At 63.4% G+C, this 48,768-nt stretch carries 49 protein-coding genes; 21 read left to right on the top strand and 28 right to left on the bottom strand.

All coding sequences use genetic code 11. The annotated features are described in order from the left end of the window. Positions 1-306: 306 nt before the first annotated feature. The 9 genes from P1T08_10320 to P1T08_10280 all read left to right on the top strand — a co-directional run bounded on the left by P1T08_10320 (position 307) and on the right by P1T08_10280 (position 8,666). Positions 307-612, top strand: coding sequence for a YerC/YecD family TrpR-related protein (locus tag P1T08_10320; GenBank protein MDF1596473.1), 306 nt, complete (start codon positions 307-309; stop codon positions 610-612). Then, positions 609-1,469, top strand: a complete 861-nt coding sequence (gene hisG, locus P1T08_10315) for an ATP phosphoribosyltransferase (GenBank protein MDF1596472.1) — start codon at positions 609-611, stop codon at positions 1,467-1,469. The genes P1T08_10320 and hisG overlap by 4 nt, the downstream gene beginning before the upstream one ends. Next, entirely contained in the window at positions 1,466-2,776 is a 1,311-nt protein-coding gene (gene hisD / locus P1T08_10310) for a histidinol dehydrogenase (GenBank protein ID MDF1596471.1), read from the top strand. Before hisG ends, hisD begins: the two co-directional genes overlap by 4 nt. Beyond that, positions 2,773-3,828 carry a histidinol-phosphate transaminase gene (locus P1T08_10305; GenBank protein MDF1596470.1) on the top strand — a complete coding sequence of 352 codons (1,056 nt, stop codon included), beginning with the start codon at positions 2,773-2,775 and terminating at the stop codon, positions 3,826-3,828. The genes hisD and P1T08_10305 overlap by 4 nt, the downstream gene beginning before the upstream one ends. Next, positions 3,825-4,409, top strand: coding sequence for an imidazoleglycerol-phosphate dehydratase HisB (gene hisB / locus P1T08_10300; protein ID MDF1596469.1), 585 nt, complete (start codon positions 3,825-3,827; stop codon positions 4,407-4,409). The genes P1T08_10305 and hisB overlap by 4 nt, the downstream gene beginning before the upstream one ends. Continuing rightward, the gene (gene hisH / locus P1T08_10295; protein ID MDF1596468.1) at positions 4,406-5,023 is read left to right on the top strand and encodes an imidazole glycerol phosphate synthase subunit HisH; all 618 of its coding nucleotides are present in this window, start codon (positions 4,406-4,408) and stop codon (positions 5,021-5,023) included. The genes hisB and hisH overlap by 4 nt, the downstream gene beginning before the upstream one ends. Then, positions 5,013-5,774, top strand: coding sequence for an imidazole glycerol phosphate synthase subunit HisF (gene hisF, locus P1T08_10290; protein ID MDF1596467.1), 762 nt, complete (start codon positions 5,013-5,015; stop codon positions 5,772-5,774). The genes hisH and hisF overlap by 11 nt, the downstream gene beginning before the upstream one ends. Beyond that, positions 5,771-6,559, top strand: a complete 789-nt coding sequence (gene hisIE / locus P1T08_10285) for a bifunctional phosphoribosyl-AMP cyclohydrolase/phosphoribosyl-ATP diphosphatase HisIE (GenBank protein ID MDF1596466.1) — start codon at positions 5,771-5,773, stop codon at positions 6,557-6,559. The genes hisF and hisIE overlap by 4 nt, the downstream gene beginning before the upstream one ends. Positions 6,560-6,626: 67 nt before the next feature. After that, positions 6,627-8,666: a molybdopterin-dependent oxidoreductase gene (locus P1T08_10280; GenBank protein MDF1596465.1), complete on the top strand. Its 2,040-nt coding sequence runs from the start codon at positions 6,627-6,629 to the stop codon at positions 8,664-8,666. Between the two features lie 184 nt (positions 8,667-8,850). On the opposite strand, the gene P1T08_10275 is transcribed toward P1T08_10280, so the two are convergent. The 3 genes from P1T08_10275 to glgC are packed head-to-tail and all read right to left on the bottom strand — an operon-like array spanning position 8,851 to position 13,784. Further along, a complete protein-coding gene (locus P1T08_10275) occupies positions 8,851-10,656 on the bottom strand; it encodes an ABC transporter ATP-binding protein (protein MDF1596464.1) in 1,806 nt (601 codons plus the stop codon). After that, on the bottom strand, positions 10,653-12,491 hold the full coding sequence (locus P1T08_10270; GenBank protein ID MDF1596463.1) for an ABC transporter ATP-binding protein: 1,839 nt from the start codon (positions 12,489-12,491) through the stop codon (positions 10,653-10,655). Before P1T08_10270 ends, P1T08_10275 begins: the two co-directional genes overlap by 4 nt. A gap of 60 nt (positions 12,492-12,551) precedes the next feature. Continuing rightward, on the bottom strand, positions 12,552-13,784 hold the full coding sequence (glgC, locus tag P1T08_10265; protein ID MDF1596462.1) for a glucose-1-phosphate adenylyltransferase: 1,233 nt from the start codon (positions 13,782-13,784) through the stop codon (positions 12,552-12,554). 110 nt (positions 13,785-13,894) lie between these two features. Between glgC and P1T08_10260 the strand changes: the two genes are divergently transcribed. The 5 genes from P1T08_10260 (at position 13,895) to P1T08_10240 (ending at position 18,118) form a co-directional block, all read left to right on the top strand. Continuing rightward, on the top strand, positions 13,895-14,569 hold the full coding sequence (locus P1T08_10260) for a hypothetical protein (GenBank protein MDF1596461.1): 675 nt from the start codon (positions 13,895-13,897) through the stop codon (positions 14,567-14,569). A 91-nt stretch (positions 14,570-14,660) separates the two neighbouring features. Beyond that, positions 14,661-15,353, top strand: a complete 693-nt coding sequence (locus P1T08_10255; GenBank protein ID MDF1596460.1) for a response regulator transcription factor — start codon at positions 14,661-14,663, stop codon at positions 15,351-15,353. Then, a complete protein-coding gene (locus tag P1T08_10250; GenBank protein ID MDF1596459.1) occupies positions 15,350-16,810 on the top strand; it encodes a HAMP domain-containing sensor histidine kinase in 1,461 nt (486 codons plus the stop codon). Before P1T08_10255 ends, P1T08_10250 begins: the two co-directional genes overlap by 4 nt. 5 nt (positions 16,811-16,815) lie before the next feature. Next, positions 16,816-17,280: a TlpA disulfide reductase family protein gene (locus P1T08_10245; GenBank protein ID MDF1596458.1), complete on the top strand. Its 465-nt coding sequence runs from the start codon at positions 16,816-16,818 to the stop codon at positions 17,278-17,280. A gap of 136 nt (positions 17,281-17,416) precedes the next feature. Beyond that, positions 17,417-18,118 carry a prolipoprotein diacylglyceryl transferase gene (locus P1T08_10240; protein ID MDF1596457.1) on the top strand — a complete coding sequence of 234 codons (702 nt, stop codon included), beginning with the start codon at positions 17,417-17,419 and terminating at the stop codon, positions 18,116-18,118. Here the strand turns inward: P1T08_10240 and P1T08_10235 are convergent. Continuing rightward, complete coding sequence (locus P1T08_10235) at positions 18,008-19,513, bottom strand: MFS transporter (protein MDF1596456.1); 1,506 nt, start codon at positions 19,511-19,513, stop codon at positions 18,008-18,010. The genes P1T08_10240 and P1T08_10235 overlap by 111 nt on opposite strands. A 79-nt stretch (positions 19,514-19,592) precedes the next feature. Here P1T08_10235 and P1T08_10230 point away from each other — a divergent pair, with 79 nt between their 5' ends. After that, a complete protein-coding gene (locus P1T08_10230) occupies positions 19,593-20,123 on the top strand; it encodes a DUF5698 domain-containing protein (protein ID MDF1596455.1) in 531 nt (176 codons plus the stop codon). A gap of 67 nt (positions 20,124-20,190) precedes the next feature. On the opposite strand, the gene P1T08_10225 is transcribed toward P1T08_10230, so the two are convergent. The 7 genes from P1T08_10225 to P1T08_10195 all read right to left on the bottom strand — a co-directional run bounded on the left by P1T08_10225 (position 20,191) and on the right by P1T08_10195 (position 28,478). Then, positions 20,191-21,270 (bottom strand): ABC transporter ATP-binding protein, encoded by a 1,080-nt coding sequence (locus P1T08_10225; protein MDF1596454.1) that lies wholly within the window; start codon positions 21,268-21,270, stop codon positions 20,191-20,193. Continuing rightward, positions 21,263-22,315, bottom strand: a complete 1,053-nt coding sequence (locus P1T08_10220; GenBank protein ID MDF1596453.1) for an ABC transporter ATP-binding protein — start codon at positions 22,313-22,315, stop codon at positions 21,263-21,265. Before P1T08_10220 ends, P1T08_10225 begins: the two co-directional genes overlap by 8 nt. Then, a complete protein-coding gene (locus tag P1T08_10215) occupies positions 22,316-23,587 on the bottom strand; it encodes an ABC transporter permease (protein MDF1596452.1) in 1,272 nt (423 codons plus the stop codon). Then, entirely contained in the window at positions 23,587-24,684 is a 1,098-nt protein-coding gene (locus P1T08_10210) for an ABC transporter permease (GenBank protein MDF1596451.1), read from the bottom strand. Before P1T08_10210 ends, P1T08_10215 begins: the two co-directional genes overlap by 1 nt. 83 nt (positions 24,685-24,767) lie before the next feature. Further along, positions 24,768-26,498, bottom strand: a complete 1,731-nt coding sequence (locus P1T08_10205; protein MDF1596450.1) for an ABC transporter substrate-binding protein — start codon at positions 26,496-26,498, stop codon at positions 24,768-24,770. A gap of 67 nt (positions 26,499-26,565) precedes the next feature. Beyond that, complete coding sequence (locus tag P1T08_10200) at positions 26,566-27,786, bottom strand: HAMP domain-containing sensor histidine kinase (protein ID MDF1596449.1); 1,221 nt, start codon at positions 27,784-27,786, stop codon at positions 26,566-26,568. After that, the gene (locus tag P1T08_10195; protein MDF1596448.1) at positions 27,783-28,478 is read right to left on the bottom strand and encodes a response regulator transcription factor; all 696 of its coding nucleotides are present in this window, start codon (positions 28,476-28,478) and stop codon (positions 27,783-27,785) included. The genes P1T08_10200 and P1T08_10195 overlap by 4 nt, the downstream gene beginning before the upstream one ends. Positions 28,479-28,620: 142 nt before the next feature. Here P1T08_10195 and P1T08_10190 point away from each other — a divergent pair, with 142 nt between their 5' ends. Next, on the top strand, positions 28,621-29,037 hold the full coding sequence (locus tag P1T08_10190) for a hypothetical protein (protein ID MDF1596447.1): 417 nt from the start codon (positions 28,621-28,623) through the stop codon (positions 29,035-29,037). A gap of 21 nt (positions 29,038-29,058) precedes the next feature. Here P1T08_10190 and P1T08_10185 read toward each other — a convergent pair whose 3' ends face one another. From P1T08_10185 to P1T08_10175, 3 genes are all read right to left on the bottom strand, one after another. Then, positions 29,059-30,441: a dienelactone hydrolase family protein gene (locus P1T08_10185; protein MDF1596446.1), complete on the bottom strand. Its 1,383-nt coding sequence runs from the start codon at positions 30,439-30,441 to the stop codon at positions 29,059-29,061. A gap of 111 nt (positions 30,442-30,552) precedes the next feature. Further along, positions 30,553-31,389 carry a MaoC family dehydratase N-terminal domain-containing protein gene (locus P1T08_10180; protein ID MDF1596445.1) on the bottom strand — a complete coding sequence of 279 codons (837 nt, stop codon included), beginning with the start codon at positions 31,387-31,389 and terminating at the stop codon, positions 30,553-30,555. Beyond that, positions 31,382-32,596, bottom strand: a complete 1,215-nt coding sequence (locus tag P1T08_10175) for a CoA transferase (GenBank protein MDF1596444.1) — start codon at positions 32,594-32,596, stop codon at positions 31,382-31,384. The genes P1T08_10180 and P1T08_10175 overlap by 8 nt, the downstream gene beginning before the upstream one ends. Positions 32,597-32,711: 115 nt before the next feature. Here P1T08_10175 and P1T08_10170 point away from each other — a divergent pair, with 115 nt between their 5' ends. From P1T08_10170 to P1T08_10155, 4 genes are read left to right on the top strand one after another with little or no spacing between them, the layout of a single operon-like run. Then, a complete protein-coding gene (locus P1T08_10170; protein MDF1596443.1) occupies positions 32,712-33,578 on the top strand; it encodes a CoA ester lyase in 867 nt (288 codons plus the stop codon). Continuing rightward, entirely contained in the window at positions 33,575-35,200 is a 1,626-nt protein-coding gene (locus P1T08_10165; protein ID MDF1596442.1) for an acyl-CoA dehydrogenase family protein, read from the top strand. Before P1T08_10170 ends, P1T08_10165 begins: the two co-directional genes overlap by 4 nt. After that, positions 35,197-36,339 carry an MmgE/PrpD family protein gene (locus P1T08_10160; protein MDF1596441.1) on the top strand — a complete coding sequence of 381 codons (1,143 nt, stop codon included), beginning with the start codon at positions 35,197-35,199 and terminating at the stop codon, positions 36,337-36,339. Before P1T08_10165 ends, P1T08_10160 begins: the two co-directional genes overlap by 4 nt. Continuing rightward, positions 36,336-37,466 (top strand): CoA transferase, encoded by a 1,131-nt coding sequence (locus tag P1T08_10155; protein MDF1596440.1) that lies wholly within the window; start codon positions 36,336-36,338, stop codon positions 37,464-37,466. Before P1T08_10160 ends, P1T08_10155 begins: the two co-directional genes overlap by 4 nt. A gap of 47 nt (positions 37,467-37,513) precedes the next feature. Here the strand turns inward: P1T08_10155 and P1T08_10150 are convergent, their stop codons facing one another. From P1T08_10150 to P1T08_10085, 14 genes are all read right to left on the bottom strand, one after another. Next, a complete protein-coding gene (locus P1T08_10150) occupies positions 37,514-38,245 on the bottom strand; it encodes an ABC transporter permease (GenBank protein MDF1596439.1) in 732 nt (243 codons plus the stop codon). A gap of 19 nt (positions 38,246-38,264) precedes the next feature. Continuing rightward, positions 38,265-39,167 carry an ABC transporter ATP-binding protein gene (locus tag P1T08_10145; GenBank protein ID MDF1596438.1) on the bottom strand — a complete coding sequence of 301 codons (903 nt, stop codon included), beginning with the start codon at positions 39,165-39,167 and terminating at the stop codon, positions 38,265-38,267. Continuing rightward, positions 39,168-39,518: a spore germination protein GerW family protein gene (locus P1T08_10140; protein MDF1596437.1), complete on the bottom strand. Its 351-nt coding sequence runs from the start codon at positions 39,516-39,518 to the stop codon at positions 39,168-39,170. It lies immediately after the preceding gene. A 159-nt stretch (positions 39,519-39,677) separates the two neighbouring features. Continuing rightward, the gene (locus P1T08_10135; protein ID MDF1596436.1) at positions 39,678-39,815 is read right to left on the bottom strand and encodes a hypothetical protein; all 138 of its coding nucleotides are present in this window, start codon (positions 39,813-39,815) and stop codon (positions 39,678-39,680) included. A gap of 74 nt (positions 39,816-39,889) precedes the next feature. Beyond that, on the bottom strand, positions 39,890-40,633 hold the full coding sequence (locus tag P1T08_10130) for an ABC transporter ATP-binding protein (protein ID MDF1596435.1): 744 nt from the start codon (positions 40,631-40,633) through the stop codon (positions 39,890-39,892). Beyond that, positions 40,630-41,391, bottom strand: coding sequence for a cobalt ECF transporter T component CbiQ (cbiQ, locus tag P1T08_10125; GenBank protein MDF1596434.1), 762 nt, complete (start codon positions 41,389-41,391; stop codon positions 40,630-40,632). Before cbiQ ends, P1T08_10130 begins: the two co-directional genes overlap by 4 nt. After that, positions 41,388-42,377: an energy-coupling factor ABC transporter permease gene (locus P1T08_10120; protein ID MDF1596433.1), complete on the bottom strand. Its 990-nt coding sequence runs from the start codon at positions 42,375-42,377 to the stop codon at positions 41,388-41,390. Before P1T08_10120 ends, cbiQ begins: the two co-directional genes overlap by 4 nt. A gap of 59 nt (positions 42,378-42,436) precedes the next feature. Then, the gene (locus P1T08_10115; GenBank protein MDF1596432.1) at positions 42,437-42,964 is read right to left on the bottom strand and encodes a carboxymuconolactone decarboxylase family protein; all 528 of its coding nucleotides are present in this window, start codon (positions 42,962-42,964) and stop codon (positions 42,437-42,439) included. Positions 42,965-43,033: 69 nt separating this feature from the next. Further along, positions 43,034-43,324: a hypothetical protein gene (locus tag P1T08_10110; GenBank protein MDF1596431.1), complete on the bottom strand. Its 291-nt coding sequence runs from the start codon at positions 43,322-43,324 to the stop codon at positions 43,034-43,036. Between the two features lie 18 nt (positions 43,325-43,342). After that, on the bottom strand, positions 43,343-43,666 hold the full coding sequence (locus P1T08_10105) for a hypothetical protein (GenBank protein MDF1596430.1): 324 nt from the start codon (positions 43,664-43,666) through the stop codon (positions 43,343-43,345). Positions 43,667-43,692: 26 nt separating this feature from the next. Then, positions 43,693-44,175, bottom strand: coding sequence for a Fur family transcriptional regulator (locus tag P1T08_10100; GenBank protein ID MDF1596429.1), 483 nt, complete (start codon positions 44,173-44,175; stop codon positions 43,693-43,695). Between the two features lie 27 nt (positions 44,176-44,202). Then, positions 44,203-45,237, bottom strand: coding sequence for an anthranilate phosphoribosyltransferase (gene trpD, locus P1T08_10095; protein ID MDF1596428.1), 1,035 nt, complete (start codon positions 45,235-45,237; stop codon positions 44,203-44,205). A 127-nt stretch (positions 45,238-45,364) separates the two neighbouring features. Beyond that, on the bottom strand, positions 45,365-46,552 hold the full coding sequence (locus P1T08_10090; protein ID MDF1596427.1) for an acyl-CoA dehydrogenase family protein: 1,188 nt from the start codon (positions 46,550-46,552) through the stop codon (positions 45,365-45,367). A gap of 330 nt (positions 46,553-46,882) precedes the next feature. Further along, on the bottom strand, positions 46,883-47,986 hold the full coding sequence (locus P1T08_10085) for a DUF3179 domain-containing protein (protein MDF1596426.1): 1,104 nt from the start codon (positions 47,984-47,986) through the stop codon (positions 46,883-46,885). Between the two features lie 25 nt (positions 47,987-48,011). Between P1T08_10085 and P1T08_10080 the strand changes: the two genes are divergently transcribed. After that, positions 48,012-48,695 (top strand): gamma-glutamylcyclotransferase, encoded by a 684-nt coding sequence (locus tag P1T08_10080; GenBank protein ID MDF1596425.1) that lies wholly within the window; start codon positions 48,012-48,014, stop codon positions 48,693-48,695. The last annotated feature ends 73 nt before the right edge of the window (positions 48,696-48,768 follow it).

The raw sequence follows: 48,768 nt of genomic DNA, 5'->3' as shown, positions 1-48,768 counted from the left end.
ATCACTGGCGAGCAGGTGGTCCCATCCCCCTGGCGAAACTCATCTCAAGGTGGTCCCATCCCGCTGGCGGGCGACACCTTGCCTTCGTTGGTTCTTTGTCTGGTAGCCCCCTCCGCTTTCGCCTTTCGGCGAAACCACCTCCCCCGCTTCGCGGGAGAGGACACGTTGAATGGAAGTGTCTCGCACGAACCCGCGACGTGACACCCTGCGGGGGACCGATCGCTCCTTCTGTGTCTTTCCATAAATGTTGTGTATTAGTGTGCTAAAACGCTAGTCTGCTATCACAGCTTACTGAAGAGGATCCAGATGGACCCCCGTGACGAGTGGAGGAACCCCGACACCGAGGCGCTGTTCGAAGCAGTGCTCACCCTCGAGGACACCGATGAGGTAGCCCGGTTCTTCCGCGACCTCCTCACTTTCAACGAACTCACCGAACTGGGACAGCGATGGGCGATCGTGCGCAAGCTCGAAGATGGTGTCCCCTACCGGCAGATCGCCGAAGACATGGGCGTCTCGACCGCCACCATCACTCGGGTCAACCAGTGGCGCCAGCACGGAATGAGCGGCTATCGCCTGGTACTAGACCGCCTGGCCGGATCGGAACCCTCATGACCCGCACCCTCAGACTCGCCGTCCCCAACAAGGGACGCCTCGAGCAGCCAACCGCCACCTTGCTGCGCGACGCCGGGCTCGTCTTCGAGAAGACGGAACGAGCCCTGTCGGTCGTCGTCCACAACGTCGACCTCGAACTGCTCTTCGTCCGGGCAGACGACATACCGGAGATGGTCGCCGACGGCGTTGCCGAGTTGGGGATCACCGGTCAGGACCTTCTGGCCGAACACGGCAATGGACTGCCCGTGCTGGCCGAACTGGGCTACGGCCGCTGCCGCCTGGTTGCCGCCGTCCCCCGTGCCGTCGAAGCCGACAAGGCAGAGGACTTCGCCGGATTCCGGGTGGCGACATCGCACCCCCGGGTGACGGCCGACTTCTTCGCCGGCCGCGGCATCGACGTGACGATCGTTCCGCTCAAAGGTTCCGTTGAGGTAGCTCCCAAACTCGACGTTGCGGACGCGGTGGTGGATCTCGTCTCCACCGGCAGCACGCTGATGGTGAACGGTCTCCAACCGGTCGGAACGATCCTCGAATCCCAGGCCGTTCTGGCAGCGAATCCCACTGCGATTCGCGAGCGTTCCACGGAGGTCGAGCAAGTGGTCACCGCCCTCTCCGCGGTCGTGGCCGGCCGCGGCAAACGCTACCTACTCCTCAACGCTCCGGCAGGCGCCGTCGACAAGATGGCAGAGATCATCCCCGGCATGGAGTCCCCCACCGTCGTTCCCCTCGCCGAAGAAGGATGGGTAGCCGTCCACTCAGTGGTCGACGCCGACGACGTGTGGAACGTCCTCCCCGACCTCAAAGCACTGGGCGGGCGCGACATCCTCGTCCTCCGCATCCAGCAGTTGATCGCATGAGCACCCCGATCATGCAGCGGATCGTCCTCGGCGACCTGTCCCCGGCCGCCAGACGGCGGATCGTTCGCCGCTCGGCAGTAGTCGACCCGAACGTGCGGGCGGGGGCGGCGGTCATCTGCGAAGAGATACGAAGCGGCGGCGACGCGGCCCTGGCGGCCACCTCCGAACGTTTCGGCGGCGGACGGCCGGGCCGGATGCAGGTCACCCGCGCCGAGATGGATACGGCGCTCGCCTCAATTTCGTCCGAGGAGCGTCTGGCGCTCGAGACCGCCATCTCCAATGTTTCCACCTATCACCGATCACAGATACCAGAGGATCGGATCATCGAAACCGTCCCCGGAGTGGAAATCGCCCGCCGCTGGTCTCCATTGCAGCGGGTCGGCGCCTACGTACCCGGCGGCAAGGCGGCCTACCCATCGACGCTGATCATGACCGTCACGCCTGCCCGCCTCGCCGGGGTCGAGGAAGTCGTCGTGGTCAGCCCAGCCGGGCCGGACGGCGAAGTATCGGACACCCTGCTGGCCGCAGCCGCGTTGCTGGAAGTCGACGAGATGTACATCGTGGGCGGAGCACAGGGCATCGCGGCTCTCGCCTACGGCACGGAGACGATCCGTCCGGTAGACAAGATCGTCGGACCCGGCAACGCCTGGGTGACCGCCGCCAAACTGTATGTGTTCGGGGAGTGCGGCATCGACCTCCCGGCCGGGCCCAGCGAAGTGTGCGTACTGGCCGATGAGACTGCGGACCCTCGTCTGGTCGCCGTCGATCTGCTGTCACAGGCCGAACATGGTCCCGACTCGCCGGCGGTGCTGGTCACTGCCGACGGCACGCTGTTCGACAGGGTCGAGGTGGAATTGGAAGCACTGCTCACCCAACTGTCCCGCTCCGACATCCTCGAAGTAGCCCTGGCCGACCACGGCCTGATGGTGCTCGCACCTTCCCACGAAGACGCAATCTCGTTCGTCGACGACTACGCCCCCGAACACGCCACGATCCTTACCGCCGACCCTCAGGCGGACGCCAAGCGGATCCGGGGGGCAGGTTCGGTGTATGTGGGCCGTTGGTCGCCCGAGTCAGCCGGCGACTACGCCACCGGGGCCAATCACGTTCTCCCCACCGGCGGACTCGCCAGAGCCTACGGGCCACTGGGGATCGAGGACTTCGGTTCGTGGCGGCAGGTGCAGACCCTGACCCGCGCCGGACTCGGCCGGTTGCGACCAACCATCACCTGCCTGGCCGATGCCGAAGGGCTCACCGCCCACAAGCTCGCCGCCGACCTCCGCTTCGAAGCCGGGGAGGAGTCGTGACCACTCCCGTCTATCAGTGGCAACCGACCACTCTCGAGATCGCGGCCCGCGCCGGGATCGACCCGGGTGATGTCATCCGCTTCGACCACAACACGTCGTCGGCCACCTTCAATTGGGCAGGAGAGGCGGCGGCAACAGTTGCGAGCGGCCTCAACGAATACCCGGGTGCCGACTACCGGCCGCTGCGAGAAGCGATCGCCGCCTACACGGAAACAGACCCGGATCAGGTGGTGCCCGGCGCAGGAGCAGACGAGTTGATCCTGCTTACCGCCGGTGCCTTCCTCGCCGCCGGCGGAACCGCAGTGAGCGCCCCACCCACCTACACGCTCTACGCAGTCGCCACCGGCCAGCGCGACGCCACACTGATTGAGGTGCCAAGACGGACTTCCGACTTCGGCCTCGACGTCGATACGATGAAGTCGGCATCCCGGACCGCGAATCTCGTCTGGCTGTGCGTGCCCAACAACCCGACCGGTCATCGCGATCCGGATGACGAGATCCGCGCAATCATCGAGTCGACCAGCGCCATCGTGGTCCTCGACGGGGCCTACGCTGAGTTCACCGGAGACCGCTGGTCGAAGTGGCTCAACGAATACCCCAACCTGGTTGTACTCGGAACGATGTCGAAAGCCTTCGCTCTGGCCGGTGCGCGCGTCGGTTACTCGCTCTCATCACCCACCCTGGCGGCTGAACTCCACCGGCAGCGCCCACCGGGCAGCATCTCAACGCTCTCCGCCGCGTTAGCCGAACGCGCCCTCGCAGAGCCACACTGGGCCGCCGCCAACGTTGAGCGGGTCGCCGCCCAAAGAGACTCGCTCGCAGATCGGCTCTCAGAGTTCGGCTTCGAGATGTCTCCGACGGTCACCAACTTCGTCCTTGCCCGGGTCGGACCCGAAGCCCGTGACCTGGCAGAAACTCTCATGTGGGAAGATGGAATCGTCGTTCGTTCCTTTCCACAGACCCACACCCTCACCTTCTACTTGAGGTTTACTGTTCGCTCCCCCGCCGAGAACGACCGTCTGATCACCACACTGTCCAGGAGGCTGCCATGACCCGCACCGCTGCCGTCGAGCGCTCGACCAGAGAAACAACAGTGTCCGTGAAGCTCGATCTAGACGGCTCCGGTGATGGGAACATCTCGACGGGAGTCGGGTTCTTCGATCACCTGCTCACGTCTCTCTCCCACCACTCACTGATCGACCTGACCGTCGAGACAGAGGGCGACCTCCACGTGGACGACCACCACACGGTCGAAGACACTGCCCTGGTTCTCGGCGAGGCGCTGGCGGCGGCACTCGGCGACCGATCGGGCATATCTCGATTTGCAGAGGCCCGGGTGCCGATGGATGAAGCTGTGGCCGAGGCAGTGATAGACGTGAGCGGCCGGCCCTATGCGGTGATCGAACTTCCATTCACAACCGACCGAATCGGAAACCTGACAACGCAGAACATTCCCCATGCCCTCGAAGCATTCACTCGCACCGCCGGACTGACTCTCCACCTCCGGGCACGAGGCGCCAACGACCACCACATCGCCGAGGCGGCTTTCAAGGCCCTCGCCAGAGCCCTCCGGGGTGCGGTGGCCTTTGATCCGCGCCGGTCGGGCGTGCCGTCGACCAAAGGGACGTTGTGACCAGAATCGCCGTCATCGACCATGGGGCGGGCAATCTCGTCTCGATAGCTCAGGGACTCGAGCGCTCGGGAGCCGACGTCACCGTTGCGGATGTTCCAGCCGGGCTGGCAGGAGTCGATGGTGTGGTTCTTCCCGGCGTCGGATCCACCGGAGTTGCCATGCGCCGCCTGAGACAGAGCGGATTCGTTGATCCGCTTCTCGAACTTGACCGGCCGTTGTTGGGGATCTGTGTTGGCCTGCAGTTGTTTTTCGAATCCAGCGACGAAGACGCAACCGCCTGCCTCGGTCTGATGCGGGGCCGGGTGGAACAGCTTCAGGAAACTCCCAAGTTGCCGCACATCGGATGGAACGATCTCACCTTCCAGAGGGAAGACCCCCTTTTCGCCGGAGTTGCTGATGATGCACCTTTCTACTTCGTCCACTCCTACGCGGCGGTGCCGATTGATGAGACCGTCGTCGTTGCGCGCGCTACCTACGGCAATCCCTTCGTAGCGGCCGCCCGGGACGGAATACGGGTTGGAGTGCAATTCCACCCGGAGCGCAGTGGCCCGGACGGTGTCAGGGTGCTCGGGAACTTCGTGCGGGAGTGTGCGGAGGCTGCCGATGCTGCGTAGCCGGATCATCCCGTGCCTCGACGTCGATCACGGGCGAGTCGTCAAGGGAGTCAATTTCGTCGATCTGGTAGATGAGGGCGATCCTGTCGAACTGGCCGCCAGGTATGCGGCCGAGGGAGCAGACGAAATCGTCTATCTGGACATCACCGCCTCATCGGACGAGCGAGACATCTTCCTGGACGTTGTGCACCGGACGGCTTCCGAGGTTTTCGTGCCCCTGACGGTTGGAGGCGGGGTTCGATCGGTAGACGACATGCGCTCGGTGTTGCGGGCCGGCGCCGACAAGGTGTCCGTGAATACCGCCGCTGTAGAGCGGCCGTCGCTCATCGCCGAGTGTGCTGCCGAGTTCGGCCGTCAGTGTGTGGTGCTAGCTGTGGATGCCAAGCGAACCGGAGAGTCGTGGGAGGTCTACACGCACGGTGGGCGCACTCCGACCGGCATCGACGCCATCGAGTGGGTGACCGAAGGTGTCCGCCTGGGTGCCGGCGAGATCCTGCTCACCTCGATGGATCGGGATGGCACCAAGAATGGGTTCGATGTGGAGTTGCTCCGGGCGGTCGGCGACGCCGTTCCGGTTCCCGTCATTGCCTCCGGTGGCGCCGGAACAGTCGAACATTGCGTGGCGGCCGTCACCGAGGGCGGCGCCGCTGCCGTGCTGGCCGCTTCGATCTTTCACCGCAAAGAGATCGAGATCGACACTGTGAAGGCAGGGCTGGAAGAGGCCGGTGTGCCGGTGAGGAGGGTGTCATGAACGATGGCCTGAGCCCCCCTACCCCCGACCCTTCGGGTCGGCGGTACCTTCCCCCCTCCGGGGGGACCGACAAGACCCCCAACCCCAGCGGCTCCGCTGTTGCGTCTTCCCCCCAAGGGGAGACCGATCTGGTTCCGGGGATCGTGCAAGATGCCGATACCGGACGCGTCCTCATGCTGGGTTATCTCAACCAGGAAGCCAAGGACCTAACTCTCGAGACCGGGTTCGTTCACTTCTGGAGTCGCTCCCGCCGCGCAATCTGGAAGAAGGGTGAGACCAGTGGGAACACCCTTCGTCTCGTGAGCATGGCCGAGGATTGCGATTCGGATGCCTTGCTCATCCTGGCCAGTCCAGATGGGCCCACCTGCCATACCGGTGAGGTGAGTTGTTTCGATGGTCGCGAGTTGCTCGTCGCGAGTCACGAGTCGGCCCCCCTACCTCCGCCTTCGCGTCGCTCGGCGCAGGAACCTTTCCCCCAAAGGGGGACCGATGCACATTCGCTGAGTCCGTTGTGGCAGACCATTCAGCAACGCAAGGTGAAGCGGCCCGACGGGTCCTACACCGTGCAGTTGATTGACGGCGGAGTCGACTTCACCGGCCGCAAGGTGCTCGAAGAGGCAGGCGAAGTCCTGATGGCCGCCAAGGATCACTCCATCGGAACCGCCGACGATCGACGGGTCGCCGAAGAGGCTGGGGATTTGATCTACCACCTCCTCGTATTACTCGCCGAGCGCGACATCTCGATCGCCGAGGTATTCGATGTGCTCAAGGAACGTGAGGGCTGACGCGCCTCCGCTCCGCTCCGGCGCAGGAACCTTCCCCCGAGGGGGGACCGACACTTACAATCCCTGCATGACCACCAAGACAGTTCTCGGAACCTGCCACCACGACTGTCCGGACTCGTGCGGATGGATCGCCACCGTCGAGGACGGCGTCGCAGTGAGGCTGCGCGGCAACCCGGATCACCCCTTCTCGCAGGGCGAACTATGTCCGAAGGTCAACCACTTCATCGACCGCGTCTACAGCCCCGATCGTCTGCTGCATCCGTTAGTCCGGACCGGGCCGAAGGGCGAAGGTCGCTTCGAACGTGCCACTTGGGAACAGGCCCTGGCAGTGGTGGCCGAGCGCCTCCACGAGACGAAGGACCGATGGGGAGGTGAGTCGATCCTTCCCTGGTGGGATGCGGGAACCCAAGGGCTCATCCAGATGAGTTCCCTGGACCGCCGGTTGTTCGCCCGGATCGGCGCTTCACAACTGACGGGGTCCCTGTGCGGCGGCACTGCCAGTGATGGGACAGCGTCCACCTACGGATCCTCGCACGCGGCCGACCCGATGGATGTGCGACATGCCCGGTTCATTCTGTTGTGGGGAACCAACACCAAGCTGACCAACCGGCACTTGTGGCCATTCATCGAAGAGGCCAGGAGGAATGGTGCAGAAGTGGTGGCGATCGATCCGATTCAGACAGCAACCGCCGCGGCTGCCGACCGGCACATCCAGCCCCTGCCCGGCACCGACGTTGCCCTGATGCTCGGGATGATGCACGTGTTGATTCGGGACGATCTGCTCGATCACGACTACCTCGACAGCTACTCGACGGGCTTCGAGGCGTTGCGCGAGCACGTAGCCGGGTGGACGCCACAGAGAGCTGCCTCCGAGTGTGGTCTTTCCGCCGAGGTCATCGAGGAGCTAGCCCGCAGTTATGGGGCTGCCCGACCGGCCCACATCCGCACGCTGATCGGCGCCGAACACCGCGAGAACGGGGCGATGTTCTTCCGGGCGCTCACTTGCCTGCCGGTTCTGACCGGGTCATGGCGCGACCTGGGCGGCGGTTTGTCGAAGAGCACCCACTCGTGGGCAAATTCCAATGTGGACGACGGCGTGTTCGATCCTGCACCGTCGGGCCGGGAACGCCGCGGAATCAACATGAACCACCTGGGCCGTGCCCTCACCGATCCTTCGATGGATCCGCCGGTGAAAGCGTTGTTCGTGTGGAACGGGAACCCGGTGGTGACTGTTCCGAATGCTTCGCTCATTCGAAAGGGTCTCGAGCGAGACGATCTCTTCACGGTGGTGAGCGAGCAGTTCATGACCGATACGGCCCGCTATGCCGATGTGGTCTTCCCGGCGACCACCCAACTCGAGCAGGTCGACGTTGTGACTGCCTGGGGCCATCTGTACCTGGGATGGAATGAGCCGGCCATCGCCCCCCTCGGAGAAGCCGTTCCCAACACGGAGCTGTGGCGCCGCCTCGCCCTTTCTTTGGGATTCGAGGATGAGGATCTCTTCGAGTCAGACCGAAGTCTGATCGAGTCGGCCGTGTCCGGTGTTGACCTCGATCTACTGCAAAGCAAGGGAATGGTGCGCGTCGACGTCCCGACCGAACTCCTCCCCTACGCCGAAGGCGGTTTCCGCACCGCCAGCGGACGCGCCGAGCTCTATTCGGAAACACTGGCTGCCGGGGGTCTGGATCCGCTTCCGACCTACCACCCGCCCAATGAGGGGCCGACCGGGCCGCTCGCCGAGCGTTATCCGCTGTCTTTGATGACGCCGAAACACCACACGAGGTTCTTGAACTCCTCGTACTCGCATCTCCCGAAGCATGGGCCCAGAGAGACCGGGCCGTTCGTCGAGATGGATCGGGCCGACGCCGAATCCCGAGGAATCTCCGACGGGGACAAGGTCGCAGTGTGGAACGACCGAGCACGACTCACTCTTCCGGCCGTGATCTCCGATCGCCTGCGACCGGGCGTGGTCTCCGTGCCGTTCGGCTGGTGGAGCGATGACCACGGAGAACCGATGACCGCCAACTCTCTGACCAGCGACACACTCACCGATTGGGGCGGCGGAGTGGCATATCTGGACACGCTGGTGGAGGTAGCGAGGATCTAGCCGTCCCTCAGACTTTCTGCGCAATGCAATGGCGCGCTACGCGCCAGAGTATTGCGCAGAAAGTTCGGGGGGACCTTCTAGTGGTCTGTCTGCTATTTGATGACCGGGGTAGGCAGTGCCACGAACCCTGCCACAGCGGGGATCGTCCGGCAGGAGACCAAGTCACCAAATCCGCGACGGACCACTAGACGCTCGTTCCGCGCTGCCAGCTGTCGTAAAGGCGACCGTAGATCCCGCCTTCCATCACCAGCGCGTCGTGGGTGCCGTCTTGAACGATCCGACCGCCTTCGAACACGATCACCCGTTCGGCGGCCTCGGCCGTCGAGAGCCGGTGCGCGATGGTGACCACAGTTCTACCAGTCGTCAATCCCGACAAAGCCCGGTTGATCCGAACCTCGGTTACCGGATCAACGGCTGAAGTCGCTTCGTCGAGTACCAATAGATCAGGATCGGCAATGGCAGCCCGGACGAGGGTCACCAGTTGTCGCTCGCCCACCGACAATGCGCCGCCCCGCTCCCCCACCTGTGTCAGCAATCCTCCGCTGAGTTCGCCGAGCCAGTCGCTGAGTTTCAATCTCCGGAACGCCGATTCGAGTTCGGCGTCCGTTGCTTCCGGCCGGCCCATCCTGACGTTGTCGGCGATAGTGCCGCTGAACAGCATCCCTTCCTGCGGCACCATCACGACCCGGTCCCGGAGCGACCGGAACCGGACGGTTCGCAGGTCGAGCCCTCCCATCACGATCCGTCCCGCCGTGGGGTCCATCAGCCGGGTGAGCAATTTGGCGAACGTGGTCTTCCCCGAACCGGTCTCTCCAACGATGGCGACCCGGCTGCGCGGCTCGATTGAGGCATCGACATCGACGAGCACCGGGGGACCGCTCGCCTCCCCGGCCGTTTCTCCCGGCCGTGGATATCGGAACGAAACCCCCTCGAACGAGACGCCGAGCGAAGCGGCCGGCAGGTCCACTCCTTCCGCACCGGGATCGGCGACGTCGGGCGCGATGTCGAGTACGTCCAGCACTCGCCGCCATCCGGCCACGGCCGTCTGGGCCTCGTTCACAGCCTCTCCGAGCATCTGGACCGGTTGCACGAACAACTGCACCAGGAACAGGAACGCCACGACGGTACCGACCGATGTAGAGCCGTTCACCGCCAGAACAGTGCCGACCACCAGCACCGCAGCCACGACCATGGCCGAAAGCAGTTCGCCGGCCCCCGAAAACGACGAAGACAGCGCCCCTGCTCTCACGCCGGAGCGACGGTGCTGGTCGATAGATTCTCCCAGTCGTTGCCGGATCCGGTCTTCGATCCCGTACGCACGGATAACCGGGGCGCCGACCACTACTTCCGCCAGTATCGCCAGCATCCGACCGACCCGCTCCCGCACGGTGAGGTAGGCCACCTCGAGCCGCGACTGGAACCACTTGATCGTCAGGACGATCACAGGACCCAGGACCACGACGACCATCGCCATCGGCACCGAGTACACAAACATGACGAGCAGCGACAGCAAGGCTTGCCCCCCGTTGATGATCAACATGAGGCCGCCCCATTGCATGAACCGGCTGATCTGATCGACGTCCGAAGTCACCCGGGCGACCAGAACGCCGCGTTGTTCCGATGCCTGGTGGAGCATCGAGAGGTCATGTATGTGGCGGAAGGCGCGCACGCGTAGCAGCGAAAGGGCGGTTTCGGACACCCGGGCAAGTCGTAGATGCATGGCTCCGGTGGAACCGGCGGTGACTGCCACCGCCAGCAGCGCCCATGCCGTCATCGACAACACGAAGCCCATGTCGACTCCGCCGTCGGCGAAACCACTGTCGATGATCTGCTGCACCGCCACGGGTACGATGACACGTCCGGCGGTGGCGATGAGCGCCAGCGTCAACGTTGCCGGGAGGCCTCGTCTCAGTTCGGGGGAAAGGCTCAGACCCCGACGTATGGTGGCGGTGGCGCCCCGACGCTCCGCCTGCTGGGCGGCGATGGTCATCGGGTTTCCTCTTGCTCGTACGCGTCTATCAGACTCCGATACGGCGCCAGCGTCTGATACAGCTCGTCGTGATGTCCCCGGCCCATGACCCTGCCGTCCTCGATGTAGATGACCTCGTCGGACAACACGATCGAGGAACGCCGGTACGCGACGATAACGACCGTGGTGTCGAGTTCGGCCAGGCCGGCCAGGATCTCCTGCTCAACGGATGGGTCAACGGCCGAGGTGGCATCGTCCAGCACCAGCAGTCGCGGACGGCGAATGAGCGCCCTGGCCAGCGCGATCCTCTGACGCTGACCGCCGGACAGCGACGCACCCCGCTCCCCCACCAGAGTGTCGAATCCCTCCGGCAGTTGAGAGATGAACTCGTCGGCCCGGGCCAATTCGGCCGCCTCCTGCACTTCCGCCAGGTCGTACTGCCCGCCGAGCGTGATGTTGTTATAGACGGTGTCGTCGAATAGGAACACCTCCTGGAATACCAGGCTGACCGAATCAGCCAACTCAGACCGTTCGAGTTCGGCGAGACCATGGCCGTCCAGGCAGATCTCGCCGCGGTCGGGGTCAAAGAGCCTGACCATCAGGTGAGCGAGCGTCGACTTCCCAGAACCGGTCGGGCCAACGAGCGCCACGGTCCGACCGGGCGCAACACTCAATGTCACCGACTCGACACCGCGCCGGCCGCCGTTGTCCGACCTGTGCGATTGCGCCTGCGCGGAGAGGTCGTCGGTCTGGGTCTCCGGATAGAGGTAACCGACCGCCTCCACACTGGTTGCCGCCCCTCCACCGTTCCCGGTCGCCTGCCCTCCGTATTCAACTTTGCTCTGCTCGCCCAAAACGCCTTCGATCCGATCCATGCCGACCACCGAACGGGGCATCTCGCCGAGCAGCCAGCCAAACACACGCATCGGCAGCGCTACCAGCCGGAACAGGTACGCAAAAGTGATCATGGTCCCGGGAGTAACCGCACCCTGCTGGACACGCCATGCTCCGACGGCCAGCACGGCCAGGACTCCGATGTTGGGGAGGGCTTCCATGAGCGGGTCGAACATCGCACGAAGCGAACCGACCTCGACCATGCGATCGCGCAATGCATCGGATCGATCCCCGAACCGGCCCACCTCCTGGTCTTCGCGTCCCAGGGTCTTGACGACCAAGGCGGCATCGAACGACTCGTGGGCAATCTCGGCTACTTCTGCGCGCAAACGCTGGGCCGAGGCGGCGACCGCCCGCATCCGGCGCTGGTAAAAGAAGTTCACGATGAGTATTGCCGGCCCTACTGCGAATCCAACGAGGGCGAGAAACGGGTCGGTGAGCACCAGCAGCGTGGCGGTAACGACGAGCATGACGATGACACCGAACGCCATCGGCAGCGGGGCGGCAATGAACGAGGCGGCCTCGACGTCTTCGTTGACGTTCGACAACAGCTGACCGGTCGGGTGCCGCCTGTGCCACTCGATCGGCAGTTGCAGGTATCGATCGGTGATTTCGATCCGGTCACGCGCCTGGAGTCTGTATTGGGCGGCATACGCTCCGTACCGACGAAAGGTGATGCCGATCCCTCGCGCCAGGGCGACCCCGATGACCGCCAGCGCCGCGCCGACGAGTGAGGCCACCCGGACCTCTCCGGCGGCCACAGAAGGCAGAAGGATGTCGTCGGTGATCCACCCGATCACATAGGAGGACAGGATGGTCATCGCCGCGAACAACATCGTTCCCGCCCCACCGATGGCGAACTGCCGGGGAGCACGTCGAAGCTGGCGGACGATCAGCGCCCGGCCGCGTCCGAGCAGGGCGGCATCGAAGGGGGGCGGATCAACGGTCTGGCGAGAGGTCATCGGCCGCAGGCTACGACACGGCACACGCCAATCGGGAATCGGCCCCGCGGGCGACCTGCCCTACTCGATCAGATGGCCCTTGCCAACTACGACGATCCCGCCTTCGGAGATCGTGAACCGTTGCCGATCCGCCTCGAGGTCGACACCGATCTGGAACCCGTCCGGGACCATCACGTCCTTGTCGATGATCGCCCTCCGGATCACAGCACCACGCCCGACGGTCACGCCGTCCAACAGCACGGAGTCCTCAACGACCGTGTAGGAACGCACCCGCACATCGGGTGACAGAATCGACCGGCGCACCGTCGCACCGGAAACGATCGCTCCGTTGGAGACAATCGAGTTGATTGCATGGCCGCGCCGGCCGTCTTCATCGTGAACGAACTTCGCGGGCGGATACGGGAAGTGCCAGGTGAAGATCGGCCACTCCTCGTTGTACAGGTTGAAGACCGGCGATGTGGCGATCAGGTCCATTGAGGCTTCGAAGTAGGCATCGAGCGTCCCAACGTCGCGCCAGTACCCGCGTTCTTGTTCCTCCTGTCCCGGTACGTCGTTCCCGGCGAAGTCGTACACACGGGCGAGGCCGCGTTCCGTCATATACGGCATGACGTTCCCGCCAAGATCGTGACGGGACTCCTCGTCCTCTGCGTCGTACAAAACCGCTTCTCTCAGGATGTCGGCGGTGAACACGTAGTTGCCCATTGATGCATGCGCCATGTCGGGTCGTCCGGGCATGGCAGGAGGGTCCGCCGGCTTCTCGAGGAACTGTTTGATCTTGCCGTCTGCATCGGCGTCGATGATCCCGAAATCCGAGGCGCCTTCGATCGGGACCGGGATGGCTGCGATGGTGACGCCTGCACCCGAGTCGATGTGTTGTTGCACCATCTGAGCCGGGTCCATCCGGTAGATGTGGTCGGCTCCGAATACGATCACGTAGTCGGGGCGCTCGTCGCTGAGGATATTGAGGTTCTGCGCTATCGCGTCGGCGCTGCCCGCATACCAATGAGGACCACGACGCATCTGTGCCGGAACCGGGGTCACGTAGCTTCCCAGAATCGGTGACAGGCGCCACGTTTGCGAGAGGTGCACGTCGAGGCTGTGGCTCTTGTACTGGGTGAGCACAGCTATGCGACGGTAGTTGGCGTTGACCAGATTGGAGAGGACGAAATCCACCAATCGATAGTGCCCGCCAAATGGGACGGCCGGTTTCGCTCGTGCCCTGGTGAGCGGGAACAGGCGGTTGCCTTTCCCTCCCGCCAGAACCATCGCAATGATATGTGGTCTACGCGCCATGGTGTTCAACCTAGCGGAGCATTGCCCCTTCTTCACGAAACCTTCATACGCCGGGCCGTTGGTCCTTCACCTGCAGGTGATGCACTGAACATGAAGGAAGGAGCAAGCATATGAAACGAATCGTGACGGTTTTCGGGTTGGTAGCGGCATTGATGATTCCCGCCTCGATCGCAGTAGCACAAGCGGACGACGCCCCCCAAACCAAGCAGATCAGGCTCGGCGGCGGCGACCCTTCGGACTGCTCGTACTACATCGAGAAGGGCGAGCCCCAGATGATCAGGCTCCAGGCCGGAGCACAATCACAGACCGGCTCCCGCTTTGGTGCAGGCCCGATGGGCTCCGCAGCGGCCCCATTCCAGCGCCAGGGTTTTGGGCCAGGTGAATGCGACGGCGAGTGCGACGGTGATGGACCATTCGGACCATTCGGACCGACTGCCGAAGAAGCCCCATACGGTCCGTTCGGTGACCAGGATGGCGACGGAGTCGGCTACGGGCCAGGTGAATGCGACGGCGAGTGCGACGGTGATGGACCATTCGGACCATTCGGACCGACTGCCGAAGAAGCCCCATACGGTCCGTTCGGTGACCAGGATGGCGACGGAGCCGGCTACGGGCCTGCAACGACCGGAAACGGTCCAGGACCCCAGGACGGCACCGGCCCAATCCAAGCTGGAACCCGGGACGGTATCGGAAACGAGTTCGGCCCCGGACCGGGTGGAAACGCCTCTGCCTCCCCGGGCGGATCCGCCAATCAGAACGGAGCCGGACCGGGCGGCCGCAAGTAGGCATCGTGTCCCCGGCGCCAACCTCCCCCGCTCCCCTCGGGGGAGGTTGGGCTATGCCCGTGGTCCTTCATGCCATCCCTAGGATGGCCCTGTGAGCGATCGAACGATCCTGGTCGTCGACGACGAACGCAAGATCCGTCAACTCGTTCGCGCCTATCTCGAAAAGGACGGCTACACGGTCATTGAGGCGGCCGGCGGCCGGGAGGCGCTAGACAAAGCACGGTCCCATAACCCTGATTTGATCGTGCTGGATGTCATGCTCCCGGGCCTCGATGGCATTGAGGTCCTGCGCGAGTTGCGAACGTTCTCAAACGTTTACGTTGTGATGCTGACGGCCAAGACTGAGGAGGTCGACAAACTGATCGGTCTTTCCGTCGGCGCCGACGATTACCTCTCCAAGCCGTTTAGCCCGCGCGAACTCCTCGCCCGCATCAAAGCCGTGCTCAGACGCGATCGTGGTCTTCCGAAACCAGAAGCCAACGCCTTCCGCTTTGATGGGCTCACCCTGGACGGAGACCGCCGTGAGGTCACCCGTTCTGGAGCGCCGGTGGAACTCACGGCGCTCGAATTCGACCTTCTGGCTGCGCTCGTCTCCGAACCGGGGAGAGTGTTCAGCAGACGCCAGCTCCTCGAACGCGTCTGGGGTTGGGATTTCTTCGGAGACGAACGCGTTGTCGATGTCCACGTTCGGAATCTTCGCAAGGCACTCGGCGACGATGCCACTCAGCCAACCATCATCGGGACGGTTCGCGGTGTCGGCTACAAGTTCTTGCTCGAGTCATGAAGGTCCTCCGCCGCCTCGATGTTCGCCTCCTCCTGTCGTATGTAGGAGTGATCGGTGTGACGTTGACCGTCATGACGGTGACGCTGCAACTCCTGGCGCCGTCCGAGTTCGAAGCGCAGGTGTCGACGATCGGACAGCAGTACGGATTCGGAAGGCAGGCCACTCCGGAGACCACTGATTCAACAGTCTTGAGCGGGACCACGGACCCGACTGCGGGTCAGACCGGCGACTCCTCACCGACCAGCGACGGCGCGACCCCGACGACCGCTGCCACCACCCCCGGAATGGGCCCCGGCAACGACGGGAGCGGTCCGGGCGGTCCGGGCGGGCCGGGTGGAACCGGAGGCGCAGGTGGAACAGGTGGAACAGGAGGTACCGGTGGTACCGGTGGTAGCGGAAGCGATGCGGCCCCACGATCGGGCGACGGAGGAACTCGGTCTCATGGAGCAGAAGCGCTGAACCCGACCGAATTCGAGGCGGCCCAGCAGGGGCCAAGAGGAGTCGGCGGCACTGAGACGATCGTCATAGACCTCGAGAACGCCTTCGACGATGCCCTCAACAAGGGCTTGTGGATAGCTCTCCTCGCCAGCCTCGTCCTGGCGACCGCCCTGGCTGCGCTGACGTCACGACGCATTCTGCGACCATTGCGCAACGTACAGGCAGCCACGCGGCGACTTGCCGACGGTCGATACGACGAACGGGTACCGGTTCCCCGTGAGGTGGAACTCGCCAAACTCGCCACGGATGTCAACGCGCTCGGCGACACGCTCGCCAGGACGGAGCAGCAGCGAAGCAGGCTCATGTCGGACCTCGCTCATGAGCTCCGCACCCCGCTCACCACCATCCAGGGTTACATGGAGGGCTTGATCGACGGCGTCTTCGAACCGACTCCAGAGGTCTACCTCGAAGTAGCCGAGGAGGCAACCCGACTGAAGCGACTCACCGCCGACCTCGCACTGCTCTCGCGCGCTGAGGAGGGGGCACTGGTCCTTGACCTACAGCATGCGGACCTCGGCGAGGTCGCCGCCCGGGCAGCCGAGCGGCTCCGGCCACAGTTCCTCGACAAGGAAGTCGAGCTTTCGATCGGGCCGGCGCCCGACTTGCCGATCCACGGAGACGCCGATCGCCTGGCGCAGGCCTTCACCAACATCGTGGGCAACGCGCTCGTCCATACACCGGAGGGAGGACGCGTGTGGTTGACGGCCTCATGCGATGAGGTTTCGTGCGAGGTGTCCGTTCACGACACCGGAGAGGGCATCCCGCCGGACGAACTCCAGCAGATCTTCGAGCGCTTTCATCGCGTTGAGGGCGAAGGGAAGACCTCTGCCGGGTCGGGAATCGGACTCACGATTTCGCGCACGATCGTACGCTCACACGACGGCGAGCTGACTGTCGGCTCAGCCGGCCCCGGCCGGGGATCGACCTTCACGATTCGACTTCCGAGAGCGGACCCATGAGACGAATGGCGGCGACAGTGCTGAGCATCATCGTGATCCTGACCGCCTGTGGAACCACGTCTGCTCCGCTCGAGGTGCCTGAGTTGCCCCCGATCGATGATGCGATCCTCAGCAGCCTCCTCGAATCCGGGGATCCGATCGTGCTGAATGTGTGGGCTTCCTGGTGTATTCCCTGCCGATCTGAAGCCCCTCTGCTCTTCGCGGCCTATGAGGCGTTCGGTGACCGGGTGAGCTTCATCGGTGTTGATATTGAAGACACCCAAGAGAACGCCCGCCAGTTCATCTCCGAGTACGGCCTCGAATTCGACAACTACTTCGATAGGTCCGGAACGGTGCGGGCAAGGCTGGGCGGGGTCGGAGTGCCCATCACCTACTTCTTCGCACCGGGAGGCGAGCTCGTCTACCGGCACAACGGCGTGATCGACGAGCGCACCCTCTCACTCCAGATAGACGAGATCCTGAACCGATGACAAAGAGACGTTCGAGGTTCTGGGTTTTGGGTTCTAGGTTCCGGGCACGTACGACGCCGGCAGAACCTACAACCTACAACCTAGAACCTCCCGATCGACCAACGCGGCTCAACCGCAGTATCTCTGTGAACGCCTGATGGAGTTCACCCTGCTCTGGGCGGCATTGCTGGCAGTCGGCGCTCTATGGCTGATGCTGCGACTCGAACGGCGCCTTGGCCTCCTTCCGGACGATCGGTCCGATTGGTTCGATACCCTCCTGGGCGCGGCCGTCTTTGGATTGGTGGCCGGGCGTATCGCCGCGATGCTCCTCACCGGGACGAATCCGTTGACTCACCCGGCCGACATCATCTTGATCAGGGGTGGCGTCGACACCGGTTTCGCCAGCATCGGCGCGCTGTTGTTCCTCATCTGGGCAATCCGCCGCTCGCTGCCCGCCGCGCTGGACCTCGTCTCACCGGCGGTGCTCGCCGGGCTGGCCGGTTGGCACGGTGGGTGCGTGTTCAGGGGGACATGTCTCGGTACTCGCTCGGAGGTCCCCTGGGCGTTTGCGGAGCCCGGCTCTTCCCTCACCCGACATCCAACCGAGCTCTATGCGGCGTTTGTCTTCGCGGCCGCCGCTCTCGGTGCGCTATTTCTGCTCCGTCGGCTCACCCGTCCCGGTGTGGTGGCGGCCGGTGCTCTGGCCACCGCCGGCGCGATCCGGCTGATCACCGAGCCGATCCGACCCTCACTCGGTTCCGGCCCGATCTGGTGGTACTCGGCTGGTCTTCTGGTGGGTGCCGTCCTGGCGGCTACGGCGTTCTTCCGCCAATCCCCAGATCGCCGCCCCGAGGCCTAGGGCGATCGCCACCGAGACCACCAGCATCACATCACGAAAGGCCGCCACCTGTGCACCTGTCCCGGCCGTGGTGGCCGCACCCCGGTACTCGCTTCCGGAATTGGCCGCCACCCGTATCGCCCAGAATGCGCCCAGGAGAGCGATACCTGTCACCTGGCCGAGTATGCGAGTGATCGACAGTAGGCCGGAAGCGACCCCGTATTGCTCGGGAGGCACGGATCCCATGATGGCGCTGTTGTTGGGCGATTGGAACATGCCCATGCCGACACCGATCGGCACCGTCAAGAGGACAAACCCGATGGCGGACGTGTCGACACCCAGCGTCCGCAGAGACGCATAGCCGACAACGAGAACGGCCAGCCCGACCACCGTCATCGGCCTGGAGCCGAATCGATCCGACAGGCTTCCGCTGATCGGTGCGATGAGCGCGATTGCCACCGATGGTCCGGCCAGCATCACACCGACGGCGCCCGGTTCATACCCGAGCACATTCTGAAGGTAGAACGGAAAGAGGATGAATGATCCGGCAACTGCCACGAAGGTCAGATATCCGGTGCCGACGCTGACCGATAGCAGGCGCTGGCGGAACAACCGCAGGTCCAGCATCGGCTGGACTCGCCTGAGTTCGAACTTCACGAACGAGATGAGGCCGATCACTGCGCCCGCAAACAGCAGCAGTATCCGCCCATCGGCGAACCCCACGGTCTGGCCGACCGTCAACGCCAGGGAGATACAGAGGAGGGTGAAGAAGAGGAGCACGGCCCCCGGGTGGTCGAACGTCTGGCCTCCCCTGGGTCGAACCGCCGGAACGAACCGCGAGGCTGCGACCGTCCCCACCACGCCGATCGGAAGATTCACATAGAAGATCCAGCGCCAGTCGAGCGTCTGAATCAACAGGCCACCAACGGTGGGGCCGACGACGATACCGATCGAAACCAGGCTGCCGGCGATGCCGAGTGCCCGGCCTCGCTCCCAGGGAGGGAACGCCTCCGCCACGATTGCCAGTCCCAGCGACAGAACCATCACCGCGCCGAGCGCCTGGAGCACCCGGAATCCGATGAGCCAACCGATGCTCGGCGAGAGCCCGGCCAGCACCGATCCGGACGTGAATACGACAAAGCCGGCGGTGTAGATCGGTTTCTTGCCGATCATGTCGCCGAGGCGGCCGACCATCAGCGAGAGCGACGCAAGGGTGAGTGAGTAGGCAAGAACGACCCACTGCACAACCGGGAAGGTCGTGTCGAATGCATCGACGAGCGTCGGCAAAGCCACGTTGACGATGGAACCATCGATTGTCGACATGATGATGCCGAGGCCGACCGCCACCATCGCCTGCCATTTGCGGGCGTAGTCGACACCTTCGGGGGGCGTGACATTGGCTGCGGGGGCGGGCATCTGCTCTCCAGAACGGGAATGGGACGCTACCAGGCCGATCGACCGGTCATGATCGACGGGCCCCTACACTCAGTGCCTCATGGCCCTCATTCTCAGCGCACTCCTGATCTTCTTCATGCGCGTCACCGATCAGACCCTCGGTACGCTGCGCATCGTGATGCTCGTCCGCGGGCGGAGACTCCTCGCCGGCGCCCTCGGCTTCTTCGAATCGCTGGTCTGGGTCCTGGCGGCCGGTCAGGTTCTCACGAACCTCGATTCACCCCTCAAGATCGTTGCCTTCGCCGGTGGGTTCTCGGCGGGAACGATGCTCGGTGGAACCGTTGAGCGCTGGCTCGCCCTGGGCGACAGCCTTCTCCAGATCGTCGCACCGGTCGAAAGCCCGGCGGCGGCGCCCGCCTTGCGGGAGGCCGGTTTCGGGGCGACCGTCGTCAACGCCGAGGGCATGGACGGCGCGGTCCGGGTCACATTCACCGTGATCCCGCGAAAGCGGTCGCGGGAGGCCATGCGGATCGTCAAATCGGTCAATCCAGAGGCGTACATGACATACGAGCAGATCTCGACCCCGAACCTCGAACTGATAAAAGAACAACGCCGCCTGATCCGCAAGTAACAAACCGTTTTCGCGCGGGAACTCCACCCTATAGGGGGCAATCCCCGCGCGAAAACAGTTCGGGGGGTCAGGTGGGCCGGCGGTCGAGGTGCTGATAGGCGCCGGTGCGGAGGTGGCACGCCGCGAAATGGTCCTCAGAGGTCCCGGACGGCGCCATTTGAGGATCCTCGACATCACACACGCCCTCAACCGCGATCGGACACCGTGGATGGAAGCGGCATCCGGACGGCGGGTTGATCGGGTTCGGGATCTCGCCCTGGGGCAGCGGCTCAGTCCTCCGGTGGCGTGGGTCCGGCACCGGAACCGCGGCAAGTAACGATCTCGTATAGGGATGGCGAGGATTGTTGAAGACTTCGGCGAGTAGCCCGATCTCGACGATCTTGCCGAGGTACATGATGGCGATCCGGTCACAGATGTACTTGGTGGTGGCAAGGTCGTGGGTGATGAACAGATAGGTGAGATCGAACTCGTCCTTCAATTTGATCATGAGCTCCAGGAGCAGCGCCTGCACTGAAACGTCGGCCGAGGCGATCGGTTCGTCGGCCACGATCAACTCGGGGCGGGTGATCAAGGCGCGAGCCAGCACGATGCGCTGGCGCTGGCCTCCCGAGACCTGATGCGGGTACTTGTCGTAGAAAAAGTCCGGCGGCGACATCCCGACCGCCTCGAGGAGCTCGAACACGAGCTGCTTGCGTTCCTCGAAGGTCGTGTCGGGAAGGTGGATTTGAGCCGGGTGCTCAATCGCCTGACCCACGGTCATGCGCGGGTTGAGCGACGCAAGCGGATCCTGGAACACCACTTGCATCTTGCTCCTAGCCTTACGGAGGTCTTCGCGTTTGAGAGTCCCGAGGTCGACACCGTCGACCTTGACGTGACCCTCGGTGGCGTCGAGGAGGCGCAACACCAACCGTCCAACCGTCGACTTGCCCGAGCCGCTCTCCCCCGCCAGGCCGAGAACCTCGCCCCGCTTGATCGTGAAGGACACGTCGTCGACCGCTTTCACGTAGTCGATGTGACCGCGCGACAGCAGACTGGCGATGAACCCCTTCTGAACCGGAAACCACTTCTTGACATGGGTAACCTCAACGAGGTTGTCCTGCTCGCCTCCTTCATCATGGAACTCCCGGACCGGCTGCGGATCAGGCATCGTGGCCTCCCGGTTTGGCGGGGTGATCCTGATACAGCCAGCATGCGGTGTAGTGATCGCCTTCTAATGGCAGGAATTCCGGCTGACGTTGAGAGCAGATCGGCATGACAGCCGGGCACCGGGGATGAAAGGCGCAGCCCGACGGGGTGTGGAGCAGGTTGGGTGGTGCCCCCGCCATTTGATAGAGCTCGGCACCGTCCAGCTCGATATTCGGCACCGCCCGCAAGAGGCCCTGCCCATACGGGTGTTTGGTATCGAGGAACAGGTCGTTGACCGAGGCAAGCTCGGCCATCCGCCCGGCGTACATCACGGCCACGCGATCGGCCACCTCGGCCACCACCCCGATGTTGTGGGTGATCAGGACGATGGTGAGGTCGAACTCGTCTCGCAGTTCCCTCAGCAGGTCGAGGAACTGCGCTTCGACGATGACGTCGAGGGCGGTGGTTGGCTCATCGGCGATAACGAGGTCGGCCTGGAGAGCCAGGGCGAGGGCGATCATGATGCGCTGGCGCATCCCCCCTGAGAACTGGTGGGGGTAGTCGTCAATGCGCTCCTCGCGCAGGCCGAGGCGGCCGATGAGCTGTGCGGCGTGATCGCGGGCGGCGGCTTCTGACACATTGGGTTCATGGGTCATGACCGTCTCGGTGAGGTGGTCGACGATCTTCGAGAGCGGGTTGAGCGACGTCATCGGATCCTGGAACACCATCCCGAGCCGAGCCCCCCGTATCTCGCGCATTCTCCTTTCGCTCAAGGTCAGGAGATCGACTCCGTCGAACCACAGCTCACCGGTCGTGATCTTTCCGGGCCGGGTGATCATGCGCAGCATGGCCTTGCCCAGAGTCGATTTGCCGCAACCCGACTCTCCCACCAGGCCGAGAATCTCTCCCTTGCGAATGTCGAGCGACACCCGGTCTACTGCCGCCACCGGCCCAGCCCTGGTGCCGTATTCCACTGAAACATCGCGCAGCGAGTAGAGAACCTCCCCGGCCTTGAGCGGTGGTTCACCCAGTGTGATGCGCTGGCCGTAGATAGCGTCTTCGGTCATCTACCGCTCTCGCAACTTCGGATTGAAGATCTCGACGAGACCCTCCCCCATCATCGTGAAGGCGAGGACGATCAGCATGACCGCCAGACCGGGGAAGGTGATGAGCCACCAGGCAGATCGGATGAATTCCTGGCCGCGGGCGAGGTCGATGCCCCAGTCTGGAGTAGACGGCGGCAAGCCCAGCCCGAGAAATGACAAGCCGGCTCCGGTGAGAATGGCATCGGCGACGTTGACCGAGAAGATCACGGCCACCGAGGGGATGACATTGGGGAAGATGTAGCGGGTAAGGATCACCTTCGATTTGGCACCGAGGCTGCGAGCCGCCTCCACGTACAGCTCCTCTTTCGATTGCAGGGTCTGACCCCGCACGATCCGATAGTACGTGGGAATGTAGAGCACGGCGATGGCCACGATGATGTTGAAGATGCTGGGGCCGAGAACCGCGGTGATGGCGATGGCGAGGATGAGCCCTGGGAAGGCGTAGATGCTGTCCATGACCAGGGTCATGGCCCGGTCGAGCTTGCCTCCCGCGAAGCCGGCCAGCAACCCGAGCGGGACACCGATGACAAAAGAGGCGATAGAGGCTGAGAACCCGATGATGATGGCGATCCGGGCACCCCAGATGAGCCGACTCAACACGTCCTGACCCACCTGGTTCGTGCCGAGTGGAAAGCTGGTGGAGTCTTGGTCGGCACTCGACACGGCTCCGGAGTTCTGCAACGCCGGGAATTCCGCCGCGATGGACTCGTAGGTCTTCGAGGAGATCACAGCCGCCACGGCTTCGCCTGCTTCAACGCCGGCCAGCGCCTCTTCTGCAGTCTCGTACCGCTCGATCTGCAGGCGGATCCGGCCTTCTCCACCTGCTGCAGCTATCTCAGCGGTGACACGCTCTGCCTCGTCACGAGCCGCCTCACTCGAGGGGGTATCGATGGCCACCGCCACAGGCGTACGCACGCCCGGTTCGAACTCGGCGATAGCCGCAAAAGCACCCCCGATCGGTACAACGAGGATTTCCTGTTCGGGGAGCTCGCCGGGTGCCAGGAGGCGGGGGCCAACCTGTTCGAGAGGGTCGTGGCTTGCCAGCCACTGGGGAACGGCCGCGACGATCAGGAAGGCAACAACCATGGCGCTTGAGATGGCGACGAACCACCAGTCGGTCTTGTACCACTTGCGCGCCATGAGCACGCGCCTGGCGAAGCCGACTTTCTGGAGTTCGAGCTCCCAATCGGCGACCTGACCGGGATCCGGAGCTGACTCGAACTCGGCAGCCATCAGTACTTCACCCGTGGGTCGAGGACTGAGTAGATCACGTCCACCGCCAGACTGATCATCGCGACGAACAAGGCGAACACGGCCACTGTCGATTGGACTGCCTGGAAGTCGCGAGAGCTGATACGTTCAATTAGGTAGCGGCCCATGCCCGGCCAGTTGAAGACGGTCTCGGTGAGCACGGCCCCGGCGAGCAAGATCGCCACCTGCAATCCGATCACGGTCACCACGGGGATCATGGCATTCTTGAGGGCATAGCTGTACGTCACGACGCGCTCGCGAATGCCGCGTGCCCTGGCGGCCGCTACGTAGTCCTCTTGCAGCGCCTCGATGACGTTGATCCGGGTCAGACGAACGAACACGCCAGACAGCACCAACCCCAGAGTCATAGCCGGCAGGATCATATGACGAAGAACGCTGCTGAGGGCCGCCCAATTGCCGCTCAGGATTGCATCGACAAAGAGCAGGTTCGTGGTTCGCTCGAGCGTGGTGTTGGTCACCACGTCGATACGACCGGCGATAGGTGTCCAATCCAACCAAACGCTGAAGACGAGTCGCAAGAGCAGTCCCAGCCAGAAGATTGGCATCGAATACACGATGACGCTGTAGAGGCGTAGCCCGTAGTCGGCCGGTTTCTTGCGGCGGACGGCCGCGAACGTCCCGAGAAGGAGTCCGCTTCCCAGGGCGACGATCGCAGCCGGGATGATCAGCTCGAGGGTGGCCGGGAGCCGCTCTCCCAGCTCGTCGACGATCGGACGGCGGGCGCCGATGAAAGAGTCACCGAGATCGAAGGTGACGACGTCCCCGAGGAATCGAAAATACTGGACGATGAGCGGATCGTCGAGACCGAGCGCTTCCATGATGTTTGCCCGGGCAGCGTCACTCGCCTTCGGGCCCAGTGTCGAAGAGACCACATCGCCCGGCATGACCCGCAGCACAAAGAAGACGACCGAGATGAGGATGATGACCATAGGCACGGTCAGGGCGATTCGAGTGAGGATGTAGCGGCGCAAAGACTCACTGCCGCGCAAGAACACCCATGCCAGGGCCAACCCGGCCGGGATGCCGAAGACCAAGAAGACGATCAGCAACGGGTGCACAGGAACCCGAGGCTAGTCGACGCGTCCAAAAAGAACTGGGAGCGGGCCAAGCCCACTCCCAGTTCTCCTTCGCCAATTCCTGATTAGTCGGTTATGTCCAACACCGAGTAAACGAACTCGAAATCGGGTCCGATGTTGAGTGTCTGCGGATTTGGCAGGGAGCCGTCCCCGACGATCCCGTCCCGGTAGATGATGAACTCCGGCTCCAGCCACAGCGGGATCGTGACGACCTCATCGGCGTACACATCCTGCAACTGCTCGATGATTGCAGCACGCGCATCCAAATCCGTCTCGGCCCGCTGGTCGAGCAGCAGTTGCCCGAGAAGCGGATCAATGCCCGTCGTGGTGGCATCGCCGCACGAATCGTTCGGGCACAGGACCATCGTCCCGAGTCCGTCACCCTCGATGAACGGTTGCAGGTAGTTCTCGGCATCCGGGAAGTCGAAGAACCAACCGAGCACGCAGACCGGATAGGTGTCCCCATTCGTGCAGTTCGATACGTAGGTGCTCCACTCCTGAGCGATCTCATTGACATCGATCAGGCCGGTGGCCTCCCATTGTTGGGCGACCAGCAGCACGCCATCGGCGGTGGTAACACCGTAGTGCTCGGGCGGATAGCCAAGGTCGAGTTGCAGCTTGTTGGTCTCCGAATAGCCTGCCTGCGTGAGCAGGTCAACCGCCAGGTCGATGTTTGGCGCTTGAAAGGCATCTTCAAATGCCTCGTTGGCACCAAGGAACCCTGGCGGCACCGGCGACAGCAGTGGAGTCACCGCGCCGCCGAACACTACGTCGGAGAGCTCATCGCGGTCGATGGCCGCCGCCAAGGCCTGGCGAACGAGCGGATCTGACGTTACGAAGCCGTCGGCATGGTTGACGATCAGGTACCGGATCGGCGCCTGAGGAATCGTCTCCACGGTCAGACCATCAACGGACTTGAGCTCATCGGCGGCCTGGGAGCCGAGGATGCGCCAGGCGACGTCGATCTCGCCCTCGCGGACGGCATCGGCCATCGCGCTCGGATTGGCAAAACGCTGGACGATGATCCGATCCACCTTGGCCGGATAGGCACCTGTGTAGTACGGATTCGGCTCGAGCACGGTCTGCTCGGCCACCGTGTTCTCGGTGATGATCCACGGACCGAGCCCGTAGATCGGCGCCTCCGGCAGCAGGTTCATCTCATCCAGGGCAAAGAAGTCCGGATGGGCGATCGTATACGGCGCGCCCGCCAGGATTTGCGGGAAGAACCCGGCCGGTCCCAGCAGATTGAACCTGATGGTCCTGTCGTCGACAGCCTCGATGCTCTCCACATAGGGAATCGCCAGCGTGTTGCCCACCTGGTTCGGAGCACTCGCCTGGAGATCGGAGTCCATCAAACGGTTGAGCTGTTCGACCGCCATGTCGACGGTGAGCTCGAGCCCATCGCCAAAGACGAGGTCGTCACGCAGCGTCACTTCCCAGCTCAAACCGTCCTCGCTCGCCACCGGAAGGCTGGCAATGCCCGGCTCCAGCACGGAGTTGCTTCCCGGCTGGAACCGCAGCAGCGGCTCGTTGAAGGCCTTGATCAGCTCCCAGTCGGCGGTCGCGTAGGCGTCCGCGCTGTCGAGACTCGAGACTGCATCGGTCGTGCCGATGATGATGGTCCTCGGCCCTGCAGGTTCCGTCGTTGCGGTCGTCGGTTCTGTCGTCGGAGTCGTAGTGGTCTCCGTCGCGGTAGGTGTCGTGGTATCGGTCGTGGCTTCCGTTGTCTCGGTTGTCTCGCTGCTGCACGCAACCGCGATCACGGCGAAAACCACGAAAAGCAAAATGAGTTTCATGGATCGTCTCATATGTCCCTTCCTCTAATCAGCGGAATGGTTCCCACCACCCCGTAGAACATCCAAGTTAGCGCTCTCGGCCACTTGTTGTAGATTCCGGGACGGCGTTGGAGTCACTAATCGGAAGCACGAATTCGATCGTCCCGCCGTCCCCATCTTTGATCCGGATGGTTCCATTGTGCGCCTCAACGATCGCTCTGGCAATGGCGAGACCGAGTCCGGCACCCCCGCGGCGTCGCGCGGAATCCGCTCTCGTGAAGCTTTCGAAAGCACGATCCTTGAAATCGACTGGGAACCCGGGGCCATCATCACCGACGGTCACTGTGGCGTGCGCTTGGTTCTCACTCACCTCGATCGTCACCGTTCCGCCGCTTGGAGAGTGCTGCACGGCGTTTTCGATGAGGTTTCGCATGACCCGCATCATCCCCAATTCACTCGCAGACACAATCGCCGAGCCCTCGATCTGGACGCTGATCGAGCGCGGCTCGGTCAGCGGTACCATCGCATGGGCTACCTCGTCGGCGAGTGCGGCGAGATCGACCTCTATCTTGTCCATCGGGCGCTCACCCGCCTCGAGCGTGGCCAACTCAAAGAGGTCGTCGATGAGGACGGAGAGGTTCTCGATGTCTTTCGCAACCGAGTTCAGATAGCGATCCGGATCGGGGGCGAGCCCATCCTGAAGCGCCTCAACCGCCGCGCGCATTGAGGTCAGCGGGGTCCTCAGATCATGGCCCAGCGCGGCGAGGAACTCCCTTCTCACCTCGTCCGATCGCTCCTGCATCCGCCGGGCCTCGCCGAGCTGGTCGATCATCATGTCCATCGCCCTGGCCACTTCACCTACCTCGTCTGCCCGTTCGATGCTGGTCCGGGCAGAGAGATCACCGGCACCCACCCGGCCGGCGGCCCTCGCCAGATCCGCCAGGTCGGCTGCCAGCGGCCTCGTGACCGTCACGGCCAGTGCCACACCCAGCCCGACCCCGAGGAGAAGGGCCACCAGCACCAGCCGGAGATCGTGGGTCGACAGGAACATCGTGATGGCCGACACCGAAACGGCGGCAGCCGCGATGACGACGGCGGCAAGGCCGACAATCTGGAGGGTGGTGCGGAGCGTGTGGAACTTTCGGGTCATGGCCGGGAGACGCCAACCGACCAGCAGTGTCAGAACGGCGGCGCCTGCGAAGATGCCGTAGAGCAGTGCGCGATCGGCTGAGGTCGGCTGCATCGTCGCCTCGGTGATCAGCAACACGAGCGCCACCATGATGGCGGCCAGGGGAATCAGCAGTCTCATGGTTCGAACCGGTAGCCGACACCGCGGACCGTGACCAACCGCTGTGGATCATCCGGGTCACGTTCGATCTTCTGACGGACCCGCCGGACGTGCACGGTCACGGTGGCCGGATCCTGCCACTCAGCAGACGACTCCCAGACCTGCGAGAGCAGTTGGGCACGCGAGAACACCTGCCGGGGCGAGCCGGCCAGAAAGGCGAGCAGGTCGAACTCCCGGGCTGTCAGTTCCACCGGTGTACCGTCGACCATTACCTCGCGCGTGGCCGGATCGATCTGAAGCCCGCCGAACTCCAGGCGGCGGCCGCCCGGTTCCCTGGAGCTGCGGCGAAGAACAGACCGGACCCTGGCAATCAGCTCCCTGGGCGAAAAGGGCTTGACGACGTAGTCGTCTGCGCCGAGCTCGAGGCCGAGGACGCGGTCTGCCTCCGAGGTACGGGCGGTCAGCAGGATGATCGGAACATCGCCGCTCCGACGCAGCCGGGTCAGCACATCGAGGCCGTCAATCTCAGGCAGCATGATGTCCAGGATGATCAGATCGGGAGCCGCCTTCTTGACGGCGACCAGAGCGTCCCGCCCGTTCTCAACTGCGATCACTGAGAACCCATCGTGCTCCAGGTACCTGGTCACCACTTCGCGCACCATCGGTTCGTCGTCGACGACCAGCACGCGCCCTTCCGAAGTGGTCCGGTTCATGGAGCCATCGTACGTCCCCGAGGCGGCAACGGCACCCGACCGGCGACGAGTTTCTCGGTTGTTTCGGTTGCCGTTCCCCTGCTGAAAGACGGGGCCGCCAATGTGGAAACCGTCGGAGATACCGGCGAAGAAAGGAACGACAATGCGAAAGTCGATCGTTATTGCGATTACCGCCCTGCTGGCTGTCGGGTTGATCGCGGCGCCCGCTTCCGCGGCCCGCGGCGGCGAAAAGGGTTCACCCATTGTGGTGGATGCCATTCGGGCGGATGGAGACGTCTATGCGACCATTCTCCAGAAGGCCCTTCCCTACAACGGGAACAACGCCAGCTACGACCAGCTGTTTCTGGTCCCCGGTCAGGAGCCTGTTGCTGAGGCCGCACCCGGCAACTCCGATTACAACGGCGGGCGCTGGCTGCCGACCCCCGTTGAGTGGGTTTCAACGCCCTATCTGCTGACCTCGTCGGCAGAGGTGCACGCGGCTGCCATGGCCGGTGACATCATCGTGGGTGATCCGATTACTGAGGCAGCGTTCCTCTGCCCGCTCATTCCCAACCACTGAGCGGTCGGGGGCATCGGGCTCTCAACAGGGACCGATGCACACTTCCTCGAACAGGGGGTCGGACGGCACGTCCGGCCCTCCGTTCAATTCTGCCTCAAAGAACTTCACCAGATACGTGTTGACGATTTCGGCGGCTCGATCAGAATCAATCGAGCCCTTCAGGTCGAGCACGACGGAAACGGCGCTGAAGCGAGGAAGCACGCTGAAATCCTGGTGTCCGGCCCCCATCAATCCGAGCAGGTCCGTCTTTGACGATCGCAGGGCAAACCGCTGCAACACCGGGTCGTTGTCGTAGCCGAGCCACTCTTCACTCCTGATGGCCAGGAACGGGACATCGAAGCCGTCCTCGAGTATCTGCGCCGGTACCGGCTCCACCCACGGATCGAACCCGACCGCCGCGTCGCATCGCTCATCGACCGCGCAGATCGCGACGACGGCTCCCCCACCCGTGGAATGACCGAACAACCCGATCCGGTCCAGATCCATCCGACCGGATAGCAGCCAGGCGGGGTCACCGTTGAGTCGTTCGAGTTCATCCATGACGAAACCCAGGTCTGCCGCGAAAGTGGCCACCAGTATTAGGGCAGCTTCGTCGTACTCCTCGTCGGGGACCGTTCCGAACTCGGGAAGGGCAGAAGGTTCGTAGGTCACCAATTCTCCGTCGGGAAACGCAGTGGCGGCCGCCCCGTAAGTATGGTCCGGCGCCACGACGATGAACCCGTGACTGACCAGGTCCTCGATCTGGTCGAGACCGGCCGCCCGCAACCCCTTCCATCCGTGTGAGTAGATGACGACGGGAAACTCATCCGTTCCGGCAATGGCAGCCTGCGAATAGCCGTGTGAGTCGATCAAGGCGCTATGGCCGAGGGCAAACGACGGGAACCCGAAGGTCTCGGCGATGGCCGGCCCAACGATGTCCGACTGCTCCAACCACGGCTCCGGATCGGCGTCGCGGGCCGGATCAGCCGGGTACCAGACCTGGAGCATGAGTCGCCGCGCTCGACCCTCAGGGTCGTATGGGTCCCGGCGACCGGTGTCCGTGATCACGGTCTCGACGGTCCCGATCCCGTACTTCCCCGTCGGTTGCGGCAACTCCCAAACCGGCACCACCGCCGGCAGCGCAACGACCGCGGCAAGGCCAATCACGCCGAGCGACCGGGCCAGCCCGGATGACTCTGGAGATTCCGTGGCCGGACTCAACATCTCCCAGGCAGCGACTGCGAACAGGAGCGATCCGACCAGGTAGAGCGGCACCATCTGCCACCGCCAGCCTTCGGTGGTGAGGTGAACGGCCGCGACGGGTAACAGCGCCAGCGCGGCGGCGATACGTGCGCCCGTCCAGCGCCGCGGGAGTACGGCCGCAGCGAGCGCGAGAACCGCAAGGACTATCTCGAGAGAACGCACCAGGAGACTCTAGGAATGGGCAATTGGCAATTGGCAATTGGCAATTGGCCCCCACGCTCCGGTCAGGCTCTGCCGCTACTCAGAGCCACCAACCCAGACCCTCCTTTCCTGCTACCCGAACTCCACTTCGGCGGTCATAGCCAGGCGGTTGTCGTGGGACCATGCAGCCAGCTCGGCGGCTCCGTCTTTGGTGAGGCCACCGCGCAGACTCACAGGGCCGTCGCAGAACAGCGGCGACCGTCCACGGAAGGAGAAGCGGGATATCGGTCGATGGTCGTTGGCAACGCTGAGACCGAGCAGCCACAGGGCAGTCATCGGCCCGTGCACGATCAAACCCGGATACCCCTCGAACTCGGTCACGTATGGATCGTCGTAGTGGATGCGATGACCATTGAACGTGAGCGCCGAAAACCTGAACAACATGGTGGGGTCTGGCGAGATGGTTTGCATCCAGGCCGCATCGGGAATCGGATCAACTCCCGGGGCAGGAGCCTGGCTCCCTGTGGCGGCTTCTCGGTAGACCAGATCCTGCTCCTCAACGATGGCCGGGCCGTCATCCGTCACCACCTCGAAGCGGGCGGTGACGAACACCAGGCGACCGCTGCGCCCTTCCTTCGTCTGGATGCCGGTAATCGTGCCGGTCCGGCGAGCCGTTTGACCGATTCGCAGAGGTGCCAGAAACTCGGTGCGACCCCCTGCGAACATCCTGCGCGGCAGTTCGACGGGCGGGAGAAACCCACCGCGCTCCGCGTGACCATCGGGACCCAACTCTGACCGCCGGGTCGTCGAAAGGAAGAACAACCAGTGCCACATCGGCGGAATGGGATCACCCGGAACCAACGGCTGGTCGGGAAGATCGAAGGTTGCCCGCAGCGCCTCAACCGGCCAGGCAGTGATGAGATCCTCCTTCACCTCACTCCGGCCGATCCAATCGTCGAGTTCAGGCACTTGCCACCACCTTCGTGTCGTGGAGTCGTCCAATCTCCGACCCGCTCAGCTCGAGGATTTCACTCAAGATCTCATCGGTGTGCTGCCCGAGCCGCGGAGCCGGCTGGGGAGGCAAGCGATCGGGGCCGGTGTCGATGGGGGATCCCGGCATCAGGTATTGACCGATACCAGGTTGGTCAACCTCGTGGAGCATTGGATTGTCGGTCGACGCACGGGAGTCGTTCTCGAGTAGCTCCCGCATCGTCTGATATGGGCCCCACAGCACCCGGTGAGCGTCGAATATCGCGGCCAGCTCGGCCAGAGATTGCGTCGCTATCCAGACCTCGAGGATTCCGGCGATGGCCTCTCTTGCAGTGAAGAGATCTCCATCGCTCCTCAGTTCAAGACCCAGATCCGCTTCGATCGCTGCCATCTCCGTCTCGAGGCCGGCCGCTTCGATCATGCCGAGGAACTGTCTGGGGGTGATCGCCACCACCATCACCCGACGGCCGTCGGCGGTCACGAAGTCACGGCCGAAGGCGCCGAATAGGTAGTTGCCGTACCTCGCACGATCCTCGCCGTTCACCTGAACCTCACCAATTTGGCCAAGATGACCGATTGTTGCCAGGGCAACGTCGAATAGCGGGAGCTTCAACAGTCGGCCTTCTCCTGTGCGATAACGGTGCCGCTCTGCCGCCAGGATCCCGGTAGTCGCGGTCGTTCCCGTGATGAGATCCCAGGCAGGAAGGACTGAGTTGACCACCCCGTCCAACTCCTGTGGTCCCGTGATCGCCGGGTAACCAACCGCGGCGTTGACCGTGTAGTCGACCGCGGTGGACCCATCGGAATTGCCGAGAATGTGGCACATGATGAGATCAGGACGGAGCGTCACCAGGTGTTCGTAGTCGATCCAGCCACCCGCCGGATAGTTGGTCAAAAAGATCCCGGCGTCCGGACCCGGTGCAGTGATGAGGGCCACGGCCAGCTCCCGGCCTTCTTCCGACCGGAGATCAAGGGCTATCGACCGCTTGCCTTTGTTGAGCCCTGCCCAGTACAGGCTGTTGCCATCTGCGGTGACCGGCCAGCGTCGGTAGTCGAGCCCTCCGCCGATCGGGTCGAATCGAATGACGTCGGCTCCCAACTGAGCAAGGGTCATACCGCCGAGCGGCCCGGCCACAAAGGCCGCCCCTTCAACGACTCGCATGCCGCTCAATAGACCTGAGTCCACCGACGCTCCTCTCCCGGACTGTGGTGGATTGTATCGAGGGCAGCTCGACCGGCCTGATCTCGAGGTGCTACAAAGAAGGCACATCGAAATGAACGAAGGAGAGGGACCCCGAATCGTGGCAGCTCGAAGCTTCCTGTTCGTCCCGGGTGATCGGCCCGACATGCTCGCCAAGGCCACCAAACGTGGCGCCGACGCGTTGATAATCGATCTCGAGGATGCGGTGGCGCCGTCGGCGAAGCAACAGGCACGAGAAACGGTTAGCTCCTGGCTGGCCGGCCTCGCCGGTCCCGTCCCGGATATCTGGGTTCGTCTCAATCACCCGGGCGATTCATTCGGGGCGGAGATCCTGGCGGTGCCCAACGCCCGTGTGACCGGTGTGATGATCCCCAAGGTTTCCACTCGCACGGAACTCGAACACGCCGCCAATCTCCTTGATGACGCTGAAATCGCCAAGGGGCTGCCCGCTGGCTCGATCCGGCTGCTGCCCATCATTGAGACGGCGGCGGGGATGCTCGGAGTCGGCGAGCTCGGTGCCGCCCGGAGGGTCAGTCAGTTGATGATCGGCGAACTCGATTTGAGCGCCGAACTCGGCATCGACCCCGCCAATTCGGCGGCGTTGCTGCCGCTTCGCATGCAGGTTGTGGTCGCTTCCGCGGCACTGGGGCTGGAGGCGCCGCTCGGCCCGGTTTCCCCCAACTTCACGAACCTGGAAACACTGCGAAACGAGGCACAGGAGCTTGCCTCCCTCGGCTTCGGGAGCCGGCCCGCCATCCACCCCGTCCAGGTTCCCGTTTACAACGAGGTCTTCGGCGTTACACCGGGTGCCGTGGCTAGAGCCCGCAAGCTGGTTGCTTTGTACGACGCGGCACTCGCCGAAGGTCGGGGGGCCGTCACCGATGACGAAGGACACATGGTTGACGAAGCGGTCGTACGACTGGCTCGCCGGGTGTTGGACAAGTCCCGCACGGACACCGCCGAATGAGCTGGCAGGAGGACGCCCGCCGGACCGTCGAACGGATGCAGGACCTGGTCGACTCAGCGGCCGCTCACCTTGCCTCGGTGACGCGTCGCGACGGCAGGATCTCGACGGAGATGCTGGATCAACATCAGGAAGCCGTTTACCACCTCGCCTTCCTGGCGGCCGAGACCGCGATGAGCAGAGTGATGATCGACTACTCCGAATACGGAGAGTCCGAGTTAGAGATCGGGCGTATCGCAGTGGCCGATCTGCTTCGCTCGGCCCGGGCGAGGGTCGACGGGCGACGCATGGACCTCGGGATCGACGATGACCTGCGCGGCGAGCCATGCGACCGTGTGCTCGTGGCCGGATCTGATCCCGGCGTCATCGGAAAGCTCAACGCCTCCTTTGAGGAATCGAATACCGGACCCCAACACCTCGACGAGGACATTGCCCTGGTGGCCGAGACCTTCAAACGATTCACGCGTGAACAAGTGGCTCCCCACGCCGAAGGCGTGCACCGCCACAATCTCGACGTACCTGAGGAGTTGATCAATGGCATGGCGGCAATGGGCGCGTTCGGCATGTCGATTCCCACCGACCACGGGGGCTTTCAGGTTCCGGACGCACCCGGGCTGCTCTCGATGGCTGTGGCCACCGAAGAACTCTCCCGGGGATCGCTGATGGCAGGGTCGCTGCTCACCAGGCCCGAGATCCTGGTATCTGCGCTGCTCGAAGGTGGGACCGACGGGCAGAAGATGACCTGGCTACCGCGGATTGCCGCCGGAACCCAGATGGTGGCGGTGTCGGTCACCGAGCCGGATATCGGCTCCGACGTCGCCTCCTTGCGAATGTCCGCCCGGCCGGACGGCGATCAGTTCGTCCTCAATGGGGCCAAGATGTGGGCGACCTTCGCCGGCCGCGCCGAACTGCTGATGCTTCTGGCCAGAACCAATCCAGATTCATCCGCTGGAGCCAGGGGCCTCTCGCTGTTCGTAGTCGAGAAACCTCCGTTCGCCGGACACGAGTTCGCCATCGAACAACCGGGCGGCGGCTCCCTGCGGGGTCGGGCGATCGACACGATCGGCTATCGGGGACTCCACAGCTTCGAGTTGACTTTCGATGACTACCTGGTGCCGTTCGATGCGCTCATCGGCGGAGAGCCGGGGCTGGGAAGGGGCTTCTACCTGCAGATGGGGGCCTTTGCCTCCGGACGCCTTCAGACGGCCGCCCGGGCGCTGGGAGTAATGCAGGCCGCCTTCGATGAGGCGCTCGCCTATTGCAGAACCCGACGGGTCTTCGGCCGCCCCCTTCTCGAATTCGAGCTGACCGCCAATACTCTCGCCCGGATGGCTGCCCGCATCCAGGCCAACCGGCAGTTCACCTACCAGGCGGCCAGGCTGCTCTCAGAAGGCGAGGGCCAGATCGAAGCAGCCATGGCCAAGGCGCTGGCCTCCCGGGCTGCTGAGGAGATCACTCGTGACGCCATGCAACTCCACGGCGGGTACGGTTACGCCGAGGAGTACCCGATCAGCAGGCTCTTCGTGGACGCACGGGTGTTGTCGATCTTCGAGGGCACCGAAGAGGTTCTGGCACTGCGGGTGATCGGCAAGGGCCTGCTCGAGACCGCCGCGAGGAACAAATGACCGACCATCCCGGATACCGGCAGGCGTTCCTCGACTGGATGGCGTGCGCGTTCGCCGGCCGACACGAACCGGCCGTCCACGCGGTGGCCCCGATCGACGACTCCCTACTCGAGCGGACGATCCGGCTGGGCGTGGCGGGACATGTCCTCGACTACGACGACACGTACGCCCCGGGACTCTCCCACCTCAGTGCACCGGTCGCTCCTGCCGCACTAGTGCTCGGAGCGCATATCGGAAGCTCGGTCGGTTCGATGCTGGCCGCCTATGCCGCCGGTTTCGAAGCAATGGCCGCACTTGCCAGGGCCGGCCACCCGATGCTGTATGAGCGCGGCTGGCACCCGACCGCGATCACAGGAACAGTCGGCGCGGCCACGGCCGCCGCCCATCTTCTCGGCCTCGACGCGGAAAAAACGACCAATGCCCAACTCCTGGCCGTGCTCGGCGCCGGAGGGCTACGCACTGCGTTCGGCACCGACGGCAAGAGCCTCCAGGTGGGAATGGCCGCCTCCCAGGGTGTTCAGGCGGCGGGGTTCGCCGCCAACGGCGCCACCACGAGCGAAGCCGTTCGCGACGGGTATGAATCCGCCTACGGCGCCCGATGGGCCGAACCGGATCCTGATGATCCAGCCATCGAGGAGAACTGGATCAAGGCCTTTCCGTGTTGCCTGCAGACCCACGCGGCGATCGAGGCAGCGATCCGGGCGTCTGCCTCCCAAGACGCCAACTCAGCCGGTTCGATCACGGTGGTGGTTCATCCCCGGTCGCGGCAGGCTGCCCCCCTCGATGACGTCGCCACAGGCCTGGAGGCCAAGTTCTCCATTCCCTACACGACCGCCTTCGGGTGGTTGTACGGCCCGCCGGACGTGAGGGCATTCGCCGGAGTGGACGAGGCCGCCCGCACGCTCGCCACCCGGATCAGGGTGGAACTCGACGAGCAACTGCCTGAGTCGTCTGCCGTTCTGAAGTGGGATTCCGACTCGATTGAAATCGACGCCGCACTCGGATCGCCACTTCACCCGATGACGGTCGAGCAACTGGATTGGAAGCTGCGGTCGCTGTCCGGCGATCGTCTCATTGGAATCCTCGATGATCCTCGTCTCCCCGCCACTGAAGTCCTCCGGTTGGTGGTGGGCGAGTGAGCGGCTTGCTCGACGGGGTCAGGGTCATCGATCTGACCAGGGTCCTGGCCGGACCATACGCAGGCCAGGTGCTCGCCGAGATGGGCGCCGACGTGATCAAGGTCGAACCTCCCGAAGGTGACATGGCCCGTGGTATCGGCCCGTTCGTCGACGGCCGATCGCTCTACTTCTCGTCGCTCAACACCGGCAAGCGCGGCATCGTGCTCGACTTGACCACGGAAGCCGGAACCGAGGCTCTCCATGCCCTACTGGAGACGGCCGACATCTTGCTCGAGAACTACCGGCCTGCGGCAGTCAAGAAACTCGGTCTCGAACCCGACCTCCTGCTGACTCGCCACCCACGCCTCGTAATCGTGACAATCTCGGGATATGCCAGAAACAGTTCCCGCGCCGCCGATGGATCACTCGATCTCATCGCCCAGGCTGAGAGCGGCATCATGTCCATCACCGGCGAAGAAGGTGGAGCACCGGTCCGGGCCGGCGTAGCGATCAGCGACCTGGCGGCCGGATTATGGGCGGCACTCGGCGGAGTCGCCGCCTATGCCGGGCGCCTGCGCGACGGCCGGGGACGCCACGTCGAGGTCCCACTACTCGATTCGGCCATGTCGTTCCTGGCCTACATGGCAACGTCGGCCATGGGAACAGGAGTTGATCCTGCACCGGTCGGATCCGGACACCACAACATCGTGCCGTACCGCGCGTTTGCCACGCGCGACGGCTGGGTCGTCATCGCGGTCATCGGCGACAAATTCTGGCCGCTCCTCTGCAATGCGATCGGTCTCGAGCATCTCGCCGGAGACGACCGCTTCCGCACGAACCCGCAGCGCACCGACGCCCGGGAGGAGGTAGACGCAGCGGTTGAGGCGGCCGTGGCACGCTTTTCGACGGAAGAGGCGCTAGCGCGCCTGAGCGTCTCCGGGGTGCCCCACGGACCGCTCAATACCGTGCTCCAGGCAATCGCCATGCCCTACGTCAAGGAGACCGGGATGGTGGGTGAGGTCGAAACGTCGGACGGCAAGTATCGCGTCGTCCAGGGGCCACTCAGAGCCGGTAACTCGAAACGGCCGGCACCGACACTCGGCCAGCACACCAACGAGATCCTCACGGAATTGTCGGGAGACGAGTAGCGGATTCGATCCAATTGGCCGGATGGTGAAACACCGTGCTTGCAGTGTCACTCCCAACGGAAGAACCGCAGGCCGAGCCCGGCACTCACCACGGCGATCCCACCGAAGATCGCCCATGCAAGGCCGGCATCCAGACCCAGCCATACATCGTGCATCATCCTGACGGCGTGCCAAAGCGGAGTGAAATCGGAGACCGTTCGCATTGCATCGGTGAGGACTTCCGGCGGAGGCCCCGCTCCCCCAAGAAACAGCATGACGAACCAGACCAGCATGCCGACGGCCTGTGCAGCCCGGGCGGTCGGGAGAACTGCCCCCAGGAATATGCCGAATGTGGCAAAGCCGATTACCAGCAGCGCGAACACGCCGACAACCCCCGGTATCGAATCGGGAGGGTCGAAGTCGTAGGCGAGTTGCGCCGCAATGAGCAGCAGGACACCGCTGATCGCCGAAACAACGAACGCCACCGCCAGCTCGGCACCTGCCACGGCCGCGGCACCGACCGAGGAGGCATGGAATCGTTTGAGGACTCCCCGCTCCCTGTTGCCGGCGAGGTGAGTGGGAATACTGATTACGCATACTGAGGCAACGACAAGCGCTAGATAGGCGGGAACGTAATAGGTAATCGCTCCGACCCCCCGGTACACGAGCTGTTCTCCTGGTTGAGAAGGCTCATTACCGAAAACTCCACCGAGAACAAAGAGGATGATCAGCGGCAAAGCAAGAGAGAACATCACCGTCAACGGTTCGCGCAGGAACAACTTGAGCTCCACCCACGACATTCTCACCAGGGTCTGCACGTCAGCGTTCCTGGCCCGTGATCGTGAGGAACACATCCTCGAGGCTCGCTCGCTTGACCTCGAGATCCGGCGGAACAATCCCATTCCCGACCAGCTCGGCGGCGACCCTCGCCAGCAGCGCCCCCTTCCCGGTGACGGTAGCCCGTCGACCTTTTTTTTCGACTCGGTCGACCTCCTCCAAACGCAAGAGGTAGCTCAGATCATCGACATCCGTGGAGAACGTGACCTCTGAATCGCCCGCAAAGTCCTGGATGAGCCCCTCGGGAGTGTTCAACGCTACGACGCGCTTGTCGTCTACGACGGCGATTCGATCACATAGGTTCTCAGCTTCGTCCATGAAATGGGTGACGAGTACAACGGTCGAACCGTTCTCGCGGATCTGCCGGATGAGGTCCCAGGTCGCTCGACGCGAGGTTGGATCGAGGCCGGTCGTCATCTCATCCAGAAACACCAGCTCTGGAGCGTTGACCACTGCCAAGGCTATGAACAGGCGCTGCTGCTGGCCTCCCGACAGACTCCCGAACTTCGCGTCGCGCTTCTCCGACAGGTCCCATTGCTCCAGAACCGCCTCCCAGGGCGGTCCGTGGGGAATGAGCGACGAGAACAAATCGAGCGCTTCCCAAACCTTCATCCGGTCGGGAAGTGCCGACTCCTGGAGTTGCGAACCAATCCTTCTCCGCAGCTGTGATGCTTCGTGCCGGGGGTCGTGACCCAGAACCCGTACCACACCACCGTCGGCCTTCCGAAGCCCCTGAAGGCACTCAACCGTGGTCGTCTTCCCGGCTCCGTTCGGTCCGAGAATCCCGAAGATCTCACCTTCTTCAACGGAGAAACTGACATCCTCGATCGCAACAAAGCTGCCGTAGCTCTTCGACAGGTGATCGACTTCGACGACGGGAGCCATCTACGACCTTGCACGCTTGCGACGCGCCCGAAAGATCGAACGGACGACCAGAAGTGCCACAACGCCTACGACCTCACCGACGATGATCACCCGCGTCGTGTCGGCTGCCGGAATCCACGACACATCGTCACCCCGGATTACATAGGCACCCACCGGTCGCGCAGATACCCCGAACCCGCCGCCGGCACCCGGTGCCTTCTCTCCACCTTCGCCCTCCCCAGCCCCGCCGCCTCCTTTCACCGACGCAGCCGGGATGAGGGTCACACCATCTTTCACATAGGGTTCGCCGTACACGCGCTTCACCGTCATCGTGTCGCGCGCCTTGTCCATCAACTCATCGATCTTTGTCACGTATCCCTCCGTTGTAGGCGAAGTCGCCAGGATTGAGACGGATAGCCGAGCAGATATGTGAATCGGATCGAGTGATCAGCACAACAAGGTCACATGCCTGACGCCTGTTCGACTTCCTGCAGATTATGTCAGGGCCCCGGTCGGTGGTAGGGCAAAACGTCACATGTCCTCATGAGGTCGGGCCGCTCGACCAACGCGAACTGCGACCAACAGCAGGAACCCACCGACGACCAGCCACGGAACGACGTAACCCCCCGTCACGTCGAGCAACAACCCGAAGATCGGAGGGGCTGCCACGATGCCGAGTTGCCCCCATAAGCGGAGACAACCTTTTCTGATCAGGCGGGACTCAGGGAGTGTGCCGCAGGGAGTCAGAGAGCGAAATTCGGGTCGAAACCGAGAGGAAGCTCGAGTCGGTTTGCCTTCATCAGCTCCCGGTTGGAGAGGATCTGACGGGTCGACCCGTCCGCGATGATCCTGCCATCGTTCATGACCAGGGAGCGCGGGCACAACTCGAGTGCGTAGGGCAGGTCGTGCGTCACCATCAGCATGGTGATGTCCAGCGAGGTGAGGATGTTGGCGAGCTCTCGCCGGGAGGCGGGATCGAGATTCGAAGATGGTTCGTCCAGCACCACGATCTCCGGCTGCATGGCCAGCACCGTCGCAACCGCCACCCGACGGCGTTGACCGACGCTGAGATGATGAGGCGGTCGACCTGCCACGTCGAGCATTCCGACTGCCGAGAGAGCATCATTCACCCTGGTCTGCAATTCCTCCCCTTCAACTCCGTAGTTCGCCGGACCGAAGGCGACATCCTGGCGAACGGTCGGCATGAAGAGTTGGTCGTCGGGGTCCTGGAAGACGATACCGACCCGTCTCCTGACTTCCTTGACGTGCTCGTCATCGAGGGGCAAACCGGCCACCGTCACGGATCCTGAGTCTGGCCGGAAGATGCCGTTCAGATGAAAGACCAGGGTTGTCTTGCCCGCTCCGTTGGGGCCGAGCAACGCAACCCGCTCCCCCGGATGGATGTGGAACCCGACACTGCGGAGCACCTCGGTCCCATCTGGATAGTGGTAGTTGAGGTCGACGACTTCGAGCGCAGGGACACTCATGCGAACAACGCCACCAGGGTTGCAGTCCAGGCGACGGCAGGCAGGAGGAGGGCACCCAGCCAGTCGGTCCCGGTGGCACGCTCGGTGTCGAAAGTAGGAATTTGACCGGCGAACCCACGGGCGGTCATCGCGTAGTAGACCCGCTCGCCTCGCTCATACGAACGAATGAACAAGGCACCGGCCGAGGTCGCATACGCCCTCGCTTGCCAGATCCAGCGCGGGTCGTGGCCGCGCGACAGCATTGCCAGCCGCATCCGGTGCATCTCCCCTGCGATGACATCGAGGTATCGCACCATGAACCCGGCGATCGAGGTGATGAGCCGGGGTACCCGGAGCCGCTCGAGACCGGAAAGGAGGTCGGGGACCGTCGTGGTGGCGGTCAACACGATGGATGCAGCCAGGCCGAGAGTTCCCTTGGCAACGATGTTCCAGCCTGCCCAAAGGCCCTCGATGGACAGCGACAGTCCCATGATGTCCAACTGGTCGCCTCCGCCGACAAAGGGGAGAAACACGGCAAACAGCACGAATGGGACCTCTATGACCAGGCGTTTTGCCACGAATCTAGGTTTCAACCCTGCCAACCACATGGCGCTCAGGATCAACCCGGCATGAACGCCGAACGCCCAGAACGCCTCCCGCGGTGTAACGACGACGGCCAGCACAAAGAGACCGAGTGCACCGAGTTTGGTCGAGGCAGGAAGTCGGTGCAGGTGACTGTGCCCATGAACGAAGAGCGCGTGGGTGTGCGTCCCGCTCATCGGCTATCGACACGACCCCGGCTTCGCCTCGCCAGCAGAACGAGACCGACACCGGCAACGAACGTGACCCCAAGGCCGATGAGCCCGGCTACGACGGTGCCGAGCTGCTCATCTTCGACGCCGACCAGCCTGTACTCCGAAAGCGGCGTGTCACCGAGCGGTTGTTCTGTGGCTGTTTCCGCAAATCCCTGATCGATGGCCACTCGTTCCAGACCATCTGGATCGCTGGAAGCCCGTGGCGCAACCACGGTCACCAGAAGGATCGCCACGGCTACTCCCCCTGCGATGAAGGCGCCGACCGCCCGCCGGCTCAGCTCGGCGTTTTCGGCGTGCCGGATACCGAAGAGCCGCGCTCCGTGCACGAGATCGGGCCGGACTGCCAGGACCGAGCCGAGCACGCCGGCGGTGATCAAGCCCTCACCAATCCCGATGAGCGAATGGGTCCCCGACATCGCCGCCAGCACCGTCGACAACGGAGCGCCCCCAGCGCCGCCAATTGCGTACTCCCCCACGAATCCAAGAGAGGAGACCACCACTGAGAACCATGCCGCCAACGACCCCGCCAGAAGAACTGAGCCTGCCTTCTTCGGCAGCACCGCCATGAGTAACCGGTACGCCAGCCAGCCGCTCAGCACCGTCAGAAGCCCCATGTTGACGATGTTGAGCCCGAGCGCCGAAATCCCTCCATCTGCAAACAGCAACGCCTGAACGATCACGACCACCGACACGACGACCATCCCCATCCAGGGACCGATGAGAATGGCCGCCAGCGCACCTCCAAGGAGGTGTCCGCTCATCCCGGCGACGACGGGGAAGTTGAGCATCTGGAGAACGAAAACAAAGGCCGCAATGAGCCCGGCCAGGGGGATCTGACGATCCTGAAGCTCCTTCCCGGCCCGGCGAAGGCTGGCCCCCAGTCCCGACACTGCAACGACACCGGCCCCCAGCGACGTCACACCGTTGATAAACCCATCGGGAATGTGCATGTCGGACCAACCTTATTGCAAGTCACTTGCAGTATAGGTTTGAGTGGGACTCCCGAGTGCTAGTTGTCCTCTATCTCGATCCCGGCCGTGTTGATGAGCATCGCCAGCGTGACGTACATCCCGATCGTGACAATGAGGTCGAGTATCTGCTCCACAGAGAACTCCGTTTCAAGGGACGTCCGACTCGCATCAGAGAGAGAGTGCGAGTCGAGGAGTTCGTCCACGGCGCCGAGGAGCGTTGCGTCGTCGTCGCTCCATTCGCCGCCCGGGCCGAGTCGAACGGCTTCGATCTCTTCGTCACTCAGGCCGACTACCCGCCCCCTGGCGACGTGATGGTGCCACTCATACTCAACGCCGAAACGGTGCGCAATCCTAAGGATCACCAGCTCTCGATGGCGAGGGGCGAGCGACCCTGCCGTGGCGATGTGCTGCCGGAGCGGGGTCCAGGCTTCCATGAGATCAGGGTGACGGGCCATGACCCGATGCACGTTGAGAACGGTCCCAAGCCGATCCAAAACGGAATCGAGTCGCGGATCCCATTGCTCTTCCGGAAGTGGATCCAGAGAAGTGTGCTGAGAGGGATTCATGTCGTGAACCTAGCCACAGCCGCCAGGCGCGGTAGAACCTAGAACCCAAAACCTAGAACTTCAAGCCGCTCAGAGATCGAGCAGCGAATCCAGCGCCCGGCGGATGGCCGCTTCGTCTCGAACTCCCGGCCACGTGTCGAAAACCTTGTCGTCACCGGTGATCAGGAACGAGACCGGCTGATACGGCACCCCGTACAGGCTGAAGATCTCAGCGTCGTCGTCCAGCGCCCAATCCATCATGCCGGACTGCATGAGATTGGCGGCCTGCGCCGCGGTGTCTTCGTAGGTACCTTTCCAGGCAATGGCCACAAAGGCGATGTCGTCCCCGTATTCCTTGGCAATCGCATCAACGACGGGCAACTCCCGTCGACAGGTCGATCACCACTCAGCCCAGAACACGAGGTACACCGGACGGGCCTCATCACTCAGCGTGAAGGTTCCCGTCTTATTGAGGTCGATCGTGAAATCTGCTGCAACGGGGCCGTCGAAGTCGGTAGCGATCGGAGGGGGTGCTTCGGTGTCAGCCGGGGTAGAAGCATCACCATCGTCGGGAGTCACGGAGTCATCGGGGCCGGCGACGGTCGAACCCGGATCGGTGGGAGCGGGAGCATTGCCCGCCTCGATCGTAGTCGTGGTCGCCGCGCCGCCGCAGGCCGCCAGAACAAGGGCAAGAACCACGAAGAGGGCGGCAAGTAGGCGCATTTCCGTAGTTTAGAACAGGCTCACGTTTAGTCGGCACAGGCCTTGCACGTGCCCACCAGCGCGAAATGCACTGAGGTGGGGGCAAAGCCGTGCCGTTCGGTCACGACTGCGAATACCTGATCGAGTTCCGCCAGTGGAACGTCAACGGACAGCCCGCACGATTCACAGACGAGATGGTGATGATCGGTCCGCTCGGTGACATGGATGATTCCGGGTCCGTGGCCAAGGTGGACGTGGTGCAGCCAGCCGAGGCCCTCGAACACGTCGAGTGTGCGATACACCGTCGACTGATTGATCTCGATTCCGGCCCGGCGCGCAGCTCGGCTCCGGATATCGACGGCGGACAGGTGATCCTCGTGACTCTCGGCCAGCACCCGACAAATGGCTCGCCGTGCGGCCGTAACTCGGAGTCCCTGATCCCGAAGAGCGCCGATGAGTTCATCCGACGAGAGGTGCACCATGTGATCGTCAATCCACGCAGGTCGGTCCGCTCGCCGGATGGAAGGCATCGCCGCCCAAAGTAGCCGGAGATCGGCTCACCGTTTCAACTCCCGGCTACGCCGGATCACCCGATCGAGCACTCCTACGGCCGCGCCGGAATCGATCGACTGGGCGGCGACCGCGGTCGCCTCTTCAAAACCCTGCGCGAAGCCTGCGATCACGATCGCCGGAGCAGCATTCACTAGGGCGATGTCGCGCGCCGGTCCGGGCGCACCCTCCAGAATTCCGCGGGTGATCCTGGCGTTTTGGTCGGCGTCGCCTCCGAGTAGATCTGCGGGATTAGCCCGGGGGACCCCGAAATCCTCTGGAGTGAACTCGGCATGGGTGATCTCGCCGTTTCGCAGCCGGTAGATGAATGAAGGTCCGGTAGTGGTCAGCTCGTCCAGACCGTCTTCGCCGTAGAACACGAACGCGTAATCCGACCCGAGGTTGTTGAGCACTCCGATCATTTTCCCGGCCATGCGGGCGTCGGACACTCCGACGGCCTGGCGTGTTGCTCCGGCCGGATTCGCCAGCGGACCGAGGAAATTGAATACGGTCGGGATGCCGAGTTCCCTACGAACCGGACCGGCATGGCGCATGGAGGGGTGATAGAGCGGAGCAAAGAAGAAGCCGAAGCGCTCCTCGCGAACCAGCGTGGCCGTGGCTTCGGGGTCGAGATCGATCTGGACTCCGAGAGCCTCGAGAACGTCGGCAGAACCACACTGCGACGACGAAGAACGATTGCCGTGCTTGGCAACGGAAACTCCCGCTCCGGCCGCAATCAGACCGGCTGTTGTCGAGATATTGAAAGTGCCCGATCGATCACCTCCCGTCCCGACGGTGTCGACCACCGGAACGCCCACATCCACTGTGACGGCTACTTCGCGCATCGCCTCGACAAACCCGGTCATCTCCTCCGCAGATTCCCCCTTCATTCGTAGCGAGACGATGAAGGCACTGATCTGGGCCTGAGTTGCTCGACCGTGCATGACCTCGGACATTGCCGCATGGGCTGTCACTCGGTCGAGGTCTTCGCCGGCGGTGATTCGACCGAGCGTATCGGGCCAGGAGAACGGTGCTGCAGTCATGGAGAGGGACAGTGTAGGACCGGCGCAGCAGACCCCGACTACGGAGAGCGGGTCGCCCAGGCGGCAAAGCAGCGCCGGTCGGGCTGAAACACGTATCCCGGGCGGCCCTTGGGACCCCCCGGACCGGCTAGGTTCTGAACGCCTGAATCCCGGTGAGGGCGCCGCCGATGACGAGCGTGTGGATCTCGTTCGTTCCTTCATAGGTGTACACCGACTCGAGGTTGTTCATGTGCCGGATGACCGGGTACTCGAGGGTGATGCCGTTGGCACCAAGCACGCCTCTCGCCGTTCTGGCCACATCGAGCGCCATCCGGACATTATCGAACTTGCCGAAGCTGACGTGCTCGTGACGGAGGGTCCCGGAGTCCTTCATTCGTCCGAGGTGGAGCGCCAGCAGCGTGCCACGGTTCACTGCCACCGCCATCTCGGCGAGCTTCTTCTGGGTCAGTTGGAACGACGCGATCGGAACGTCGAACTGGGTTCGTGCGAGCGAGTAATCCAGCGCGGATTCGTAGCAGGCCCGAGCCGCCCCCATGGCACCGAACAGAATCCCGAAGCGGGCCTCGTTCAAGCACGACAGCGGCCCTTTCATCCCCTTGACCCCCGGCAGAACCGCGTCGCCGGGCAAGCGCACATCGTCGAGGATCAGTTCAGACGTGATCGATGCCCGCAGCGAGACCTTCTTGTGGATGTCCTGCGTCGAGAATCCGGCCCGATTGGTGGGCACGATGAATCCCCTCACCCCGTCGTCGGTCTGCGCCCAAACAATGGCAACGTCGGCAACGCTGCCGTTCGTGATCCACATCTTTGTCCCGTTGAGAACCCAGTCGTCGCCGTCGCGACGTGCCCGAGTCCGCATCGAGGCTGGATCGCTGCCCGAATCAGGTTCGGTCAGGCCAAAACAGCCGATCGTTTCGCCGGCGGCCATGCCGGGAAGCCACTCTTGCTTCTGCTCTTCAGATCCGTATGCCCAAATTGGAAACATGGCCAGGGAGCCCTGCACGGACACGAAACTCCTCGCCCCGCTGTCACCGGCCTCCAGCTCCAGGCACGCCAGGCCGTACTCCGTTGCCGATGTCCCTGCACAGCCATATCCCTCGAGGTGCATGCCGAATAGCCCGAGCGCACCCATCTCCTTGGCCATCTGGCGAGATGGAAACGTACCGGCTTCGAACCAATCGCCGACGTCCGGCAAGATCCGGTCACCGACGAACCGTCGCACCGTGTCGCGCAACAGGATCTCCTCGTCGGACAGCAGTGCATCGATGGCGAGGAAATCACGGGGGTCGGGAGGCGCGGGCGTTGTCGTCTTCATGGGTTACCTCTGACTAGATGTACCCAAAGAGGCTACTGCGCCTGCGACCGTCTCATGCTCCGCGGCTGAGCAGTCTTCGGCGGCGGGATGCAGTCATCCCTCCCCAGATTCCGTACGGCTCGCCCATTGCGACGGCGTACTCAAGACAGCGCTCCTCGACCGCGCACTGTGCACAGACCTGGAGCGCAGGGGCGGCGCTCCGGGTGGGTCCAGGAAAGAAGAGTCCCGGATCAGCGTCAATGCAGGCGGCCGCCTGCGACCATCGCAACTGCCGGACAGAGCCTTGTGCCTGCATCCGGTACCTGTCGGCACCGCCCGACGAAGATCAAGTCAGCCACCGACGAAATCCGTGGCCGGGTTGTACGACAACCAGGCGAACCAGAAGGTGTCGAGGTGGGCGATTGGCTCCAGATTCTGTCCGACCAGCGGGCCGGCAACGGCTCGACCGAGAACATCCCATGTGGTCCCCGTCTCGACATCCCGGAAACCGTCGTCCTTGGCTTCCAGTGTGAGTGTCCGACCGTCGATCTCAGTTCGGAAAACGCCAACACTCCCGACATCCCGACCGCCGCCGATGCTTGATGCATCGAGAGCGCTCGACTGGCCCGGTTTCCAGAGAATGACAACCGGGGCGTTACCTACCGAGTCGTGGGTGGCAGTTGGCCCATCACCACTTATCGCCTCCAGCGTCCAGGCCCGGGCAACACCATCGAGGTTGACGCCGACCACTCGCTGCTGCGCCGCTGCACGGTCGTCGACGTCCCCGTCGAACAAGAACGGATAGCTCACGATGTCGTCGTACCCGACATACGGGTTGGACCCGTAGGGACGGTTGTGTCCGGTCCGCTCGACATCCAGGACGGCGGCGTCGGGGTACGCCACCTTGAAGTCCGCCCACGCCAGCAATGGCGATGAAATGGCCTCGAGCCGGGCTCCCGTTCGGACCCCAGCGACGGCTATTCCATCGAAATGGGTCCAGAGTGATTCCGTGTCACGGTCGTACATGACTAGTGCCGAACTGAACAGGAAACCCGAGGTGCCGAAGGTCGTCGACCGGCCGTCGATTCGTCGCTCGTAGGTAACGGCCGAATTGCACAGCGGGCAGTACGTGATGGCCACCGGCACGTCGCCGACGGTGTCGTTGACGATCTCGTGCCAGATCAGAATCTGCACGGGGTAGGCACGCACGTCACCATTGATGTCGAGAACGACCAGAGCTTCCGCGTCGGTCATCCACTCGTCCGCCGCCGCAACGTCGACAAAGCGAGGTTCGTCGATGGCCGGTATGCCGTCGGGAACCTGCCCCTGGATCAAGCGATCGGTATCGATCAGCGGATCGGGAAAACCTGCATCGGACAGCCCGTCGGGCGCGGCGTCGAGGGCTGATGGGCCGCCGGTAGTTGAGACAGATGTTGAATCCTGGGCAGAAGACACCGTTGTGTCTTGCGAGGTTGCGGTGGTGACGGGGGCCCTCGCCGTCGTCGAGGTGACCGTCGAATCGCCGGATCCGGCACCGCAGGCGACCACGACCAAACCGAAGGCGGCAATGACGCTGACGTTCCGAAACTGGGTCCTCATACACTCCGTCAACACGTCGACCGATGCAGATTGTTCCCGACAACCTGGAACCTGGTCGGGATCACTACAATGTTCCGGCCGAAGAGATCAGACGAGGAGGTCCAAACTGAGCACCCTGTACTTCGCGTATACGGCGCTCATTGCACCCGAGCGCCTGGAGTCCGTTACCGCGGACGCCGAGTTCAAGTTCATCGCCCACCTTCCCGAGACGAAGCTGATCTTTCCTCTCGCCAACGGGAAGTGGGAGGGATCTCTGCCCTCCGTGAGAGCCGAAGCAGGCAACACCGTTTGGGGCGCCGTGTTCGAGCTTGCCAACGGCGCACTCGAAGCAATTGACGCGGCTGAGACCGCAGAAGGCCGCATTCAGACCCTGGACTTCAAAGCCGTGGATCGGGAAGGTCGCCGTCATACGGTGGTAACTCATGCCCATGCCACCGAAGTTGCCAACGACCGCCGGCCCTCCCGGGACTACATGAGTTTGATCGTTCAAGGCGGGCGGCACTGGGGACTACCCACCGGGTGGGTGGCCGGTCTGGAAGAGTACGTCGAAGAACCCCTCTTCTAGGTGGCTGCCGAAAAAGTTGGTGGTTGTGGGTCGGGGGTGCTCGCGTTCGAGGTCGTTTTCGGTCACACTGGAG

The organism is Acidimicrobiia bacterium (assembly GCA_029210695.1).
Lineage (GTDB): Bacteria > Actinomycetota > Acidimicrobiia > Spongiisociales > JAHEDJ01 > JAHEDJ01.
This window is presented reverse-complemented; position numbering and strand designations above follow the sequence as displayed.

Bases quoted from the DNA above. Each gene is read 5' to 3' on its own strand.
- P1T08_10145 (MDF1596438.1), bottom strand. From the start codon at position 39,167: ATGGCTCCCGTCGTCGAAGTCGATCACCTGTCGAAGAGCTACGGCAGC.
- P1T08_10190 (MDF1596447.1), top strand. From the start codon at position 28,621: ATGCGAAAGTCGATCGTTATTGCGATTACCGCCCTGCTGGCTGTCGGG.
- P1T08_10225 (MDF1596454.1), bottom strand. From the start codon at position 21,270: ATGCCTGATCCGCAGCCGGTCCGGGAGTTCCATGATGAAGGAGGCGAG.
- P1T08_10260 (MDF1596461.1), top strand. From the start codon at position 13,895: ATGAAACGAATCGTGACGGTTTTCGGGTTGGTAGCGGCATTGATGATT.
- P1T08_10130 (MDF1596435.1), bottom strand. From the start codon at position 40,633: ATGAGTGTCCCTGCGCTCGAAGTCGTCGACCTCAACTACCACTATCCA.
- hisD (MDF1596471.1), top strand. From the start codon at position 1,466: ATGAGCACCCCGATCATGCAGCGGATCGTCCTCGGCGACCTGTCCCCG.
- P1T08_10115 (MDF1596432.1), bottom strand. From the start codon at position 42,964: ATGAATCCCTCTCAGCACACTTCTCTGGATCCACTTCCGGAAGAGCAA.
- cbiQ (MDF1596434.1), bottom strand. From the start codon at position 41,391: ATGAGCGGGACGCACACCCACGCGCTCTTCGTTCATGGGCACAGTCAC.
- P1T08_10215 (MDF1596452.1), bottom strand. From the start codon at position 23,587: ATGGCTGCCGAGTTCGAGTCAGCTCCGGATCCCGGTCAGGTCGCCGAT.
- P1T08_10165 (MDF1596442.1), top strand. From the start codon at position 33,575: ATGAGCTGGCAGGAGGACGCCCGCCGGACCGTCGAACGGATGCAGGAC.
- glgC (MDF1596462.1), bottom strand. From the start codon at position 13,784: ATGGCGCGTAGACCACATATCATTGCGATGGTTCTGGCGGGAGGGAAA.
- hisB (MDF1596469.1), top strand. From the start codon at position 3,825: ATGACCCGCACCGCTGCCGTCGAGCGCTCGACCAGAGAAACAACAGTG.
- P1T08_10320 (MDF1596473.1), top strand. From the start codon at position 307: ATGGACCCCCGTGACGAGTGGAGGAACCCCGACACCGAGGCGCTGTTC.
- P1T08_10240 (MDF1596457.1), top strand. From the start codon at position 17,417: ATGGAGTTCACCCTGCTCTGGGCGGCATTGCTGGCAGTCGGCGCTCTA.
- trpD (MDF1596428.1), bottom strand. From the start codon at position 45,237: ATGACTGCAGCACCGTTCTCCTGGCCCGATACGCTCGGTCGAATCACC.
- P1T08_10275 (MDF1596464.1), bottom strand. From the start codon at position 10,656: ATGACCATCGCCGCCCAGCAGGCGGAGCGTCGGGGCGCCACCGCCACC.
- P1T08_10245 (MDF1596458.1), top strand. From the start codon at position 16,816: ATGGCGGCGACAGTGCTGAGCATCATCGTGATCCTGACCGCCTGTGGA.
- P1T08_10195 (MDF1596448.1), bottom strand. From the start codon at position 28,478: ATGAACCGGACCACTTCGGAAGGGCGCGTGCTGGTCGTCGACGACGAA.
- P1T08_10090 (MDF1596427.1), bottom strand. From the start codon at position 46,552: ATGAAGACGACAACGCCCGCGCCTCCCGACCCCCGTGATTTCCTCGCC.
- P1T08_10220 (MDF1596453.1), bottom strand. From the start codon at position 22,315: ATGACCGAAGACGCTATCTACGGCCAGCGCATCACACTGGGTGAACCA.
- P1T08_10100 (MDF1596429.1), bottom strand. From the start codon at position 44,175: ATGCCTTCCATCCGGCGAGCGGACCGACCTGCGTGGATTGACGATCAC.
- P1T08_10250 (MDF1596459.1), top strand. From the start codon at position 15,350: ATGAAGGTCCTCCGCCGCCTCGATGTTCGCCTCCTCCTGTCGTATGTA.
- P1T08_10280 (MDF1596465.1), top strand. From the start codon at position 6,627: ATGACCACCAAGACAGTTCTCGGAACCTGCCACCACGACTGTCCGGAC.
- hisG (MDF1596472.1), top strand. From the start codon at position 609: ATGACCCGCACCCTCAGACTCGCCGTCCCCAACAAGGGACGCCTCGAG.
- hisIE (MDF1596466.1), top strand. From the start codon at position 5,771: ATGAACGATGGCCTGAGCCCCCCTACCCCCGACCCTTCGGGTCGGCGG.
- P1T08_10200 (MDF1596449.1), bottom strand. From the start codon at position 27,786: ATGAGACTGCTGATTCCCCTGGCCGCCATCATGGTGGCGCTCGTGTTG.
- P1T08_10160 (MDF1596441.1), top strand. From the start codon at position 35,197: ATGACCGACCATCCCGGATACCGGCAGGCGTTCCTCGACTGGATGGCG.
- P1T08_10120 (MDF1596433.1), bottom strand. From the start codon at position 42,377: ATGCACATTCCCGATGGGTTTATCAACGGTGTGACGTCGCTGGGGGCC.
- P1T08_10230 (MDF1596455.1), top strand. From the start codon at position 19,593: ATGGCCCTCATTCTCAGCGCACTCCTGATCTTCTTCATGCGCGTCACC.
- P1T08_10235 (MDF1596456.1), bottom strand. From the start codon at position 19,513: ATGCCCGCCCCCGCAGCCAATGTCACGCCCCCCGAAGGTGTCGACTAC.
- P1T08_10105 (MDF1596430.1), bottom strand. From the start codon at position 43,666: ATGCGCCTACTTGCCGCCCTCTTCGTGGTTCTTGCCCTTGTTCTGGCG.
- hisF (MDF1596467.1), top strand. From the start codon at position 5,013: ATGCTGCGTAGCCGGATCATCCCGTGCCTCGACGTCGATCACGGGCGA.
- P1T08_10270 (MDF1596463.1), bottom strand. From the start codon at position 12,491: ATGACCTCTCGCCAGACCGTTGATCCGCCCCCCTTCGATGCCGCCCTG.
- P1T08_10205 (MDF1596450.1), bottom strand. From the start codon at position 26,498: ATGAAACTCATTTTGCTTTTCGTGGTTTTCGCCGTGATCGCGGTTGCG.
- P1T08_10150 (MDF1596439.1), bottom strand. From the start codon at position 38,245: ATGTCGTGGGTGGAGCTCAAGTTGTTCCTGCGCGAACCGTTGACGGTG.